The organism is Defluviimonas salinarum, from assembly GCF_026013545.1.
In the GTDB taxonomy this organism is placed as follows: Bacteria; Pseudomonadota; Alphaproteobacteria; order Rhodobacterales; family Rhodobacteraceae; genus Albidovulum; species Albidovulum salinarum.
On the sequence record NZ_JAPDOG010000009.1, the window covers coordinates 108178 to 160905 of the forward strand.

55 protein-coding genes, 3 tRNA genes and 4 pseudogenes (1 of these 62 only partly in view) are annotated in these 52728 nt (G+C 67.7%); 41 read left to right on the forward strand and 21 right to left on the reverse strand.

Translation table 11 applies throughout. The annotated features are described in order from the left end of the window. From OM960_RS11730 to OM960_RS11770, 9 genes and pseudogenes are all read left to right on the forward strand, one after another. Window positions 1-1169, forward strand: partial view of a trimethylamine methyltransferase family protein gene (locus tag OM960_RS11730; protein WP_264772070.1) — the 3' portion only. It extends 364 nt beyond the left edge of the window; 1169 of the gene's 1533 nt are visible here — the last part of the coding sequence; its start codon lies off the left edge, out of view; the stop codon is at window positions 1167-1169. Between the two features lie 228 nt (window positions 1170-1397). Next, window positions 1398-1868, forward strand: a pseudogene (rplU, locus tag OM960_RS11735) (50S ribosomal protein L21); the annotation flags it as partial. A 51-nt stretch (window positions 1869-1919) separates the two neighbouring features. After that, on the forward strand, window positions 1920-2189 hold the full coding sequence (gene rpmA / locus OM960_RS11740; RefSeq protein WP_263336308.1) for a 50S ribosomal protein L27: 270 nt from the start codon (window positions 1920-1922) through the stop codon (window positions 2187-2189). A gap of 293 nt (window positions 2190-2482) precedes the next feature. Next, window positions 2483-3022: a GNAT family N-acetyltransferase gene (locus OM960_RS11745; protein ID WP_264772071.1), complete on the forward strand. Its 540-nt coding sequence runs from the start codon at window positions 2483-2485 to the stop codon at window positions 3020-3022. A 4-nt stretch (window positions 3023-3026) separates the two neighbouring features. Continuing rightward, window positions 3027-3557 (forward strand): GNAT family N-acetyltransferase, encoded by a 531-nt coding sequence (locus OM960_RS11750; protein WP_264772072.1) that lies wholly within the window; start codon window positions 3027-3029, stop codon window positions 3555-3557. A gap of 291 nt (window positions 3558-3848) precedes the next feature. Beyond that, complete coding sequence (obgE, locus tag OM960_RS11755) at window positions 3849-4877, forward strand: GTPase ObgE (protein ID WP_264772073.1); 1029 nt, start codon at window positions 3849-3851, stop codon at window positions 4875-4877. Then, window positions 4865-5980 carry a glutamate 5-kinase gene (gene proB, locus OM960_RS11760; protein ID WP_264772074.1) on the forward strand — a complete coding sequence of 372 codons (1116 nt, stop codon included), beginning with the start codon at window positions 4865-4867 and terminating at the stop codon, window positions 5978-5980. Before obgE ends, proB begins: the two co-directional genes overlap by 13 nt. A 55-nt stretch (window positions 5981-6035) precedes the next feature. Then, entirely contained in the window at window positions 6036-7289 is a 1254-nt protein-coding gene (locus OM960_RS11765; protein WP_264772104.1) for a glutamate-5-semialdehyde dehydrogenase, read from the forward strand. Then, window positions 7286-7648 (forward strand): TraR/DksA family transcriptional regulator, encoded by a 363-nt coding sequence (locus OM960_RS11770; protein WP_263336294.1) that lies wholly within the window; start codon window positions 7286-7288, stop codon window positions 7646-7648. The genes OM960_RS11765 and OM960_RS11770 overlap by 4 nt, the downstream gene beginning before the upstream one ends. Here the strand turns inward: OM960_RS11770 and OM960_RS11775 are convergent. Next, the gene (locus OM960_RS11775) at window positions 7642-8238 is read right to left on the reverse strand and encodes a histidine phosphotransferase family protein (RefSeq protein ID WP_264772075.1); all 597 of its coding nucleotides are present in this window, start codon (window positions 8236-8238) and stop codon (window positions 7642-7644) included. The genes OM960_RS11770 and OM960_RS11775 overlap by 7 nt on opposite strands. A gap of 29 nt (window positions 8239-8267) precedes the next feature. Between OM960_RS11775 and OM960_RS11780 the strand changes: the two genes are divergently transcribed. The 3 genes from OM960_RS11780 (at window position 8268) to olsA (ending at window position 10206) form a co-directional block, all read left to right on the forward strand. Then, a complete protein-coding gene (locus OM960_RS11780) occupies window positions 8268-8447 on the forward strand; it encodes a DUF3553 domain-containing protein (RefSeq protein ID WP_263336288.1) in 180 nt (59 codons plus the stop codon). A 137-nt stretch (window positions 8448-8584) separates the two neighbouring features. Continuing rightward, complete coding sequence (gene olsB, locus OM960_RS11785; protein WP_264772076.1) at window positions 8585-9370, forward strand: L-ornithine N(alpha)-acyltransferase; 786 nt, start codon at window positions 8585-8587, stop codon at window positions 9368-9370. Then, the gene (gene olsA / locus OM960_RS11790; RefSeq protein ID WP_263336284.1) at window positions 9367-10206 is read left to right on the forward strand and encodes a lyso-ornithine lipid O-acyltransferase; all 840 of its coding nucleotides are present in this window, start codon (window positions 9367-9369) and stop codon (window positions 10204-10206) included. The genes olsB and olsA overlap by 4 nt, the downstream gene beginning before the upstream one ends. Before the next feature lie 10 nt (window positions 10207-10216). Here olsA and OM960_RS11795 read toward each other — a convergent pair whose 3' ends face one another. Further along, on the reverse strand, window positions 10217-10837 hold the full coding sequence (locus OM960_RS11795; RefSeq protein WP_264772077.1) for a thiamine phosphate synthase: 621 nt from the start codon (window positions 10835-10837) through the stop codon (window positions 10217-10219). Window positions 10838-10892: 55 nt separating this feature from the next. Beyond that, on the reverse strand, window positions 10893-11228 hold the full coding sequence (locus OM960_RS11800; RefSeq protein WP_264772078.1) for a TfoX/Sxy family protein: 336 nt from the start codon (window positions 11226-11228) through the stop codon (window positions 10893-10895). A gap of 62 nt (window positions 11229-11290) precedes the next feature. On the opposite strand from OM960_RS11800, the gene OM960_RS11805 reads away from it, so the two are divergent. After that, complete coding sequence (locus OM960_RS11805; RefSeq protein ID WP_264772079.1) at window positions 11291-12028, forward strand: RNA methyltransferase; 738 nt, start codon at window positions 11291-11293, stop codon at window positions 12026-12028. Between the two features lie 39 nt (window positions 12029-12067). Here the strand turns inward: OM960_RS11805 and OM960_RS11810 are convergent, their stop codons facing one another. Then, window positions 12068-12742 (reverse strand): hypothetical protein, encoded by a 675-nt coding sequence (locus OM960_RS11810; RefSeq protein ID WP_264772080.1) that lies wholly within the window; start codon window positions 12740-12742, stop codon window positions 12068-12070. 305 nt (window positions 12743-13047) lie between these two features. Between OM960_RS11810 and ctaA the strand changes: the two genes are divergently transcribed. Genes ctaA through OM960_RS11825 form a run of 3 tightly spaced genes read left to right on the forward strand, consistent with a single transcriptional unit; the run spans window position 13048 to window position 16865 of the window. Next, window positions 13048-14202, forward strand: coding sequence for a heme A synthase (gene ctaA / locus OM960_RS11815; protein ID WP_264772081.1), 1155 nt, complete (start codon window positions 13048-13050; stop codon window positions 14200-14202). Beyond that, window positions 14199-15683, forward strand: a complete 1485-nt coding sequence (locus OM960_RS11820) for a carboxypeptidase M32 (protein WP_264772082.1) — start codon at window positions 14199-14201, stop codon at window positions 15681-15683. Before ctaA ends, OM960_RS11820 begins: the two co-directional genes overlap by 4 nt. 3 nt (window positions 15684-15686) lie before the next feature. Beyond that, the gene (locus tag OM960_RS11825) at window positions 15687-16865 is read left to right on the forward strand and encodes an MFS transporter (protein ID WP_264772083.1); all 1179 of its coding nucleotides are present in this window, start codon (window positions 15687-15689) and stop codon (window positions 16863-16865) included. Window positions 16866-16961: 96 nt separating this feature from the next. On the opposite strand, the gene OM960_RS11830 is transcribed toward OM960_RS11825, so the two are convergent. Continuing rightward, entirely contained in the window at window positions 16962-17750 is a 789-nt protein-coding gene (locus OM960_RS11830; protein WP_264772084.1) for an enoyl-CoA hydratase, read from the reverse strand. Between the two features lie 56 nt (window positions 17751-17806). Here OM960_RS11830 and OM960_RS11835 point away from each other — a divergent pair, with 56 nt between their 5' ends. From OM960_RS11835 to OM960_RS11850, 4 genes are all read left to right on the forward strand, one after another. Continuing rightward, the gene (locus OM960_RS11835) at window positions 17807-18229 is read left to right on the forward strand and encodes a PaaI family thioesterase (RefSeq protein ID WP_263336259.1); all 423 of its coding nucleotides are present in this window, start codon (window positions 17807-17809) and stop codon (window positions 18227-18229) included. Between the two features lie 183 nt (window positions 18230-18412). Next, window positions 18413-18877, forward strand: a complete 465-nt coding sequence (gene rplM / locus OM960_RS11840) for a 50S ribosomal protein L13 (RefSeq protein ID WP_263336256.1) — start codon at window positions 18413-18415, stop codon at window positions 18875-18877. A gap of 2 nt (window positions 18878-18879) precedes the next feature. Then, window positions 18880-19368, forward strand: coding sequence for a 30S ribosomal protein S9 (rpsI, locus tag OM960_RS11845; protein ID WP_263336253.1), 489 nt, complete (start codon window positions 18880-18882; stop codon window positions 19366-19368). A gap of 195 nt (window positions 19369-19563) precedes the next feature. After that, a complete protein-coding gene (locus OM960_RS11850; protein WP_263336251.1) occupies window positions 19564-19818 on the forward strand; it encodes a hypothetical protein in 255 nt (84 codons plus the stop codon). A gap of 79 nt (window positions 19819-19897) precedes the next feature. Here OM960_RS11850 and OM960_RS11855 read toward each other — a convergent pair whose 3' ends face one another. Next, window positions 19898-20116 carry a DUF1127 domain-containing protein gene (locus tag OM960_RS11855; RefSeq protein WP_264772085.1) on the reverse strand — a complete coding sequence of 73 codons (219 nt, stop codon included), beginning with the start codon at window positions 20114-20116 and terminating at the stop codon, window positions 19898-19900. An 85-nt stretch (window positions 20117-20201) separates the two neighbouring features. Here OM960_RS11855 and OM960_RS11860 point away from each other — a divergent pair, with 85 nt between their 5' ends. The 3 genes from OM960_RS11860 to OM960_RS11870 are packed head-to-tail and all read left to right on the forward strand — an operon-like array spanning window position 20202 to window position 22919. After that, window positions 20202-21623, forward strand: coding sequence for an aminotransferase-like domain-containing protein (locus OM960_RS11860; protein WP_263336245.1), 1422 nt, complete (start codon window positions 20202-20204; stop codon window positions 21621-21623). A gap of 4 nt (window positions 21624-21627) precedes the next feature. After that, window positions 21628-22257 (forward strand): DNA-3-methyladenine glycosylase family protein, encoded by a 630-nt coding sequence (locus OM960_RS11865; RefSeq protein WP_264772086.1) that lies wholly within the window; start codon window positions 21628-21630, stop codon window positions 22255-22257. Then, complete coding sequence (locus OM960_RS11870; protein ID WP_263336241.1) at window positions 22254-22919, forward strand: alpha/beta hydrolase; 666 nt, start codon at window positions 22254-22256, stop codon at window positions 22917-22919. The genes OM960_RS11865 and OM960_RS11870 overlap by 4 nt, the downstream gene beginning before the upstream one ends. 202 nt (window positions 22920-23121) lie before the next feature. Here OM960_RS11870 and OM960_RS11875 read toward each other — a convergent pair whose 3' ends face one another. Next, window positions 23122-23538 carry a VOC family protein gene (locus OM960_RS11875; protein WP_263336239.1) on the reverse strand — a complete coding sequence of 139 codons (417 nt, stop codon included), beginning with the start codon at window positions 23536-23538 and terminating at the stop codon, window positions 23122-23124. Between the two features lie 156 nt (window positions 23539-23694). Between OM960_RS11875 and OM960_RS11880 the strand changes: the two genes are divergently transcribed. The 4 genes from OM960_RS11880 (at window position 23695) to OM960_RS11895 (ending at window position 26532) form a co-directional block, all read left to right on the forward strand. Further along, entirely contained in the window at window positions 23695-24294 is a 600-nt protein-coding gene (locus tag OM960_RS11880; protein ID WP_263336569.1) for an HNH endonuclease, read from the forward strand. A gap of 70 nt (window positions 24295-24364) precedes the next feature. Continuing rightward, window positions 24365-24673, forward strand: a complete 309-nt coding sequence (locus tag OM960_RS11885) for a hypothetical protein (RefSeq protein ID WP_264772087.1) — start codon at window positions 24365-24367, stop codon at window positions 24671-24673. 59 nt (window positions 24674-24732) lie between these two features. Continuing rightward, window positions 24733-25371, forward strand: a complete 639-nt coding sequence (locus tag OM960_RS11890) for an imm11 family protein (protein ID WP_264772088.1) — start codon at window positions 24733-24735, stop codon at window positions 25369-25371. Window positions 25372-25575: 204 nt separating this feature from the next. After that, window positions 25576-26532: an agmatinase gene (locus OM960_RS11895; RefSeq protein ID WP_263336226.1), complete on the forward strand. Its 957-nt coding sequence runs from the start codon at window positions 25576-25578 to the stop codon at window positions 26530-26532. A gap of 59 nt (window positions 26533-26591) precedes the next feature. On the opposite strand, the gene OM960_RS11900 is transcribed toward OM960_RS11895, so the two are convergent. The 5 genes from OM960_RS11900 to OM960_RS11920 form a co-directional block, all read right to left on the reverse strand. Further along, entirely contained in the window at window positions 26592-26948 is a 357-nt protein-coding gene (locus OM960_RS11900; protein WP_263336223.1) for a RidA family protein, read from the reverse strand. A 128-nt stretch (window positions 26949-27076) separates the two neighbouring features. Then, window positions 27077-27316 (reverse strand): PA2433 domain-containing protein, encoded by a 240-nt coding sequence (locus OM960_RS11905; protein WP_264772089.1) that lies wholly within the window; start codon window positions 27314-27316, stop codon window positions 27077-27079. A 49-nt stretch (window positions 27317-27365) separates the two neighbouring features. After that, window positions 27366-27439, reverse strand: a tRNA-Gly gene (locus OM960_RS11910). A gap of 62 nt (window positions 27440-27501) precedes the next feature. Further along, window positions 27502-28482 (reverse strand): CorA family divalent cation transporter, encoded by a 981-nt coding sequence (locus OM960_RS11915; RefSeq protein ID WP_264772090.1) that lies wholly within the window; start codon window positions 28480-28482, stop codon window positions 27502-27504. A 73-nt stretch (window positions 28483-28555) separates the two neighbouring features. Continuing rightward, entirely contained in the window at window positions 28556-29296 is a 741-nt protein-coding gene (locus tag OM960_RS11920) for an endonuclease/exonuclease/phosphatase family protein (RefSeq protein ID WP_264772091.1), read from the reverse strand. A gap of 43 nt (window positions 29297-29339) precedes the next feature. Between OM960_RS11920 and OM960_RS11925 the strand changes: the two genes are divergently transcribed. After that, window positions 29340-29987, forward strand: coding sequence for a DUF2238 domain-containing protein (locus tag OM960_RS11925; protein WP_264772092.1), 648 nt, complete (start codon window positions 29340-29342; stop codon window positions 29985-29987). Here the strand turns inward: OM960_RS11925 and OM960_RS11930 are convergent, their stop codons facing one another. Both OM960_RS11930 and OM960_RS11935 read right to left on the reverse strand, forming a co-directional pair. Continuing rightward, a complete protein-coding gene (locus OM960_RS11930; protein WP_264772093.1) occupies window positions 29988-31412 on the reverse strand; it encodes a protein adenylyltransferase SelO in 1425 nt (474 codons plus the stop codon). Between the two features lie 58 nt (window positions 31413-31470). Next, entirely contained in the window at window positions 31471-32409 is a 939-nt protein-coding gene (locus OM960_RS11935; protein WP_263336208.1) for a nucleoside hydrolase, read from the reverse strand. 132 nt (window positions 32410-32541) lie between these two features. Between OM960_RS11935 and OM960_RS11940 the strand changes: the two genes are divergently transcribed. Beyond that, window positions 32542-33462 (forward strand): hypothetical protein, encoded by a 921-nt coding sequence (locus OM960_RS11940; protein ID WP_264772094.1) that lies wholly within the window; start codon window positions 32542-32544, stop codon window positions 33460-33462. Between the two features lie 115 nt (window positions 33463-33577). On the opposite strand, the gene OM960_RS11945 is transcribed toward OM960_RS11940, so the two are convergent. The 4 genes from OM960_RS11945 to lipB form a co-directional block, all read right to left on the reverse strand. Beyond that, complete coding sequence (locus OM960_RS11945) at window positions 33578-34489, reverse strand: Hint domain-containing protein (RefSeq protein WP_264772095.1); 912 nt, start codon at window positions 34487-34489, stop codon at window positions 33578-33580. Window positions 34490-34579: 90 nt separating this feature from the next. Then, complete coding sequence (locus tag OM960_RS11950; RefSeq protein ID WP_263336200.1) at window positions 34580-35104, reverse strand: DUF2244 domain-containing protein; 525 nt, start codon at window positions 35102-35104, stop codon at window positions 34580-34582. Window position 35105: 1 nt separating this feature from the next. Then, window positions 35106-36776: a cytochrome c oxidase subunit I gene (gene ctaD, locus OM960_RS11955; RefSeq protein WP_263336197.1), complete on the reverse strand. Its 1671-nt coding sequence runs from the start codon at window positions 36774-36776 to the stop codon at window positions 35106-35108. A 434-nt stretch (window positions 36777-37210) separates the two neighbouring features. Continuing rightward, window positions 37211-37897: a lipoyl(octanoyl) transferase LipB gene (lipB, locus tag OM960_RS11960; RefSeq protein WP_264772096.1), complete on the reverse strand. Its 687-nt coding sequence runs from the start codon at window positions 37895-37897 to the stop codon at window positions 37211-37213. 442 nt (window positions 37898-38339) lie between these two features. Between lipB and OM960_RS11965 the strand changes: the two genes are divergently transcribed. The 3 genes from OM960_RS11965 to OM960_RS11975 all read left to right on the forward strand — a co-directional run bounded on the left by OM960_RS11965 (window position 38340) and on the right by OM960_RS11975 (window position 43142). Further along, entirely contained in the window at window positions 38340-39737 is a 1398-nt protein-coding gene (locus OM960_RS11965) for a peptidoglycan-binding domain-containing protein (protein ID WP_264772097.1), read from the forward strand. Between the two features lie 136 nt (window positions 39738-39873). Beyond that, window positions 39874-39960, forward strand: a tRNA-Leu gene (locus OM960_RS11970). 641 nt (window positions 39961-40601) lie between these two features. Continuing rightward, a complete protein-coding gene (locus OM960_RS11975) occupies window positions 40602-43142 on the forward strand; it encodes an AMP-binding protein (RefSeq protein WP_264772098.1) in 2541 nt (846 codons plus the stop codon). A 95-nt stretch (window positions 43143-43237) separates the two neighbouring features. Here OM960_RS11975 and OM960_RS25550 read toward each other — a convergent pair whose 3' ends face one another. Then, window positions 43238-43414, reverse strand: coding sequence for an integrase core domain-containing protein (locus OM960_RS25550; RefSeq protein ID WP_354003558.1), 177 nt, complete (start codon window positions 43412-43414; stop codon window positions 43238-43240). Window positions 43415-43815: 401 nt separating this feature from the next. Between OM960_RS25550 and OM960_RS11985 the strand changes: the two genes are divergently transcribed. The 5 genes from OM960_RS11985 (at window position 43816) to OM960_RS12005 (ending at window position 48479) form a co-directional block, all read left to right on the forward strand. Beyond that, window positions 43816-44232, forward strand: coding sequence for a universal stress protein (locus OM960_RS11985; protein WP_264772099.1), 417 nt, complete (start codon window positions 43816-43818; stop codon window positions 44230-44232). Window positions 44233-44273: 41 nt separating this feature from the next. Then, on the forward strand, window positions 44274-45914 hold the full coding sequence (locus OM960_RS11990; RefSeq protein ID WP_264772100.1) for a BCCT family transporter: 1641 nt from the start codon (window positions 44274-44276) through the stop codon (window positions 45912-45914). 348 nt (window positions 45915-46262) lie between these two features. Beyond that, window positions 46263-46520, forward strand: coding sequence for a metal-sensing transcriptional repressor (locus OM960_RS11995; RefSeq protein ID WP_263336183.1), 258 nt, complete (start codon window positions 46263-46265; stop codon window positions 46518-46520). A 6-nt stretch (window positions 46521-46526) separates the two neighbouring features. After that, the gene (locus tag OM960_RS12000; RefSeq protein ID WP_264772101.1) at window positions 46527-47837 is read left to right on the forward strand and encodes an MFS transporter; all 1311 of its coding nucleotides are present in this window, start codon (window positions 46527-46529) and stop codon (window positions 47835-47837) included. Between the two features lie 372 nt (window positions 47838-48209). Beyond that, complete coding sequence (locus OM960_RS12005) at window positions 48210-48479, forward strand: glycine zipper 2TM domain-containing protein (protein ID WP_263336178.1); 270 nt, start codon at window positions 48210-48212, stop codon at window positions 48477-48479. Window positions 48480-48521: 42 nt separating this feature from the next. Here OM960_RS12005 and OM960_RS12010 read toward each other — a convergent pair. Then, window positions 48522-49326: pseudogene (locus OM960_RS12010) on the reverse strand (integrase core domain-containing protein); the annotation flags it as partial. Between the two features lie 69 nt (window positions 49327-49395). Between OM960_RS12010 and OM960_RS25635 the strand changes: the two are divergent. Together OM960_RS25635 and OM960_RS25640 are read left to right on the forward strand one after the other, a co-directional pair. Continuing rightward, window positions 49396-49509, forward strand: a pseudogene (locus OM960_RS25635) (transposase); the annotation flags it as partial. Between the two features lie 53 nt (window positions 49510-49562). Then, a pseudogene (locus OM960_RS25640) lies at window positions 49563-49754 on the forward strand (hypothetical protein); the annotation flags it as partial. A gap of 105 nt (window positions 49755-49859) precedes the next feature. Here OM960_RS25640 and OM960_RS12020 read toward each other — a convergent pair. Then, entirely contained in the window at window positions 49860-51185 is a 1326-nt protein-coding gene (locus OM960_RS12020) for an ATP-binding protein (RefSeq protein WP_263336176.1), read from the reverse strand. Between the two features lie 42 nt (window positions 51186-51227). On the opposite strand from OM960_RS12020, the gene OM960_RS12025 reads away from it, so the two are divergent. Beyond that, a complete protein-coding gene (locus tag OM960_RS12025) occupies window positions 51228-52139 on the forward strand; it encodes an MBL fold metallo-hydrolase (protein WP_263336173.1) in 912 nt (303 codons plus the stop codon). 69 nt (window positions 52140-52208) lie between these two features. Then, window positions 52209-52283 (forward strand) — tRNA-Asn (locus OM960_RS12030). Window positions 52284-52728 lie beyond the last annotated feature (445 nt).

Genomic DNA, 52728 nt, shown 5'->3' on the forward strand with positions numbered 1-52728 from the left:
CGCCCGCCGGCGGCTGCCCCAACGCCACCGACGCGCTGCGCGGCCGCCGCCCCGGCAATCTCGCGACCTATCTGGAGACGCTGAAGCTGCACCAGAGCTTCGACGTGATTCACAAGCTCGGCCCCTCGGCCGAGCCGCAGGACGTTCCCGCGCCCCTGCGCCACTACGCGATGATGAAGGGCCAGCTCACGCTCTCCGACAAGCCCCTCTTCGTCTATGCCCGCGGCCGCGCCCAGGTCGCGGAGAGTTTCGAGATGATCCGCCTCGCGATGGGGCTCCCGGAGGAGGACTTCGCCGCCGGCGCCTGGGCCACCACGGTGATCAACACCAACTCGCCGCGCCAGATCGACAAGCCGATGGCCGAGGGCATCATCGACTTCGCCCGCGCCGGCCAGCTTTCGATCATCACGCCCTTCTGCCTCTCCGGCGCTATGGCCCCGGTGACGGTCGAGGGTGCCTTGGTCCTCCAGCACGCCGAATGCCTCGCCGGGATCACGCTCGCCCAGCTCGCCAGGCCCGGCGCGCCGGTCAGCTACGGCGGCTTCTCGTCGAACGTCGACATGAAGTCCGGGGCGCCTGCCTTCGGCACGCCCACCCATATCCGCATGGCGATCGGCACCGGTCAGCTCGCCCGCCATGTCGGCCTGCCCTGGCGCTCGGCCGCCGGTTCCGCCTCCAACACCGCCGATATGCAGGCGGCGGGCGAGAACCACATGGGGCTTTGGGCCAACCTCATGGCCAATGCCACGCTGACGGTGCATTCCGCGGGCTGGCTCGAGGGCGGGCTCACCTTCGGCTACGAGAAGTTCATCAACGACATCGAGGCGCTGCAGACCATCGCCGAGCTCTGCGCGCCCCTGGCCTCCACTCCCGACGACCTCGCTTGGGACGCCTTGCAGGATGTCGCCCCCGGCGGCCATTTCTTCGCCACCCAGCATACGATGGACCGCTTCGACCGCGCCTTCTATGCTCCCCTCGTCGCCGATCTCTCGAACCACGGCACCTGGGAAGCCGCCGGCGCCCGCACATCGACGGAGCGCGCGACGCAGATCTGGCAGCAGGTGCTCGCCGACTACCGCCCCCCCGAGGGCGCGGCCGAGCGCGGCGAGCGCATCGCCGCCTTCATCGCCCGCCGCAGCGCCGAGGGCGGCGCGCCGCCCGCGGATTGACCCGCCGCGGCCGGGACCGAAAACCACCTCGGAAACGGCATCACGCCGGACTTGACTTTGCGGCGCTCCTGCCCGATAAGCCCGCATCCCGGCGAGGCCATGCCCCGACCGGGATTCTTAAGTTTGCAACGATCGTCCCCGAAACGGGGACGCGCTGTCCGAGGCGGGGACACCCGAAACACCGGTCGAGACCGGGGCCACAGGGCGCGGCAGAGAAAGGAAAGACCCATGTTCGCGGTCCTCAAGACCGGTGGCAAGCAGTACAAGGTTCAGGCGGGCGACGTGCTCCGCGTGGAACTCATCGCCGCCGCCGCTGGTGAAAAAGTCCAGTTCAACGAGATCCTGATGGTCGGCGGCGACAAGCCGGTGCTTGGCGAGCCGCTCGTCAAGGGCGCGGCCGTGCAGGCCGAAGTCATCGACGACATCAAGGCCGACAAGGTCATCACCTTCTGGAAGCGCCGCCGCAAGCACTCCTCGCAGCGCACCCGTGGCCACCGCCAGAAGTTGACGCTCGTCCGCGTCACCGACATCCTCGCCTCGGGCGCGGAAAAGTCGGGCGTGAAGGAAGCGATCGGCACCGCCGCCGCCCGCGTCGCCGCGCATGACAATACGCCGGCCGGCGAGGCCAAGGCCGAGAAGAAGGCTGCCCCGGCGAAGAAGGCCTCGGCCAAGAAGGCCGAGGCGAAAGCCGCCCCGGCGAAGAAAGCCCCGGCCAAGAAGGCCGCGGCCAAGACGAAGGAGTAACACCCCATGGCACACAAGAAGGCAGGCGGTTCCTCCCGCAACGGCCGCGACTCCGCTGGCCGGCGTCTCGGCGTCAAGCTCTACGGCGGCCAGGCCGCCCAGCCGGGCGCGATCATCGTGCGCCAGCGCGGCACCACCTGGTGGCCGGGCGAGGGCGTCGGCATGGGCCGCGACCACACGATCTTCGCGACCGCCGAAGGCCGCGTGACGTTCCGGAAGGGCCTCAAGGGGCGCACCTTCATTTCGGTCCTCCCGGCGGCGGAGGCAGCCGAGTAAGCCGAAGCCTTACCGTTCGATCGTAAGGGGGACCGGCCGAAAGGCCGGTCCTTTTCGTTTCCGCGGGATCCCCTGTCCGTGCGGATCCGGTTCACGATCGTCGGCGCGATTATCGGCCGCGAGGACGCGCAGGGGGATTGATCGGGCCATGCTCCCGCCCCATTTCGGGTGTATCGGCAAACAAGGCGCCACCACCGCGGCAGCGGGAAAGGCGTCAGAGTGAGAGTTATGCAGGGTTCGGGGCCGGTAGGGGGCCACGTTCCGGCTTTGTGTTTCTCGGGAGGAAGGAAGGCATGATCCAGGAACCCATCGTCGTGCAACCCGCCCTGGCGGCCGAACGTTTCGTACTGCGCGCGCTCCGGCGCTCGGATGCCGGGCTGATCGCGATGTACATGGCCGACAAGCGGATCGCCGAGGGCAGCCGCGCGATCCCGAATCCACTGCCGCCGGGCGCGACCGAGGCCTTCATCACCCGCGCCCTGTCGGAGGGCCGCGACACCGATGTCTGGGTCATGGACGGGTCCGAGCGCGGCCATGCCGAGGTCCTGGGCCTCGTCAGCCTGACCCATATGGAGCGCGAGCAGAGCGAGATCACCTACTGGGTGGCGCCCGCCTTCTGGAACACCGGCTACGCCTCCGAGGCGGTCCGCGCCATCGTCGAGGCCAACCCGCACCGCTCGCGCACGCTCTTCGCCGAGGTCTTCCAGGACAATCCCGGCTCGGCCCGGGTGCTGACGAACTGCGGCTTCGAATACCTCGGCGACGCCGAGGCCTTCTCGGTCGCGCGCGGCGCCACGGTCCCGACCTGGACCTATCTGCGCAAGATGGCCTGAGCGGATGCCGCGCCGCGCCGTGATCCACACGGCGCGGCTTATCCTGCGCCCCCCGATCCCGGACGATGCGCCCGCGATCTCCGCGGCGCTCGCGGACTGGGAGGTCACGCGCTGGCTCTCCGCGCCGCCTTGGCCCTATGGGATAGGTGACTCGCGGGCGTTCCTGTCGGACGCCGGCACCGCCGATCATTGGGCGATCGACCACGGCGGCGCCCTCGCCGGGCTGATCGGCACGAAGCCCGATCTCGGCTACTGGCTCGCGCGCCGGTTCTGGGGCGGCGGCCTGATGCAGGAAGCGGCGGGCGCGGTCGTCGCGGCCCATTTTGCCGATCCCGATGCGGGCCCGCTGGCATCCGGCCATTTCGAGGGCAACGACCGCTCTGCCCGGGTGCTGCTGTGGCTCGGCTTTGCCTACCGGGGCACCGGGCCCGCCTTCGCCCGCCCCCTCGGCCGCGAGGTCACGATCCGCCGGATGGAGCTGACCCGCGCGGACTGGCACGCCGCTCCCCTCGGCACCGCGCGGCCGGCGCCGTAACCCGTCGCGCTCGACCGGGACGTGGCGCGGCGTCCCCGAGAGACCCGGCTTCCCGCGCGACCGGCACCGGTCCGGATCTGGCGCCGCCCCACCGCATCTTCTTCATTGCCGAAATACCCCGGGGGGTGCGGGGGGCTGGCCCCCCGCTTCCTTCGCCCGAAGCGCGACCGACCCCTTAACCCGCCGCGCGCCCGGGCCATACCATTTGCCGACCCTTCGCCGACGCCCCGCCGCCCTTGCGAAAACCGCCGCCACGGGCTATCGCCACTCGACCCCAAGGAAAGCGCTGCCATGAAGTTCCTCGACCTCGCCAAAGTCTACATCCGCTCCGGCGGCGGCGGTGCGGGCTGCGTCTCGTTCCGGCGCGAGAAGTTCATCGAGTTCGGCGGCCCCGACGGCGGCGACGGCGGCAACGGCGGCTCGGTCTGGGCCGAGGCGGTCGAGGGGCTGAACACGCTCATCGACTTCCGCTACCAGCAGCATTTCTTCGCCAAGTCCGGCCAGCCCGGCATGGGCTCGCAGCGCACCGGCAAGTCGGGCGACGACATCGTGCTGAAAGTGCCGGTCGGCACCGAGATCATCGACGAGGACGAGGAGACGCTGATCGCCGACCTCACCGAGGTCGGCCAGCGGGTGCTCCTCGCCCAGGGCGGCAACGGCGGCTGGGGCAACCTGCGCTTCAAGTCCTCGACCAACCGCGCCCCCTCCCGCGCCAATCCCGGTCAGGACGGGGTGGAACGCACGATCTGGCTGCGGCTCAAGCTCATCGCCGATGCCGGGCTGCTCGGGCTGCCGAATGCCGGCAAGTCGACCTTCCTCGCCGCGGTCTCGAACGCGCGGCCGAAGATCGCGGACTATCCATTCACGACGCTCGTGCCCAACCTCGGCGTCGTCGGCATCGACGGCAAGGAATTCGTCATGGCCGACATTCCCGGCCTGATCGAGGGCGCCTCGGAGGGCCGTGGCCTCGGCGACCAGTTCCTCGGCCATGTCGAGCGCTGCTCGGTGCTCCTCCACCTCGTGGACGGCACCTCCTCGACGATCGCCAAGGACTACCGCACGATCATCACCGAGCTCGAGGCCTATTCCGGGACGCTGGCCGAGAAGCCGCGGATCACCGCGCTGAACAAGATCGACGCGCTCGACGCGAAAACGCTGGCCAACCGCAGGCGCAGCCTTGAAAAGGCCTCCGGCGGTCCGGTCCACGCGATCTCGGGCGTCTCCGGCGCGGGCGTGCCGGGGGTGCTGCGCGCGCTTCACCGGGTGATTTCGGCGGACCGGGCCGAGGACGGCCCCGAGGAGGGGACATGGCAGCCCTGACCCCCGACATCGGCGCCGCGCGCCGGCTCGTCGTCAAGATCGGCTCGGCGCTTCTCGTCGACCGTGCCGGCGGGCTGAAGCGCGACTGGCTCGCGGGTCTCGCCGAGGACGTGGCCATGATCAAGGCGCGCGGCGCCGACGTGATCCTCGTTTCTTCCGGCTCGATCGCGCTCGGCCGCGGCGTCCTCGGCCTGCCCGCGGGCGCCCTCACGCTCGACCAAAGCCAGGCCGCCGCCGCGGTCGGCCAGATCCGCCTCGCGCGGGCCTACGAGGAGGTGCTGGCGCCGCACGGGCTCACGGCCGGGCAGGTGCTGGTGACGCTCGAGGATACCGAGAACCGCCGCCGCTATCTCAATTCCCGCGCGACGATGGAGATGCTTCTCGGCCTCGGCGTGGTGCCGATCGTGAACGAGAACGACACGGTCGCGACCGACGAGATCCGCTTCGGCGACAACGACCGGCTCGCGGCACAGATCGCGGTGACGATCGGGGCCGACCAACTCGTGCTCCTGTCGGACGTCGACGGCTTCTACTCGGCCAATCCGAAGGAGGACCCGACCGCGCGGCGCTTCGACCTCGTCGAGCGGATCACGCCCGAGATCGAGGCGATGGCGGGCGATCCGGTCTCGGGCCTGTCCAAGGGCGGGATGAAGACCAAGCTCATGGCGGCGAAGACCGCGGTCGCCGGCGGCTGCGCGATGGCGATCATGGAAGGCTCGGTGAAGCGGCCGCTCTCGGCGCTGGCGGCGGGGGCGGCGAAGACCTGGTTCCTCGGCCAGGGCGACCCGCAAGTCGCGCGCAAGCGCTGGATCGCGGCGATGAAGCCGAGGGGCGAGATCCGGCTCGATGCCGGCGCGGTTACGGCGCTCGGGGCCGGCAATTCGCTCCTGCCCGCCGGGGTGACCGCGGTTGCGGGCGCCTTCGGGCGCGGCGATCCGGTGGCGATCCTCGGGCCCGGGGGCGAGGCGCTCGCCAAGGGGCTTGTGCGCTATTCGGCCGAGGAGGCCCGCGCGATCGCGGGCCGGCGCTCGGGTGACATCGCGGCCATTCTCGGCTATGCCGGGCGCGGGCCGATCGTGCATCGCGACGACATGGCGTTCTGAGGGGAGCGCGCTGGCGCGCGCGGCCTCCGGCAGGGATATTGGGGGCAAGATGAAGATGCAGGAGATCTCCGACATGGCGGCGCTGATGGCCGGGATCGGCCGGGCGGCGCGGGCGGCGGCGGCGGAGCTTGCCTTCGCGGCGCCCGAGGCGAAGCGCGCCGCACTCGAGGCGGCGGCGGACGCGGTCTGGACGGGGCGCGAGGCGATCATCGCGGCGAATGCCGAGGACCTGGCCTTCGGCCGTGACAAGGGCCTCAGCCCGGCGATGATGGACCGGCTGATGCTCGACGAGGCGCGGATCGGCAGCATCGTGGCGGGTCTGCGCTCGGTCGCGGCGCAGGCCGATCCCGTGGGCGCGGTGGTCGCGGAGTGGGACATGCCCTCGGGGCTTCACATCCGCCGGGTGCGGACGCCGCTCGGCGTCGTCGGCGTGATCTACGAGAGCCGGCCGAACGTCACCGCCGATGCCGGCGCGCTTTGCCTCAAGTCCGGCAACGCGGTGATCCTGCGCGGCGGGTCGGAAAGCTTCCATTCCTCCCGCGCGATCCATGCCTGTCTCGTGGCGGGGCTGAAGGCGGCGGGCCTGCCAGAGGCGGCGATCCAGCTCGTGCCGACCCGTGACCGGGCGGCGGTGGCGGAGATGCTCAGGGCGGTCGAGTTCATCGACGTGATTGTGCCGCGGGGCGGCAAGGGGCTCGTCGGTCTCGTGCAGAAGGAGGCGCGGGTGCCGGTCTTTGCCCATCTCGAGGGCATCTGCCATGTCTATGTCGACAAGGACGCCGACCCGGAGAAGGCGATGAAGGTCGTGCTGAACGCCAAGACCCGGCGCACCGGGATCTGCGGCGCGGCGGAATGCCTGCTTGTCCATCGCGACGTCGCCGCGACGCTCGGGCAGGGGATCGTCGATGCGCTGATGGCGGCGGGGGTCGAGGTCCGGGCCGAGGGGCTGCGGGGCAGCAGGCCGGCGTCGGCGGAGGATTTCGGCCGCGAGTTTCTCGACATGATCATCGCGGCCAGGGTCGTGGATGACGTTGACGCGGCGATCGCCCATATCCGCCGCTACGGCTCCTCCCACACCGAGGCGATCATCACCGAGAGTGACGCGGCGGCCGAGCGGTTCTTCACCCGGCTCGACAGCGCGATCCTGATGCGGAACGCCTCGACCCAGTTCGCCGATGGCGGCGAGTTCGGCATGGGCGCGGAGATCGGCATCGCCACCGGCAAGATGCATGCCCGCGGCCCGGTCGGCGCCGAGCAGCTCACCTCGTTCAAGTATCTCGTCACCGGCGACGGCACCGTGCGCACGTGACCGCGGAGCCGACCGACGCCGAGCTTGCCGCCCGCTACCGGTCTCGGATCGAGACCGAGCTGGCCGAGCTCGACGCCGCGAGCGAGGCGACGAGCGGGGATCGTGCGCCGGTCACGCTCGACCAGCAGAGCGTCGGGCGGCTGAGCCGGATGGACGCGTTGCAGGGCCAGGCGATGGCGGCGGCGCTCGAGGCGCGGCGCGGGCAGCGACGGCTGGCGCTCGAGGCAGCACTTAGGCGGATCGGCGCGGGCGAGTTCGGCTGGTGCGCCCGCTGCGGCGATTTCATCGGCGCGGGCCGGCTCGACATCGACCCGGCGGCGATGACTTGCGTCGTCTGCGCCGGAGAGGCGCGTCAGTAGCCGAGCGCGATCCGGCCCTCGGCGCGGCTCACGCGCAGGCATCGGCCGAGCCGGGCGGCCTCTTCCGGCAGGAGCGCGAACTGGACATGGGCGGGGGAGACGGGGCCCGGCGCCGCGCCGTCGAGCCGCGCCCAGAGCGCGTCGTCGATCTTCATCTTCTCCGCCTGCGCCTCGATCCGCCAGCCGCCGTCATCGGCCGTGACCGTGATCCGTCCGCCGAAGGGCAGGGCGGTCTCGAGGCACTGCAGCACGAGGAAGGCGAGCTTGGTCTCGGGCCGCGGCGCATCGCCGGAGACGCGCCAGTCGATGGAGAGCCGCCCGCCGCGGGTCATGTCGTCGAGGATCGAACGGACCTCGCCCCGCGCCACGCTCTGGCCGGGCGGTGCGATGCCGTAGGCGATGCGGAAGAAGCGGATCCGCGCGGTGGCGTTCGACACGCTCTCGGAGATCAGCGCGATCTCGGGGCCGGCGGCATCGCCCGACATCATCAGCAACTCGACCCCGTTGCCGATCGCTCCCAAAGGGCTGATAAGGTCGTGGCAGATGCGCGATCCGAGAAGGGCCGTCAGGTCGGGATTGTCAAATGCCATCGGGGACTCCTTGGGCTGGAGGGCGGATCGTGAACGAAGTGCTGGAGCCGGGAATGCTGGTGCGCCATCCGGTCCATGAGGACTGGGGGCTCGGCCAGGTGCAGTCGCGCATCGGCCTGAAGATCACGGTGAATTTCGAACACGCCGGCAAGGTCGTGATCGACGGGACGCGGGTGGAACTCGTACTGGTCATGGACCCCGATGATTAACTTCCGGCTGTCAATGGCACGGTATCACAACCTATGAGGGTGTCAACGCGGGGTCGCATCGGCCTTCTGTTGCAAATGGCCGGGGCGCCGCCTAAAACCTCCGCCATTCCTTGGGACGCAATATCCGGGCGCCTGCGATGATCCCCGACACCACGCACTTCCAGGTCCGCCTTGCCGCCGGAGAGACCGACTTTCTGGCCGCGCAGCGTCTGCGCTACCGGGTCTTCGTCGAGGAGCTTGGCGGCGACGGGCCGCTCGTCGACCACGAGGGAAGGTTCGAGCGCGATGCCTTCGACCCGGTCAACGATCACCTGATCCTCGTCGACCGCCGCCGGGATGCGGCCGCGCTCGATCATGTCGTGGGGGTCTACCGGCTCCTGCGCGGCGACCAGGCGGAGGCGTTCGGCCGCTTCTATTGCGACAGCGAGTACGACCTTGCGCGGCTCCGCTCCTCGGGCCGGCGGCTGCTGGAACTTGGCCGATCCTGCGTCGATGCCGAGTATCGAGGCGGCACCGCGATGTTCCTCCTATGGAACGCGCTCGCCGATTATGTGCTCGAGCACGGGATCGAGGTGCTGTTCGGGGTCGCGAGCTTCCACGGCACCGATGTCGAGGCGCTGCGGATGCCGCTGTCTTGGCTCCACCACCACCATCTCGCGCCCGAGGCCTTGCGCGTCCGCGCCCTGCCGGAGCACTTCCAGCGCATGGATCTCGTCGCCCGCGACGCACTCGACCGGCGTGCGGCGATGGTCGAGATGCCGGCGCTGATCAAGGCCTATCTCCGGCTCGGCGGCTTCGTCGGCGAGGGCGCGTTCATCGACCGCGAGTTCAACACGACCGATGTCTTGCTCCTGATGGACACCGCCGCGATGAGCGACCGCCACAAGGGGTTCTACACCCGCAAGCACGAGGCGCGGGCGTGACCACCTGGCGCGCCGAGGCGCCGGGCGACCGGATGCGCGTCGGCCCGGTCGGGATCGCGCTCGCGACCCTGCGCGGCGGGGTGCTCGGCGTCGTGACCTACGGCGGGCTCGCGCTCCTCCTCGCGATCCGGCTGGTGGAGCGGCCCTTCGCCGGGCAGGACCGTCCGGTCTCGCCCCATGTCACGCGCATGGTCTGCCGCGCGGCGCTCGGGATCATCGGGCTCAGGTTCCGGGTCGAGGGCACGCCGATGCGGGATCATGGCGCGATCGTCGCCAACCATGCCTCCTGGCTCGACATCTTCACGCTGAATGCCTGCCAGTGCGTCTACTTCGTCTCCAAGTCGGAGGTGGCGGGCTGGCCGGGGATCGGCTGGCTCGCGCGGGCGACGGGGACCGCCTTCATCGCCCGCGATCCGCGCGCGGCCAAGGCCCAGCAGGAGCTCTTCGCCGACCGGATCCGCGCCGGTCACCGGCTTCTGTTCTTCCCTGAAGGCACCTCGACCGATGGCCGCCGGGTGCTGCCGTTCAAGTCGACGCTCTTCGCGGCGTTCCACGATCACGGGCTCGAACACGAGATGCGGATCCAGCCGGTCAGTGTCCTCTACCGGGCGCCCGAGGGACAGAGCCCGCGCTTCTATGGCTGGTGGGGTGACATGGCCTTCGCGCCGCATCTCCTGAAGACGCTGGCGCAGCCCCGGCAAGGCTCGGTCGAGGTGGTGTTCCATCCCCCAGTGCGCGTCGATGCCTTCGCCTCGCGCAAGGACCTCGCGCGGCATTGCGAGGAGGAAGTCCGGGCGCGGATCAAGACCGCGCTCGGCACCGACTACGGCAGCTGAGGCGCCGCCGTCAGGCGATGGGGGCGAGGAGCCGCTTGAGCGCCGCCACCGGGTCGGCGTCGGACCAGATCTCGGCGCCGATGCCGAGGAAGTCGGTGACCGGGGCGAGGGCCGCGACGAGCTCCGGCGTAAGGCCGCCCTCGGCGACGACCGGCACCTCGATCATCTCGGTCCACCAGTCGAAGAGGTCGGGCTCGGCCCGCGCGCCGGTGCCGAGCGCCGTCTCGCCCACCGGGCCGAAGGCGACGTAGTCGGCGCCGGCCTCGCCCGCCGACATGCCGTCATGCCGCGAGGCGCCGCAGAAGGCGCCGACGATTGCATCCGCCCCGAGCGCCTTGCGCGCCTCGCGCACCAGCCGCGCACCGTCGGTGAGATGGACGCCGTCGAGGCCGTGACGCTCGGCGATCTGCAGGTGGTTGTCGATCACGACCGCCACGTCGCGCTCGTGCGCGACGAGCCGGGCGGCGTCGGCAGCGCGGCCGATCCGGTCGGCGTCGGAGCCCGCGAGGGCAAGGCGCAGGCAGGCGATCTCGGTCGCATCGAGCACCCGCGCGAGCTGGTCGGGGTAGGTCTCGAGCACGAAGTCGGGGGGCGTGATGAGGTAGATCTGCGGGCGGTCTTCGCTGGCCATGTCCGGCTCCGGTGTCTCTGGTCGGATGGGCCTTAGCGCAGAAATCCCGGCTTGGCTACCGGGGCTCTTTCGGCGGCAGCGATTTCGCGAAGGCGAGCGCAAGCGTCATCAGCCGGCCGCGGCGGGCGTCGTCGGCCGCCGCCTCGTCCGAGAGGTCGATCATGCCGCCCATCTTGCGGCCCGTGAAGTCCATGGGCGCCGCACCCGGCACCGCGAGGGCCGCGGCCTCGTTCGCCTTGCCGACCCGGAACATCGCGCCGCCCCCGTGGACGCCGCAGACCATGTGGCCGTCCAGCAGGAAGGCGAGCCCGCCGAACATCTTCCGCTCCGTCACCCGCTCGCCGGCCAGATCGTCGCGCATGAGCTGTGCCAAGCCTTCGTCAAACGCCATCGCCGCCTCCTTGCGATATGGGTCGGTCCATCGTATCAGGCCGCGAAACCCACGGATATGCCATGTCAGAGCTTCAGCCCGCCTTCATCCTCGTGCGCCCCCAGATGGGCGAGAACATCGGCGCCGCGGCGCGGGCGATGCTGAACTTCGGGCTCTCGCACATGCGGCTCGTCGATCCGCGCGACGGCTGGCCCAACCCGCGCGCCGTGGCGATGGCCTCGGGTGCGGCGGGGCGGGTCCTCGACCATGCCGGGGTGTTCGAGACCCTGCCCGAGGCGATCGGGGACTGCGCCTATGTCTTCGCCACCACCGCGCGGAACCGCGACCTGACGAAGCCGGTGATGACGCCCGAACGCGCGATGGAGCATGCCCGCGCGCTGATCGCCGCGGGGCAGAAGGTCGCCGTCTTGTTCGGCCCCGAACGCGCCGGGCTCGAGAACGAGGATGTCTCGCGCGCCAACGCGATCATCTCGGTGCCGGTCAATCCGGACTTCGCCTCGCTCAATCTCGGCCAGGCCGTGCTGCTCTGCGCCTATGAGTGGCGGCGACAGGGGGACGCGACGGCGCCGGAAGTGCTGGCACTCGCCGGGACCGAGCTGGCGCCGGCGATCGAGGTTGAGCGCCTCGGCGACCACTACGAGGAGCGGCTGGAGGAGGCAGGGTTCTTCTTCCCGGCGCAGAAGGCCGAGGGGATGAAGCTCAACCTGCGCAACCTCTGGAGCCGGATGCCGCTGACGCGGGCCGATGTCCAGACGCTGCACGGGATGCTGCGGCAGATCGTCCGTCGGCGGGATCGGTAGGGGCACAGACCGATCGTTCCGGGCGTTGCCGCGCCGGGGCTAGTTGCACTGGTGGTAGGTGTAGTCGCCGTATTCGAGCCAGTTCTCGCCGGCGTCGCTGAACACCAGCATCTCGCCGCGATCCTCGAGCAGCAGCGCAACCTGAAAACCCTTCGGTACGGGGCTGTTGCCGAAGTAGCTGTACGCGGTCATCGCTCTTTGGCTCTCACCATTCACGGTGACGATGGCATCCCATTCACCGTCGCGCTGCGCGAGGATCGCGTATTCAATCTGCCGCGTGATGCCACCGCCACCGCAATAGACGATGCCTTCGGGTGCTTCCATCGAAGCCGATTCCGTTGAGGCAGAGGAGGTCGGCGCCGCCCCGGAACCGCAGGCTGCCCGCAACGCGCGGACCGCGGCACCCGATCCCTTGAGGTCGAAGAGGCCGTAGGTGACCTCCCGGTCGATCATCGACAGGTTCAGCACCGCGTTTCGGGCGATCCCGTCGAGGACGAAGGAATGGTCCGCGGCATCAAGAAAGACGATCTCGACCGGGAAGTTGTCGACGATGCCGACGGAGGCGTTGTCCGAGCCCACCTGGAAGGCGCCGGCCTCGGTCGAGCCGTTCTTCATGAACCTGATCGACAGGCCCTGCTTGGCGACGATGTCCTGGGCGTCCTCGTAAGCCGCGGGGGCAAACCGGATGCGGTCGCACTGCAATTCGACCGTCATATCCCCCGATTGCACGAAAGCGTTCGGCGTCGGGGCGCCGCTAAAGCCCCACTCTGCCTGTGCAGGTCCGCCGGCAACTACAAGGGTGGTGAGAAGAATGGACCATTTCTTCATAGTATGTCTCCTGTTGGTCGCAGGTCTGGTGCCGCGTCGCGGTTGGGGGCGAACTCCTACTAGTCCACAGCGAGCCCTTTAAGACAATTCCCTTCGGTATAAGCCATTGGTATGGGTGCGGGTGGCGTTCACGGGCACTTGAAGCTCGTTCGGCCGACGCCTAGTGTCCCGCGCGTTGAACGGAGGGGGCCATGGCCGGCAAACGCAGCATCTTCGAGGACGTCGGGCAGGGGGCGAAACCCGCGGAAGGCCCGCAGGGCGGCATGATCGACAAGGGCCGCGGCGGCGCGCGGGGGGCGATCCGGGTCTGGCTCGCGGTGCTCTTCGCGCTCGTGGTGGCAATGATCGCGGTGGGCGGGCTGACGCGGCTCACCGACAGCGGGCTCTCGATCACCGAGTGGCGCCCGATCACCGGCGCGCTGCCGCCGATGGACGAGGCCGCATGGCAGGCCGAGTTCGAGAAATACCAGGAAAGCCCGGAATTCCAGATCCAGAACCGGCTGATGGATCTTGCCGCCTTCAAGACGATCTACTGGTGGGAATGGGGGCATCGCCAGCTTGGCCGGGTCATCGGCCTCGTCTGGGCGGCGGGCTTCGTGTTCTTCTGGGCGACGAAGCGGCTGCCCGCCGGCTGGACCGGGCGGCTTCTGGGGCTCGGGGCGCTTGGCGGGCTGCAGGGCGCGATCGGCTGGTGGATGGTGGCCTCGGGGCTGACCGGCCGGATGGTCGATGTCGCCTCCTACAGGCTCGCGATCCATCTCGGCATCGCCTTCGTGATCCTCGGCCTCATCGCCTGGTACATCCTGTCGCTCGCCCGGCGCGATTCCGAGCTTCTGCAGGCGCGACGGTCGCGCGAGGCAAAGCTTTTCGCGCTCTCGACCGGGGTGATGCATTTCGCCTTCCTGCAGATCCTTCTCGGCGCGCTTGTCGCCGGGATCGACGCGGGCCGTGCCTTCCCGACCTGGCCGCTGATGGGCGAGAGCTTCTTTCCCGCCGATGCCTTCTATCTTCCCGACGGCGGGCCGGTGGTGCTGGCATTCTTCGAGAATCCAGGGCTGGTGCAGTTCACCCACCGCATGGCGGGCTATCTTATGTTTGCCTTCGGGCTCTTTGCCTGGTGGCGTGCGCGCGGCTCGGCGCATCCGGCGACGCGGACCGCGTTCGACTGGATGGCGGCGATGCTCTTCGGGCAGCTCGTCCTCGGCATCGTCACGGTGCTCCATGCCGCGCCGCTGGCTCTCGGACTCGTGCACCAGTTGGGCGCGGTCGTGCTCTGGGTGCTGATCCTGCGCGCCCGTCACCGGGCGCAGTACCCGATCGTCGCAACCATAAGGGGCCGCAAATGACCGCCTTCGCCGCTCTCATGGCCTTCCAGCGCGAGACCGAGGCGCTGGCGCAGATCGCCGGCCGGCTGGGCTGGGACCAGGAGACGGTGATGCCCGAGGGTGCTGCCGAGCAGCGCGGCGAGGAGATGGCCGCGATCGAGGGCGTGCTCCATGCCCGCCGCACCGATCCGCGCGTGGGCGACTGGCTCGACGCGGCCGAGGCGCCGGATCCGGCCGGCGCACGGGCGCTCGAGCTCATCGACCGCGCCTACCGGCGCAATGCCGCGGTCCCCGCGCGGCTCGCTTCGGAATTCGCGCGCGTCACGAGCCTCGCGCAGGGCATCTGGGCCGAGGCGCGGGCGCGGGACGATGTCGCGCATTTCCTGCCGACGCTGGAAAAGGTCGTGGCGCTGTCGCGCGAGAAGGGGCAGGCGCTGGCCGCTGCCGGGTTCGGCGGCGGGGATGCCTATGACGCGCTTCTCGACGATTACGAGCCGGAGGCGACCGCCGAGAGCATCGCCGCGATGTTCGACCGGATGCGGCCGCGGCTCGTGGCCCTGCGCGAGGCGGTTCTCGGCGCGGCGAACCCGCCCGCGCCGCTGACCGGGCAGTTCGCCGAGGCGCGCCAGATCGGGCTTGCCCGCGATCTCGCCACGGCCTTCGGCTACGACTGGAGCCGTGGACGGCTCGACCTCGCGGTGCATCCCTTCTCCTCGGGGTCGGGCAACGATGCGCGGATCACCACGCGGGTCGTGGAGACCGACCCCTTCAACTGCTTCTACTCTACGATCCACGAGGTCGGCCACGCGACCTACGAGCTTGGCATCGATGCCGCGCATTTCCTCACGCCGCTGGGTCAGGGCGTCTCGATGGGCGTGCACGAGAGCCAGAGCCGGATCTACGAGAACCAGCTCGGCCGCAGCCGCGCCTTCACCGGCTGGCTTCACGGCCAGATGCACGCGGTCTTCGGCGGGCTCAGCATCGGCTCGGCCGAGGAGTTCTACCGCACCGTGAACCGGGTTTCGGCCGGCTTCATCCGCACCGAGGCGGACGAGGTGCATTACAACCTCCACATCATGATGCGCTTCGATCTCGAACGCGCGCTGTTCGGCGGCGGGCTAGAGGTCGCCGATCTCGAGGATGCCTGGAATACCCGCTTCGCGAGGGATTTCGGTGTGGCGGTGGATCGCCCGGCGCACGGGGTGCTGCAGGACGTGCACTGGTCGGTGGGGCTTTTCGGCTACTTCCCGACCTATACGCTCGGCAATGTCTATGCGGGCTGCCTCCATGCCGCCTTGCGGGCGGATCTGTCGGATCTCGATACCGCGCTCGGCTCCGGCGACGCGCGGCCCGCGACCGGTTGGCTTCGCGAGAAGGTGCAGCGTCACGGCGGGCTTTACCGCCCGGCCGAGGTGATCGAGCGGGCCTGTGGTGCCGCGCCCTCGGAGGAACCGCTTCTCGACTATCTCGAGGCGAAGTTCCGCGCCATCTACGGGCTCTGACCGATGGCGCGGGCGGAGCGTCTCGGCGTCTGGCTGCTCGCGATCGGCCAGACGCTCGGGTTCGCCTCGCTCGTCTATGTCTTCGGCGCGATCCTGCTCGCGCTCGAATCCGGCAGCGGCTGGAGCCGGGCGGAGCTGTCGCTCGGGCCGACGCTGGCGCTCCTGACCCAGGCGCTGCTCGCGCCGTATTCAGGGCGGCTCGTCGATCGCGGGCTTGGCGGGCTTCTCCTCGGCGGCGCGGCGGCCCTGGGCGCGGCCTGCCTCATCGCGCTGTCGCAGGTGACCCATCTCGGCCTCTGGCTCGGTCTCTGGGTGGTGATCGGCGCGGCGCAGGCGGCGAGCCTTTACGAGACCTGCTTTTCCTTCCTGACCCGGCGGCTCGGCCGCGACGCCCGGCCGGCGATCATCCGGGTGACGCTGGTCGCGGGCTTCGCCTCGACGCTCGCGTTCCCGATCGGGGCCTGGTCGGGCGCCGAGTTTGGCTGGCGCGGGGCGCTTGTTACCTTCGCGATCCTGCAGGTGCTGATCACGGTGCCGGCGAATGTCGCCGGGGTGGCGCTGCTCCGGCGTGGCGAACGGCGCGGGGCGCCCCTTGTCGAGACGCCGAAGGGCGCGATCCGGGCGGCTTTGCGTCGGCCGGAGTTCTGGGCGCTCGCCGGGCTCTTCGGGCTGATGATGGGCAATCACACGATGCTCTTCACCTTCGCGCTGCCGGTCCTGACCGACCGCGGAGCGGCCCCCGGCCTTGCGGTGCTCGTGGCCTCCTCGGTCGGACCGATGCAGGTCGCGGGGCGGGTCGCGTTGATGCTTGGCGGGGCGCGGATCCATGCCGGGGCGGCGGCGCGGGCGATCGCGCTCGTCATGTGCGCCGCGAGCGTGGCGCTGCTTGTTGCCTCCGGCGAGGCGTGGCTTCTGTTCCTCTACGCGGTCTGCCAGGGATCGTCGATCGGCATCGCCTCGATCCTCCGGCCGCTCCTGACCGCGGAGGCCTTGGGTTACGAGAACTTCGGCGCGCTGAGTGGCGCGCTGGCGATCGCGCCGCTGACTGCCGGGGCGGCGGCGCCGTTCCTCGGGGCTTTGCTGATCGGGGCGGGGGGCGTGACGCTCCTGCTCTCGGTCACGCTGCTCCTCGCGCTCGGCGCCGTCGCGCTGGCCTTGTGGCTCAGGACGCGCGGGATCTGAGCCTCCGGCGCTTGCCGAGGGCGGCAGAGGGGGCGCTGCCCCCTCTGCGGCTGCGCCGCATTCACCCCCGGGATACTTGGGAAAAGAAGATGAGGGTCAGGACCAGTCGGGCCGGCGCTTTTCGAGGAAGGCGCTGATCCCCTCCTCGGTGTCGCGCCAGAGCATGTTCTCGACCATGACGGCGGCGGCGTGGTCATAGGCGGCGGCGCGGGTCATTTCGATCTGGTCGTAGAAGGCGCGTTTGCCGATCTTCACGGCGGCGGTGAGTTTCTGCGCCACCGTCTCGGCGAGTGCGCGGGTCTCGGCGCCGAGCGCCTCGGCCGGCACGACCCGGTTGACGAGACCGACCTCGGCGGCGCGGGTGGCGTCGATGAACTGGCCCGTTGTCAGCATCTCGAAGGCGACCTTGCGCGGCACGTTTCGCGACAGTGCCACCATCGGGGTCGAGCAGAAGAGCCCGATGTTGACCCCGTTCACACCGAAGCGGGTGCCTTCGGCTGCAACCGCCATGTCGCAGGTCGCGACCAGTTGGCAGCCGGCGGCGGTGGCGATGCCCTGGACCTCGGCGATGACCGGCTGGGGCAGAGCGGGGATCAACTGCATCACCTCGGCGCAGCGGGCGAAGAGATCGGCGAAATAGGCGCGGCCCCTGTCGGGGGACTGCCGCCCGGCCTGCATCTCCTTGAGGTCGTGGCCAGCGCAGAACGCCTTGCCCGCGCCCTTGAGGACGATCGCGCGGATCGTGCCATCCCCGGCTAGGCGGGCAAACTCGGCCTTCAGCGCCGCGAGCATCGCGTCCGAGAGCGCGTTGAGGCTCGCCGGCGCGTTCAGCGTCAGCGTGGCGATGCCGCCGTGGTCGTCGCGCAGAAGGATCGGGTCGCTCATCTTGTCATTCCTCGCCGGTTTGGCGAAGTCTAGGGGGACGCGGGAGGAGAGGGAAGATGGCGACGGTGATGAACGAGGCCGATCTGGCCGCATTTCTGGTGCGGGAGTTTCCCCAGGTCGAGTCCGACTTCCGGATCGAGCGGCTGACCGAGGACGGGATCGTGGTGCGGCTCAAGGTCACCGACCGCCACCTGAGGCCGGGCGGCACCGTCTCCGGCCCCTCGATCTTCGGGCTTGCCGACGTGGCGGTCTATCTCGCGATCCTCGCGCGGATCGGGCCGGTGGCGCTTGCGGTGACGACGAACGGCGGCGTCGATTTCCTCAGGAAGCCGGTCGCCGGCGCCGACCTGATCGGCACGGCGCGGCTCCTGAAGCTCGGCCGCGTGCTCGCGGTCGGCGACGTGCTGATCCGCTCGGACGGCCAGGAAGAGCCGGTTGCCCGGGCCTCGATGACCTATTCGATACCGCCGCGGCGCTGACTCTGGCGGGGCGGGCGGTGGAAAATTGGGGTATTTTAATACCTATTTTGTAAGCCATTGAAAACGTGTGCTTAAATACGCAAACGCCCTCTTGACGGCGGCAAGCGAATTGCGGAAAAGCCCCCATCTGAATTCCGGGCGCCCGTGAGGCGTCCTTTCGATCCCGAACTCGAAGGGCTGACAATGAAAACCTATACCGCGAAACCGGCGGAGATCGAGAAGAAGTGGATCCTGATCGACGCCGAGGGCGTCGTTCTGGGCCGCCTCGCCACGATCGTCGCCATGCGCCTGCGTGGCAAGCACAAGGCAACCTTCACGCCGCACATGGACATGGGCGACAACGTGATCGTCATCAATGCCGACAAGGTGCAGATGACCGGCAACAAGCGTGCCGACAAGCGTTACTACTGGCACACCGGCCACCCGGGCGGGATCAAGTTCCGCACCGCGGGCCAGGTGCTCGATGGCGCCCATCCCGAGCGCGTCGTGATCAAGGCGGTGGAGCGCATGATCTCGCGCAACCGTCTCGGCAAGCAGCAGATGTCGAACCTGCGCGTCTACGCCGGTGCCGAGCATCCGCATGAGGCGCAAGCCCCCGAAGTCCTCGACGTCAAGTCGATGAACCCGAAGAACACCCGGAGCGCATGAGCATGGCCGACGAAATCAAATCCCTCGACGATCTGAAGTCGGCGGTCTCGGGCACTGCCGCCGCCGTCGAAGCTGAGGCTCCGCGTGAGCCGGTCCGCGACGAGCTGGGCCGCTCCTACGCCACCGGCAAGCGCAAGGACGCGGTCGCCCGCGTCTGGATCAAGCCGGGCTCCGGCAAGGTCACCGTCAACGGCAAGGACATCAACGCCTACTTCGCGCGTCCGGTTCTGCAGATGATCCTCAAGCAGCCGTTTCAGGTTGCCAATGTCGAAGGCCAGTTCGACGTGATGGCGACCGTCGTCGGCGGCGGCCTCTCGGGCCAGGCCGGCGCGGTGAAGCACGGAATCAGCCGCGCGCTGCAGCTCTATGAGCCCTCGCTGCGCCCGGCGCTGAAGGCCGCGGGCTTCCTGACCCGCGACAGCCGCGTCGTCGAACGGAAGAAATACGGCAAGCGCAAAGCGCGCCGGTCCTTCCAGTTCTCGAAGCGCTGATTTCGCTTCCGGCATCTGCCGGACCGCAAGATCTGGGGCGCGGCCTGCGGGCCGCGCCCTTTTTCGTATTTTCATGACGTGTTTACATTGTTGCGGCATTGACGCGCTCACGCGGATGTGTGGGGCGGGCCGATTGACGCAAGGCTTGGCATGCCCCCATGTTCGTCTCATTGAGGCAGATAAAACGAGCAGAAAATGCCCATCCAGATGTCCTACCACAGCTCCCTCGGGGGCTTCGATTTCCTTGCGCTCCGCAAGGCGCCGTCGGGCGCCGTCGAGATCGTCTATGACGATGGCGTCAAGCGTCGCATGGTGTGGCGCGTGCGGTCGCAGGCGCAGGAAAACGTGATCGGTGATGTGCTGCGCCACGCGGTCAACCAGACCCGGGTCCTGCCGGCGCTCTATTCAGAACTGAAGCGCCGCTCGATCGCGATCGAAGCGGTGGCCTAAGGCCGTACTAAAAAAAAGCGGCCGGGCAGGGCCCGGCCGAGGAAAAGGGTCAGCCGTCGGGGAGGGACGGGACCCGGTTCTAGCGCCAGAATGGCGCGAGGACTTCGCGGTCGCGCGTGAGGCGGTCCACGCCGATATCCTTAAGGAGCCGGTCGTCGAGGCGGGCGAGTGCATGTCGGCTGCGGCGGCGTGCGGCCCAGGCCGCGATCGTCCGGTAGCCGAACTGGTACAGCACAAAAACCGAAACGCGTCCCAGGGGTGTGATTGCGTTCGGGGAAGGTTTTGCAAGCTGGTCCATGATGCACCTTTTGTATTGATACAATTGAAAATAGCTGGTATTTGTACAAGTACATTGGTGAAAGCATGAGCGCCACAGGTACATTGTGACGGATACAAGTTGGCTCCCGGACCTCGGAAGTTTCGACGGGCCGAAATATCTCGCCCTGTCGCGCTCTCTGCGCGAGGCGGTTCGGACGGGCGACTTGCCCGAGGGTGCGCGGTTGCCGCCGGTGCGCGATCTTGCCTGGCGGCTCGGCATGACGCCCGGCACCGTGGCGCGCGCCTACCAGATCGCGACCCAGGAGGGACTGCTCGAAGCCTCGGTCGGCCGCGGTACGTTCGTCGCCTCCTCGCGGCCGAGATTCGGCCCATCTCAACCGCTTATGGCAGAGTATCGTCCGGTTGGACGATCGGCGGCCGAGCCGGCGTCCGGCCCGGTCGATCTGCGCACCCCGCAATTGCCCGACGTCGGGCAGGGGGGGGCGATTCAATCTGTGCTTGCACAACTCGCAACGGGAGCCTGCACGGACTATCTCGGCTATCCCGGCTTGCGCCGCGACGGCCCGCTTCGGGCGGCCTTCGTCGACTGGCTGTCCGACCGGGTGCTCGGTCCGATCACCGCCGAGGACATTGTATTGACACAAGGTGGGCAGAACGGGATCAACCTCGCCCTGCAATGCTGCCTCAAGGGAGCACGGCCGCAGGTACTGTGCGAGGAGCTGGCCTATCCGGGCTTCCGCCACGCCGCGAGGCTCAACCGGGCCGAGATCGTGCCGGTGGAGATCGACGGCGCCGGCATGACTGCCGAGGCGCTTGACACTGCCTGCCGCCGCTCCGGCGCGCGGATCGTCTGCGTCACCACCGATGCGCAGAACCCCACGACCGTGCGGATGCCGCCCGAACGTAGGGCCGCCATCGCCGATGTGGCGCGGCGCCACGACCTGCAGATCATCGAGGACGATTGCTACTCGGTCCATGCCACCGCCGACCCCGCGCTCCGTGCGATCGCGCCGGAACGGACCTGGCATGTGACCTCGATCTCGAAGTCGCTCGTGGCGGGGCTGCGCTTCGGCGCCATCGTCTGCCCGACCGGGCTTGGCGAGGCGGGCCGACTGGCGATGCAGCATTCCTGCTTCGGCCTCGCCCGCCCGGTGACGGACATCGTCCACGCGCTCCTTGCCTCGGGCGAGGCGGCGCGTTTGCGCGACCGCGTGCAGGAGGTCTTTGCCCGCCGGCTCGAGATGACGCTCAATATCCTCGGCGCCTTCGACCTGTCCTGGCAGAAGGGCCTCGCCTTCGTCTGGCTGCGCCTTCCGCAGGGTTGGCGCGCCTCGACCTTCGCCCGCGAGGCCGAGGCCCAGGGCGTGCTCGTGCGCTCTGCCGACGAGTTTGCGCTGATCGAGAGCCACACGCCGAACGCGGTACGGATCGCGCTGAACGGGGCGCTGAGCGAGGCCGAGTTCAACCGGGCGATGGGGGCGATGGCGCGGCTCCTGCGCAATCCGCCCGGCGATCTCCCGGTCTGAGCCGATGGTCGGCCGCATCATCGAGACGCCCGCCTGTGTCGCCGAGGGAGCCGCCTGGCTCGCCGCGCGCGAGCAGCGCTTTGCGGTGCTTCTTGGCGAAACGGGGCCATTGCCCCTCCGCCGCAAGCCCGATGGCTTCGCCGCACTCCTCGACGCGATCCTCGGTCAGCAGGTTTCGACCGCCTCGGCCTCGGCCCTCTGGGCGCGGCTCGAGGCCGCCGGCCTCGTCACCGAGGACGCCGTTGCGACAGCCGGCGAAGCGGCGCTGAGGGACTGCGGCCTCAGCCGGCAGAAGATCCGCTACGCCCAGGCGCTCGCCGAGGCGCGGCTCGACTATTCGGGCCTGCGGGAGGCAACGGATTCCGAGGTCATCGCCACGCTCACCGCGCTGCCCGGCATCGGGCGCTGGACGGCGGAGATCTACGCGATCATCTCGCTCGGCCGCGCCGATGTTTTCGCGCCCGGCGATCTCGCGCTGCAGGAGGCGGCGCGGATGCTCTTCGACCTGCCCGACCGGCCGAACGAACGCGCGCTCCGCGCGATGGCCGAGGACTGGAGCCCGTGGCGGGCCATTGCGGCGCGCGCGCTCTGGGCCTACTACCGGCGCATGAGGAGCCGCGAGGGGATCAGATGACACGCGAACTGCAATTCGGCCGCAAGCCGGCCCGCTCGGGGCGGGCGACCTCGCTCATCGTCTTCCTGCACGGCTACGGTGCGGATGGTGCCGACCTTCTCGGCCTCGCCGATCCCTTGTCGCCGCATCTGCCCGACGCCGCCTTCGTCGCGCCAGACGCGCCCGAGCCCTGCGCCGGCAACCCGTTCGGCCGGCAATGGTTCCCGATCCCCTGGCTTGATGGTTCGACCGAGGCCGAGGCCGCATCGGGCCTGATCCGCGCCTCCGGCGATATCGACGCCTTCCTCGACGCGCGCCTTGCCGAGGAGGGACTTACGCCTGACCGGCTCGCGGTGATCGGCTTCTCGCAAGGCACGATGATGGCGCTCCATGTCCTGCCGCGGCGGCGCCAGCCGGTCGCCGGGCTCGTCGGCTTCTCCGGACGCCTGCTCGAACCGCAGCGCCTCGCGGCGGAATCGCAGTCGCGCCCGCCGGTTCTGCTCGTTCACGGCGATGCCGACCCGATGGTGCCCTTCGCCGAGATGGGGCTCGCCGGGCAGGCGCTGACGGATGCCGGGTTCGAGACCTACGGCCATGTGATGAAGGGCACCGGTCACGGCATCGCGCCCGACGGTCTGTCGGTGGCGCTGGCCTTCCTCAAGGAGAAGCTTCCGGGGGCTTGAAACCGCCGCGCGGGACGCTAGGTTTCCAGTTACGAACCTGAAGGAGAGCCCGACATGGAATTCGCCGCAATGACCGCCCTTGCCCTCATTGCCCTTGTTTTCGCGGTTTTCCAGTCCCGTCCGCAGCCGCAGCGCCTGCCGGTTCGCGTCGATCGCCGCGACCGGCGCCGCTGAATCGGCGCCCCCTGACAGTCCGAATCGCTCAGAACCAGAGCGCGGGTTCCGCGAACTCCACCGAGTTTCCGGCGGGATCCCGCACATAGACCGAGCGCGCGCCGTTCGGCCAGCGGAAATCCGCCTCTATCGCAATGCCGGCCGCTTCGAGATGCGCGCGCCAAGTGTCGAGTGCCTCGGCCGCGACCTTGAAACAGTAATGCCCCGGCCCGCTGGCGCCATGCCCCGGCACCGGCAGCGGCGATCCCGGGCGCGGCGGATGTGCGGTCGCTTCGGGGTTGAAGACCAGCAGGAGCGAGTCGCCCGCACGGAAGAAGACATGCCGTCCCTCCTGCCGGGTGACCACCTGAAGGCCGAGCGTTCCGGCATAAAAGGATTCGGCGGCGCCGAGGTCATCGACGTAAAGCGCCGATTCGAGCGTTCCGAGCACGGGCGGGACCGGCATTTTGCTGTCACTCCCCTGTCACTTTGCTGCGATACCAGCTTACAGCAGATAGCGGGGCTTGCCAGAGCCGATACGCCAGATATAGTTGTTGATAAGCAGGGGCGGGTGCTCCCGCCCCAGGTGCCGGACGGCACGCAGGGCGAGGACGTTGTTGAGATGCTCGACAGACCGGCCGAAATCGAGTTCAGGACCAGCTTCGTGCGGGAGCCGTCGGCCCTGAAGCACTATCCGGCGCTGGTGCTGAACGCAGACTTCCGCCCGCTCTCCTACTATCCCCTGTCGCTCTGGCCCTGGCAGGAGGCGATCAAGGCGGTCTTCCTCGACCGGGTGATGATCCTCGCGGAGTACGACGAGGTCGTGCGCTCCCAGCGCGCCGCGATCCGAATACCGTCGGTGGTGGTGCTGAAGGACTACGTCAAACCCCAGAAGCGCGTGGCCTTCACGCGCTTCAATCTTTTTCTGAGGGACGAATTCTGCTGCCAGTACTGCGGCTCGAAGGGCGATCTGACCTTCGACCACGTCCTGCCCCGGTCGCGCGGCGGGATCACGAGCTGGGAAAACGTCGTCGCCGCCTGCGCACCGTGCAATCTCAGGAAGGCGAACAAGCCGCTGAAACAGTCGGGCCTGACGCTGAAACGGCCGCCCTACCAGCCCTCGGCCGAAGACATGCAGCGCGCCGGCCGGCGCTTCCCGCCGAACCATTTGCACGACAGCTGGGTCGATTTCCTCTACTGGGACGCCGAACTCGAAGCCTGAGACGCGGCCGCTTTTTTTTTTCTGTAGAGGGAACCATAGTTTTCACAGAACGGGCAGTTCTGCTTCCTTGATGGAAGCATCGGTTTCACCATCAGCGATCTGGGTCACGGTCTCGGAGGAGGTGGACGCCAAGATCCGCGACCAGATCAAGGCGGGCACCTTCCCGGTGCGCCTCAAGCCCGAGGACTGGCAGTCGGGCAGCATCAACTGGCTTCTCGACGTCATCGCGCCGGACCGCGCCACGACGGGCCGGGTGATCGCCAACTTCCGTCAGGTGGTGAAGGAAGGCGAGCTCAGGATGCATCCCCATATCGGCGGGCTTGTGGAACCTGAGATGCTGGAGAAGATGGGGGCGGGCCGCGAGACGGCAGAGGGTTGAGCGGCCCCGTCTCGGCGCCCCCATCGGGCCTTTGGCCCGCCCAATGAAAGGAACGACAAATGACTGACTATGCCTGGATGAGTGTCGCTTCGGTGGATCCGGGTATCGTGAGAGACCTCAGAAGCGACGCGTCATTCTCCGAGGATGAAGAGTTCCGAAAGTCCTATGTGGCTGCGTGCAGCGCGTCGGGCAGAGGCGAGCCCATCCCAGAGGGACTGTTGCCAGAGACCTTCTTCGCCTGGCGCGGGCCGCATGACGAAAGCAAGCCGCTAGCGAAGAGGCTGCCACATTTGACGCACAGCGATTTCTGGTTCGTCAGCGCCGAAACCGCCGATGTGCTGCGTCGGTTCGACCTCGGCGGCTGCAAGCTGCATCCGGTCGAGGTGCTGATGGAGGATCGCAAGACACCTCTGCCCGGCAGCTATTTCGTGCTGGACTTCAACAGTTGGAAGGATGTGTTTCTGCCGGAGCACTCGCCGGAGTTTCCGTTTGTCAGAGGTTCAAAAACCTTCCGCCGACCGCACTTTTCCAATCCTGACGACATCGTGGCCTTGTCCAAAGAGGCTCTGACCCGCGCCGACATCTGGTGGAATCGCAACATCTGGGGTGCGTTCTTCCTGAGCGACCGTCTGGCGCAGGCGCTACGCGCGGCGAATGTCGACAAGCCATTTTCGCTGAAACGCTGCCGTATCGTCTGACCGCGATTTTCCGAGACTGATTTCCAGAAAGGTGCCCTGGACCGCCCCCATCGAGTGGTCCGGTTTGAGTGTTAGCGCATGATCGGCCTCTTCTCCATCGGGTCGATGGCTTCGGGGCCGACGAGCGGGGTATCCCGCGAAGAGAGGCGGCTTTACCTTTGCAGCGCGCCCGGTAAGCTCGCGGTCGACAGCAGGGGAGTGGCCATGAGCGATCGATTTTTCCACCCGGTATCCGGCATGGAGATGCCGCGTTTCGCGGGCATCCCGACATTCATGCGCCTGCCGCATGTGCCCTTGGACCACCCGCGCGCGGACGAGGTTCAGATCGGGCTTGTCGGCCTGCCCTGGGACGGAGGAGTTTCGAACCGGGCCGGGCCGCGGCACGGGCCGCGCCAGCTGCGTGACGCCTCGACGATGATCCGCGCGCAGCATGGCGTGAGCGGGATGCGGCCCTTCGAGGCCGCGAACTGCGCAGACCTCGGCGACGTCGGGCCGAACCCGGTCGACAATCCCGACACGCTCAGGCGCTTCGAGGCCTATTTCACCGGCCTCAAGGAACGCGGCATCCGGCCGCTGGTCGCGGGCGGCGACCACCTCTGCACGCTGCCGGTGCTGCGCGGCATCGCGAAGGACGCGCCGCTCGGTCTGGTGCATTTCGACAGCCATACCGACCTCTTCCCGGCCTATTTCGGCGGCACCACGCTCACGCACGGCAATCCGTTCCGTTCGGCGGTGGAGGAGGGGTTGCTCGACCCCGCGCGGATGATCCAGATCGGCATCCGCGGCACGATGTACGACAGCGAGGACCGCGACTTCGCCAAGGCGCACGGGATCCGCATCGTCACGATCGAGGAATTCTTTGACCGCGGGGTCAAGGATGTGATGGCGGAGGCGCGCGCGATCGTCGGGACGAAGCCCGCCTACATGTCCTACGACATCGACTTCGTCGATCCCTCTGTCGCGCCGGGAACCGGCACGCCGGAATGGGGCGGACCCAATGCCTACGAGGCGATCCGGGTGGTGCGCGAATGCGCCGGGCTCAACATCGTCGGTGCGGACCTCGTCGAGGTGTCGCCGCCGGTCGATCCGACCGGCGGAACAGCCTGGCTCGGTGCCTCGCTGATGTTCGAGATGCTCTGCCTCATGGTCGCGGCGCTCTGAGCCGGCCTGCTTTTTCGCAGAAAAAATGCCGATTTTTCGGCGAAAAATCGGACCGCCGCTCAGGCCTGTGCGGCGGTGATGATGATCTCGACCAGGTAGTCCGGCGTGGCAAGCTTGGCCTCGCCGGTCGCGCGGGCGGGGGCATGGCCCTTCGGAACCCAGGCGTCCCAGACGGCGTTCATCGCGGCGAAGTCGGCCTTGATGTCCGCGAGCCAGATCTGCGCGCGCAGGATCCGGGTCTTGTCCGAGCCGGCGAGTGCCAGAAGCCGGTCGATCTCGGCCACGCAGTCGCGGGTCTGCTGGGTGGCATCGCCGCCCGGCTCGCCAACGACGCCGGCTAAGTGGATGACGCCGTTGTGGATGACCGCATTCGACATGCGGGTTTCTGTCTCTAACCTGACGATCTCGTTGCTCATTGCTTCGGTCCTTTGCTGGGGGAGTCGCGCAGCGATCCCTAGCGGCTCGGCGGGCGGAAGGAAACCGAAACCATCGGGCCCGCCACCAGAGCGGCGGCGGGTCCGTCCGGTAATGCGGTCGGGGCTGGTCAGCCGCCGAGCAGCGCCAGCGCGGCGTTGAGATCGGCGACCGAAGCGTCGTGGTCGCCCGCCTCATGCGCGGCCTTGCCGGTCTCGTAGAGCGCCATGACCTCGGCCTTGGTCGCGTCGTCGGCGGTGGAGGCGGCCAGCGCCTCGTCGATCTGGGCCATGATCGAGGGGCATTGAGCCGCGAAAGCCGCGCCGGAACCGGCGAGAACGATGGCCGCTGCAAGGATCGTGGTTTTCATCTGAATCTCCCTTGGTTGATAGGTTGGTTGAACCGGTCGTCACAAGGATTGGAGCGGGTGAAGGGAATCGAACCCTCGTATTCAGCTTGGGAAGCTGCTGCTCTACCATTGAGCTACACCCGCGTGGATCGTTGATTAGCGCGGGCGCGGGGACGTGGCAAGGGGGAAGCGGGCTGCAGCGCGCTTCAGAACCAGTTCCGCCAGCGCAGGATGACCCACAGACCGAGCCCGAGGAGCATCATCGCCAACGAGAGCGTCGCGAAGGCCCAGGGCCAAACGGTGCCCGGAATGCCCGCGACGTTCATGCCGAAGAGCCCGGTGAGGAAGCTCAGGGGCAGGAACACCACCGCCACGACCGACAGGATAAACCCGTTGCGGCCGAGCCGCGCGGTCTGCAGGCTGTCGATATGGGTGCGTAGGGCCGTGAGCCGGTCGCGGACCGTGTCGAGCTCCTCGACCGCGCGGGTGGTGCGGTTCGCGGCATGGCGCAGGGCGTAGCGGCTGGGGCTGGTGAGGAAGGCGGCCTCGATGCCCGCGAGCCGGTTCAGTGCCTCGCGCTGAGGGGCGATGTGGCGGCGCAGCTTGATCACCGAGCGCGCGAGCCGGGCGATCTCGGTGGTGTGGGCGGCGAGGGCCTCCGACTCGTCGTCGAGAAGCGCCTCCTCGATCCCGTCCAGAAGGTCCTCGCGCGCGGACGAGGCGGTCTCGATCCGCTCGGTGACGAGGTCGGCGAGACGGGCGACGAAGGCGGCGGGCGAGGCCGTCGCCCGGCCCTCGGCGATCTCGCGCCGGAGGTCGTCCATCGGAAAGACCCGCCGAAGCCGGGCCGTCACGACGAGGTTCGCCCGGATCCAGAGCCGGAGCGAGACCATGTCCTCCTCGGCCTGGCCGGGGTTGAGGTTCATCCCGCGAAGGGTGACGAGAAGCCCGTCGCCGATCGCGTCGCAATGCGGCCGGGTCTCGGCCTGCAGGAGGGCCGCGCGCACCGGCGCGGGCAGGTGCTCGGCGCTCCAGGCGACGAAGCCGGGATCGGTGCGCTCGAAATGCATCCAGCGCCAGATCGCGTCGGTCGCGGGCTCCGCGTCGGGCCAGGGATCGGACAGGGCACGCGCCGTCCCGTCCGGCAGGATGTCGTAGGCGGCGATCGGGGCGAGCGTCTGTGTCACGGTCTGTACCTTGGGATTCCGAAGATGCTGGCCGGGAACAGCGCCGGGCGCAATCGTGTTTCTAGTGACGGGTTTAGCCCGGCGCTGAGCCGGTCGGGGGCGGGTCGATCCGAAGATCGGCCCAGATCGGCAGGTGGTCCGAGGCGATTCGGGCCGGCGCTGAGGCATGGACGCCGGCATCCACGAGATGCAGGCCGGGGCCGAGCGCGATCCGGTCCAGGGGTGCGATCGGGCGCGCGGCGGGAAAGCTCGCGCCGGGCGCGTGGAGGCGGAACTCTGGCGCCAGCGCCTCGCCGCTGCCGCGCACCGACCAGTCGTTGTAGTCGCCGAGGATCGCCGTCGGCATTGCCGTGCGGCGGCCGATCGCGGCGCGGATCGCGGCTATCTGCATCGTCCGGTAGCGCCGGATCAGCCCGAGATGGACGCCGACGACGCGGATCGCCCCCGCCGTCGTCTCCGCCTCGAGGAGGACCGCGCCGCGCGGCTCCAGCCCCGGCAGCGCGATACGGCGGAGCGCCGTGACCTCGATCTCCCGGCGCACGAGGATGGTCTGGCCGTGCCAGCCAAGGCTCGGTCCGTCGAGGGCGAAGGGCGGCACGGTGTAGTCCGTCTCGCGCTCGATCAGCCGGTGCGGCAGCGCAGCGGGGCGTGGCGCGAGCCGGTGGTCGACTTCCTGCAGCGCGAGGATGTCGGCGCCGACCGCGTTGATCACGGACAACACCCGGCGCGGCAGTCGGCGTCGGTCGAGACCGAGGCATTTGTGCACATTATAGGAGGCCAGGCGCAGCATCATCCCCTCGTTCGGTGCGGTCAAATGTGGGCTTGAAGCGCGAATTTCGCAATCCTAGATTGAACTTATGTGGAAGCGCCGCCTCCGTCGCCAGCCCTTGATCGTCCAGGCGATCTGGACCGTCCTGGCCGTGGCTTGCCTCGCGGCGCTCGTCACCGGGCGCTGGTACCTCGCTTTCGTCTCGGTCGCGACGATCGTCCTGTCGCTCCTGCCAGTGCTCTTTCAGGGCCGGTTCGGCATCCGCCTTCCGGTGCGGTTCTTCGTCTGGATCGTGGTCTTCGTCTTTGCCACGATCTTCCTCGGCGAGGCGTTCGATTTCTACAACTGGATCTGGTGGTGGGACATCGTGCTTCACGGCGTCTCGGCGGTCGCCCTCGGGCTCGTCGGCTTCCTCTTCGTCTTCATGCTGTTCGAGGGCGACCGCTACGCCGCGCCGGTCTGGGCGGTGGCCTTCGTCAGCTTCTGCTTCGCGCTGTCGGTCGGCGCGATGTGGGAGGTGTTCGAGTTCGCGATGGACCAGGTCTTCGGGCTGAACATGCAGAAGTCCGGCCTCGTCGATACGATGTGGGATCTCATCGTCGACATGATCGGCGCGGCGATCGGGGCCTTCGCGGGCTTTCTCCACCTCAAGGGGATCGAGCTTGGCGGGCTTACCGGCGTGCTGCAGGAGTTCATCCAGAAGAACCGTCGGTTCTTCCGCAAATTCCGCCGCTGATCAGGTGCCGCAGAAGGTGCGGCGGACGATCTCGTCCGGTTTCGGCGCGTCCCGGTATGCGATGGCTTCGGGCTGGTCTCCGTACGGTTCCGCGAGGATCGCGTTCAGCCGGTGGAACGGCGCGAAATCCCCGGCGACGGCGGCACGGATCGCCTCCTCGACGCGGTGGTTGCGCGGGATGAAGGCCGGGTTGGCAGAGCGCATCACGGCCTCGGGGTCGGCCTCGCGTGCGAGCCTCGCCTGCCAGCCCTCGGCCCAGACCTCAAAGGCGAACGGGTCGGCAAACTCCGCCGCCGCGGTGCCGTCGACGAGGCCGCGGAAGGTGCGGGTGAAGTCGGCCTCGTTCTCGGCCATCAGGGTCAACAGCGCCTCGATCAGCTTGGCGTCACCGTCCTCCTCGGTCGAAAGCCCGATCTTGGCGCGGAAGAGCCTCAGCCATTCCCTCTGGTAGATCACGCCGAAACGGTTGATCGCGGTGGTGGCGGCCTCGATCGCGGGCTCGAGTTCGCCCATCAGCGGCAGAAGGCAGGAGGCGAACTGCGCGAGGTTCCAGACCGCGATCTGTGGCTGGTTGCCGTAGGCGTAGCGCCCGAACTGGTCGATCGAGGAAAAGACCTTGCCCGGATGGTAGGCGTCCATGAAAGCGCAGGGCCCGTAGTCGATGGTCTCGCCTGAGATGGCCATATTGTCGGTGTTCATCACGCCGTGGATGAAGCCGAAGCTCATCCATTTCGCGATGAGCCGCGCCTGCGCCGCCGTCACCGCCTCGATCAGCGCGAGCGGCCCTTCCGCGCCGGGGTAGTGGCGGTCGATGACGTGATCGGTGAGGAGCCGGAGTGCTTCGGTATCCTCGCGCGCGGCGAAATACTGGAAGGTGCCGACGCGGATATGGCTCGCCGCGACGCGGGCGAGGACGGCGCCGGGGAGCGCGGTCTCGCGCCAGACCGTCTCGCCGGTCGTCACCGCGGCGAGGGCGCGGGTGGTCGGCACGCCGAGTGCGGCCATCGCCTCGGAGACGATGTATTCGCGGATCACCGGGCCGATCCAGGCGCGGCCGTCGCCCCGGCGCGAGAAGGGGGTCTGGCCGGAGCCCTTGAGCTGGAGGTCGAAGCGCCGCCCGCCGGGAGCGACGATCTCGCCCAGAAGGATCGCGCGGCCGTCGCCGAGCTGCGGCACCCAGCCGCCGAACTGGTGGCCGGCATAGGCCTGGGCGAGGGGGGCCGCGCCTGCGGGCGTCGCATTTCCGGCAAAGGCGGCGATGCCCTCGGGCGTCGCGAGCAGAGAGGCGTCGAGCCCAAGCTCGGCCGCGAGCCGGTCGTTCACCGCGATCAGGCCGGGTGCGGCGACCGGCACCGGGTCCTGGCGCACGAAGAAGCGGTCCGGCAACCGGGCATAGGAATTGTCGAAGGGTAGGGTCAGGGTCATGCGCGTTCCTCGCCCCCTAGATAGGCACGGCGGCGGGGCAGGGGAAGCTCTGCCGTGATCAGAGCCGCCCGATGCGCTCGGTCAGGAGCGCGAAGAAGCCGTCCGCATCAACATCGCCGATGAACATCGCATTGGCCTCGCGGCCCGAGACTCGCCACCAGTCTGCAACCGTCATGCCGGCGGTGAAGCGGCCTTCAAGCTCGATCTCCACGTTGATGTGGCGGCCCGAGAAGAGGTCGGGCTCGATGAGATAGGCGATGGTGCAGGGGTCGTGGAGCGGGGCGCCTTCGGAGCCGTATTTCGCCATGTCGAAGCGTTCGAAGAAATCGGTCCAACTCGCCACCGCGTGGCCGACCCGGGTGCCGAGGTTACGGAACGCCTCGACCCGCGCCCTTGTGGTCAGCGCCTGGTGGGTGACGTCGAGCGGCATCACCACGAGCGGCACGCCGGACTTGAAGACGATGCTCGCCGCCTCGGGATCGACATAGATGTTGAACTCGGCCGCCGGCGTCACGTTGCCGACCTCGAAATAGGCGCCGCCCATCAGCACGATCTCGGCAACCCGCTCGACGATGTCGGGCGCTTTCTGGAAGGCGGTGGCGATATTGGTGAGGGGGCCGATCGGGCAGAGCGTGACCGTGCCCGGCGCCTCCTCACGCAGGGTCTCGATCAGGAAATCGACGGCGTGACCCTCGGCGAGCGGCATCGAAGGATCCGGCAGCGCGATTCCGTCGAGGCCGGTCTTGCCGTGGACATGTTCGGCGGTGACGAGCTGGCGGGTGAGCGGTGCCTCGCAGCCCGCGAAGACGCGGATGTCGCTCCGCCCGGCAAGCTCGCAGACGACGCGCGCGTTCTTCGAGGTGAGCGCGAGCGGCACGTTGCCCGCGACTGTGGTAAGCCCGAGCACCTCCAGTTCGGGCGAGGCGAGTGCCAGCAGGATCGCCACCGCGTCATCCTGGCCGGGGTCGGTGTCGATGATGATCTTGCGTGCGCCCATGGCCGTTCCTCCGCTATCCGGGGCCGAGACTGGCGCGGTGTTGCTGTCTTGTCCAGATTGGACAGCCGTCCAATCCGCAACCGGAAAAAGCCAAACCTTCGCCATATTTGGTCACCAGTCTGGAAACGATCCGTGGGAAAGGCCGACATCATGCAGGCTCCAACCAGCGATATCGTGGTCCATGCCGGCGCGCATTGCTGCGGCGCCGAAGAGTATCAGAGATTTCTTGGCGCAAATCGCGCGGCACTGACCGCGGCCGGCTACGATCTGGCCTATCCGGGCCGGGGCGGTGCGCCGGGCGGCACCTTCGACTGCGGCTTTCCCGAGCCGCGCCACCAGGGCATCGCGCTCGACGCCATCGTCGGCGCGATCGCTACGGCCCTCGCGGACCTTGGCGCGGAGGGGCGCGGTCTGATCCTGTCGGAGCACGACCTTGCCGGGCATATGGCGAGCCTCCTCGCCGGGCGCTTCTACCCGGTGGCACTGAAGCGGGCCGAGGCGCTGCGGCAGGCGCTCGGCCGGCCGGTCGACCGCCTCGTCGTCGCGATCCGTCCCTACGAGGACCTCTTTGCCTGCGCCTGGCGCCGGTTTGCGCTTGACCGGCAGATGGAGCCCTTCGCGGAATACGTTCCGGCGATGGCGGGTTTTTCCGGCGGCTGGACCGAGACGGTGACGGCGCTGCGCGACGGTCTCGAGGCGGGCAGGGTGACGGTGCTGGTCGGCCCGCAGCACCCTCTTGACCTGATGGCGCATCTCGTGCCCGGGCTGCGGCTCGCCGATCCGGTGGTGCTGCCCGAGGCACCGGCAATCACCGACAGCGCGATCGCGATGATCCAGCGCCACTACGGCCAGGGCGCCCGCTTCGCCCCCGGGCAACGCGACCGGATCCTCGCCTTCCACGCAACCCAGCCGCAGGTCGCGCCCGAGACCGGCTTCGCAGCAACCCAGCTTACCGCCCTGCGCGCGCGCTACGCCGAGGATCTCGACCGGCTTGCCGGGCTTGCCGGGGTCGAGCTCGTCGCGGGCGCCGTTTCGGCGGTGGCGGCGGAATAAAACGCCCGAATCTCTGTCCCGCCTAGATCATTCAAGAGGCATCGATCTGACGCGGAGTTGGCGGGTGCGTGCGGCAGAAGCAGCTCGTGGACTGGTTTGCGGTGTGCTTGCCGCGTCAGCGCATCGACGCGACGAGGGTGGCCTCGCTGCGCGTGAGGCAGCCCCGTGCAAGCCCGAAATCGGCATGTTCCGACAGGCTTTCGGCCTCGGGAAAGAGCCGCTCGAGTTCGGCCACGTCTTCCCGGTCGAGGCATCGAACGGCGACGTTTCCGAGGTGAAGCGACTCGCTGGCGAGGCCGTTGGAGAGGATGATCTCGTGGCGATCGAAGATGAGGTGGATGTACGTCACCGGACCGGCAGTGTCCTCGCGGACGACGCTGTGGTCGTTGACCAGGTGCACGGCATGGGCGAACGCTTCCTCGGCGCCGAAATGCAGTTCTATGTCCCAGCCGCCGATCAGGATGCGGTGGAAGGGCGAGACCAGCAGATCGGTATGCGGCCGCCCGGCGCCGAAAGCGCCCGCCTTGATGCGCACCGGTCGCAGAGTCGATTCTGACGCCAGACGCCGCGCGCCTATCTCCCGCCGCAGGATGTGCCGGATCGGCGCGGCCCCGCCGTCGAGCGTCAGGACCCTGTCGCCCACGCCAAGCGTCTCGATCGGGCGCTCGCCGTCGGTGGTGGTGATCAGCGTGCCTTCGACGAAGCACGGCACGGCGTTCTCGTCGATTGCGATCGAGACCGTCAGGGTGTCGGTATTACCCTGGCCGCCGCCGGCATGTACCGCGGTGACCGCGAGGCTCACGGTGACGCCTCCGGGCGGGATATCGGCGCCCGGCAGCAGCGTGAGTGTCAGGACCCCGGTCGGGCCGATCGACACGCTGTAGTCGCCCGGGGAAAGCGCGCCGTCCGATAGCACCGTGACAGACCAACTCGCGGGCAGTTTCGTCGCCGTGTAGACCGACACGACCTCGGTCTGACCGGGACCGACGCTCAGGGTGGGGCTTCCGATGACCTGCTGCGTCGCCATTTCGGTTCTCGTCGTCGATCAGGTTCGCTGAGAAACTGAAGTCGAAATGTGGCGACAATGTGTCATGCTTCTTGCTGCGACCGCAGCCGATCATGATCGTGCTGCCGAAAGCATCTCTCGCAGAGCGCCCGCAAGGTCGCGGCGTTCCTCTGGCGACAGGAACGCGCCGAGCTCGACCTCGCGTCCCTCGCCCTTCAGCGTGAGATAGTCGGGGACCGGACCACCCGTGGCATGGAGCGCGACCGAGACCCAATAGGGATTGGCCTCCCACCGCAGCTCGCTGCCGTCCGGGGCGCGGCGGAGGATCTCGATCCGGTCGGGGTGGAGCGTCAGCCGCTCGGTCAGCTCGCCGGTGCGGTAGCTCGAACTCAGCGCGCGCCAAATCCCCCAGACGGTGAGGACGAGGAAGGGCAGGAGCCCCCAAAGGACCTTGGTGCCGAGGACCGCGAAGAGTGGCAGCGACAGGAGTGCCGCGGTCGCCGCGATGAAGCCGACGAACCCGGTGCGCGGCAGCGAGCGGTGCGGCCAGAGCACGAGTTCGGCCACCGGCTCACGCGAAGAGGCCCCGGATTTCTCCGGGGCCTCCTCGGGTCGTCTTACCCAGTGATAGGGCATCTCAGTGGGCGTGGCCCTTGTCCCACATGTCGCGGGTCGGGAGCGTCTCGAACGTGTGCTCCGGCGGCGGCGAGGGCAGGGTCCACTCCAGCGTGTCGGCATGCTCGTTCCAGTAATTCGCTTCCTCGACCCGCTTGCCCGCGCGGAGCGTGTAGAACACGATGCCGATGAAGAAGATGAACGAAGCGAAGGACAGGAACGCGCCGAGCGACGAGATGTAGTTCCAGTACGCGAAGGCCTCCGGGTAGTCGATGTAGCGGCGCGGCATGCCCTGGCGGCCGAGGAAGTGCTGCGGGAAGAAGGTCAGGTTCGCACCGATGAACATCATCCAGAAATGCAGCTTGCCGGCCCATTCCGGGTACTGGCGGCCCGACATCTTGCCCATCCAGAAGTAGCAGCCCGCGAAGATCGCGAACACCGCGCCGAGCGACATCACGTAGTGGAAGTGCGCCACGACGTAGTAGGTGTCGTGATAGACCCGGTCGACCGGCGCCTGGCTGAGAACGACGCCGGTGACGCCGCCCACGGTGAAGAGGAAGAGGAACCCGAAGGCCCAGAGCATCGGCGTCTTGAACTCGATCGAGCCGCCCCACATCGTCGCGATCCAGGAGAAGACCTTGATGCCCGTGGGCACCGCGATCACCATCGTCGCCAGCATGAAGTAGGACTGCTGGGTCAGCGACATGCCGACCGTGTACATGTGGTGCGCCCAGACGACGAAGCCCAGAACCCCGATCGCCACCATCGCGTAGACCATCGGCAGGTAGCCGAAGATCGGCTTTCTCGCGAAGGTCGCGATGACGTGGGAGATGATCCCGAAGCCTGGCACGATGATGATGTAGACCTCGGGGTGGCCGAAGAACCACAGGATGTGCTGGTAGAGGATCGGGTCACCGCCGCCCGAGGGCTGGAAGAAGGTGGTGCCGAAGTTGCGGTCGGTCAGCAGCATGGTGATCGCGCCCGCCAGAACCGGCAGCGACAGGAGGATCAGCCAGGCGGTGACGAAGATCGACCAGGCGAAGAGCGGCACCTTGTGCAGCGTCATGCCCGGCGCACGCATGTTGAGGAAGGTCGTGATCATGTTGATCGCGCCGAGGATCGACGAGGCGCCCGAGACGTGCACCGCGAAGATCGCGAGGTCCATCGACCAGCCGGCCTCGTTCGTCGACAAGGGCGGATAGAGCACCCAGCCCACGCCGGAACCCGCCTGGTCGTTGCCGCCCGGCGCCAGCACCGAGGCCACGGCGAGCGAGGTGCCCGCGACATAGAGCCAGAAAGAGAGGTTGTTCATCCGCGGGAACGCCATGTCCGGCGCGCCGATGTGCAAGGGCATGAAGTAGTTGCCGAAGCCGCCGAAGAGCGCCGGGATCACGACGAAGAACATCATCAGGATGCCGTGGGCCGTGACCAGCACGTTCCAGACATGCCCGTTCGGGGTGCAGGGCTCGTCGGAGGCGAAGAGGCGCGACCCCTCCATGCACATGTGCTGGACGCCCGGCTCCATGAGCTCGAGCCGCATGTAGACCGTGAAGGCCACCGAGATGAGACCCACGACCGCGGCCGTGAAGAGGTAGAGGATACCGATATCCTTGTGGTTCGTGGACATGAACCAGCGGGTAAAGAACCCGGGGTGTCCATGATCACCGTGGCCATGAACGGCTGCGTCGGCCATGCTGTTCTCCCATTCCATACGCAAGGCGCGGGTTATCGCCCCGCGCACGGCTTCAGGCCCCGTAATAATTGTCCGGGGGCGGATGGGCAATCAAAGAAGCAGGGCCCGCGACGGAAAATTTCCGTCCCGTGGATTTTCGGGAAATCAAGCGCGTCCGAGGACTTGCCGGGCGGGCGCCGGGAGCGGCGAGGCCGGGCTAGGCCGCGGGGCGGCACGTATCGTGATTGGCGTCCACGCGCGGGCATTCGGTCTTACGGCGTGGCCGCGGTCCCGGCGGGGATCTTTATCTACATCGCTTTCCTTCGACTGGCGGAGCCCGGCAAGGTCCGGGCGGGGCTGCTCTAGCACCGAATCCGATGGCGCGATTTGACATGGCGCAAACCGGCTTGGTCGGTGGGGAAGGGCGCTGGCCGGGGAATCGGTTGCCCGCAGTCTCAGGCTTCGACAGGCCCGCGCCGCCGATCCGCCTCACCCGGCCCGAAGGCCTGCGCGAAGGTTGCCTTCAGCGCGACGTCGAGATCGCCCATCGTCACCGGCAGGCCGAGATCGACGAGGCTCGTCACCCCGTGCTCGCGAATGCCGCAGGGCACGATCCCGTCGAAATGCGCAAGATCCGGCTCGACGTTGATCGCGATGCCGTGGAAGCTGATCCAGCGCCGGAGCCGCACTCCGATCGCGGCGATCTTGTCCTCGCGCACCGCACCGTCGGAGCCGGGCGCCTTGTCGGGACGGGCGACCCAGACCCCGACGCGCCCCTCGCGGATCTCGCCTCTCACGTTGAACTCGGCGAGCGCCGCGATGATCCAGGCCTCGAGCCGGCCGACGAAGGCGCGGACGTCGCGGCCGCGGCGGTTGAGATCGAGCATCACATAGGCCACGCGCTGGCCTGGCCCGTGGTAGGTGTACTGGCCGCCCCGCCGCGCCTCGTAAACCGGGAAGCGGTCGGGATCGGTGAGATCCTCGCGCCGCGCCGAGGTGCCGGCGGTATAGAGCGGCGGGTGCTCCAGCAGCCAGATCGCCTCGCCGGCACGCCCCTCGGCGATCGCGGCCACCCGCTCCTCCATCGCGGCAAGCGCGGCCTCGTAATCGACGAGGCCGGGGCTGGTGATCCATTCGACCATGGGTTCTCCGCATCAAAGCTGCCCCAAGGGCAGGAATTCCAGACTGGCGCCAGCCGATGCGGCGGCGCATAGTCCCCCGCATAGTACGGCCTCCCCGAAAGTTCACGGGGATTTTTTGATCAGATCATTGGGGGCAAGCATGTCGGTGTTACGCATTGCGGCCGCTTCGGTGGCGGTCACGACCGGTCTACTCATCGTCTCCTTCTTGCTGGCCCATCCGGGCTTTCGGTCGGAGTCAGGAACGGGGTCCGGCTGGGTGATCGACCATAGATAGAAAGCCTTTTTGATAGTTCTTGTTACGAGTGTGCAAAACCCGGGCCTGAACCCCTTCGCCGTTGCCAATGCGACGCGAGGGGTTCAGACTCGGGTGGTTTCCAAGTCTCGCCGCGGCCTGGACGTGCCCGGGGCACGGCGAAATGCCATTTTCGTCGGGGGGTACGATATGATCAAGCAACGCATCGTCGTCGCGTCCGCAGCGGTTTCGCTCGTCCTGTCATCGGCCGGTCCGGTCCTGGCCGATGCCGGCGACGCCATTGCCGGTGGCATCATCGGCGGCATCATCGGTGGCGCGATCGTCAACGAATCCAACAAGAGAAAGCAAGTGGTGCGCCGCTCGCCGAGCTACCACTACAGCGGGGTCAGTTCTGCGCAGCGCGCCCAGAACCGCGAGGTGCAAGTGGCGCTGAATTATTTCGGCTATCCGGTCGGCGCCGCCGACGGGGTGATCGGCAGCCGCTCGCGGTCGGCGATCTCGCAGTACCAGGCGACGCTCGGCTACCCGGCCACCGGCAATCTTACCGAATACGAGCGCAACCTGCTCGTCGGCTCCTACCACCGCGCGGTGGCGGGGGGGGCGGCGACGATGAGCCAGGCCGCCGCCCATCCGATGGGCATGCGCGGGCTCCTGCTGACCTGGCGCGACGAGGCCGCCGGGGTCACGCCCTACGGCCAGGGCGCGGTGCACGGCCAGATGACGACCGCCATGCCGGCGGCGCCGGTGCTCCCGGTGCCCTCGGCGCCCGCCGTGACGGCGCCCGAACCGCAGGCGGTCATCGCTATGCCAGAGCCCGAGGCGGAGCCGGAACCGGCCGCGCCGGGCCTGCCGACCTTCCTCGGCGGCGCAACGATCGAGGCCTCTCTCGCCTCGCATTGCAACCGGGTCGGGCTGATGGCTTCCAGCGGCGGCTACACCACGGTCGCGACCATGACCGATCCGATGACGGCACTCGGCGAGCAGTTCTGCCTCGTCCGCAGCTTCGCCATCGCCGAGGGTGAGGAGATGGCCGCCCGCGTGCCCGGCGTCACCATGTCTGAGGTGGCGGCCCAATGTGCGGGCTTCGCGCCGGCGATGAAAACCCATGTCGCATCGGTCTCGCTCGAAACCGCCGATCGCGTCATCGCCGATGTGCGCGATTTCGCGCTCTCGACCGGCATGGCGCCGGCGCAACTCGCGGCGACCGCGAAGATCTGCCTCTCGGTCGGGTATTCCGGCGACGACATGGACGTGGCCGTGGCCTCCAACCTGATTCTCGCAGCACTTGGCGAGGCCGCGTACGGAGAGCTTCTCGGCCATCACCTGAGCCAGGGATTCGGCGCGGCCCGGCGGGCGGATCTCGCCTTCGACTGGTACGACATGGCGATCACCGCCGCGGACCTGACCGGCGCGGCCCCCTTCGCGCCGGGCCAGCCGGAGCGGATGCAACTGGTGCGTAAGGCTGCCTACACGATTGCCGGCCGCGGCGACCAGGCCGCGGTTCCGGCGGCGCCGGAAGCCTTGCCAGCGGCGCTTCCGAGCTTCGCGCTGCCGCTCGACACCGCCTCGGCCGAGGTAACCGAGTAGCCGCCGGGGCGCCGTTTCAGGGGGGTGGTTCCCCGTCGCGTGTTTTTTCGCGGCGGGGCGAAAATTCCCCTTCACATCGCCGGAGGCTTTGGCTAAGAAGCGCCCACCTCGCCCGGAGGTGAACTTCGGGCCCGGTGCGGTTGTGGCGGAATTGGTAGACGCGCAGCGTTGAGGTCGCTGTGGGCTAACCCCCGTGGAAGTTCGAGTCTTCTCAACCGCACCACTCTCATCTCCTTGAATGCAAGTAAGTGACGAAAAAACAGGGCCTGAGCCTTGGTCCGGAACCTGCCTCCCGACCGAAAGGTGCTCCTGGATGGGGCAGGGGGTTTGCCGGGGCTCTTGGCGCCGGTGCAGCAGCGATAGACTGCGCGGGCCTTCATGGCGGCTGGCAGGCCGGCAGACCCGGGCAGACCGATACGGACACCGGGCCGGACGGCGTGATGGTCAAGGTGATAACTGGCAGTATCGCCGACCCCGAAGAGCTGACGATTGACCAGGCCGCCCTCGCCGCCGCGTCAATGGCCATGCGGGGGAAGGCGAGACTGCCGCGCTGCTTCCGTTCACGGTGAACCATGGACATGCCGCGATATGCTGCGTCGAGCGACGCTTGTGCGGCACGCGGCAGGTCCGGCGTCCAGAGACGTTCGCCTGACCGCGGACTTGGTCGATGCAAGAGCGATGGCGGGCGGGGCTCAGACGTCTTTCCAGTGTATGGGGGCGGGGATGACACAAAGCCGATTGTGTGTTCGAGGCGCACTTGGGTCCTTCAGGCCACGACATCTCACGAACGGCTCATACTTGACTGAAATACTCTACCATTGTATCGGGCGCGTTCATTGCGACCAGTAATCGGCTGAGGGCACCTTGTTCCATAGCTATGAAGCCCTTCAGGCGTTCGGGGATCGTGCCGCACTGCTCGCAGGCGATAGCGTCACGAGCTATTCGGAACTCGCGGCGGTCTCGGCTCGCTTCGCGTGCAGGTTTCCGCTGCGGCGCGGCCTGATCGCGATCGAGATGGCGCCGACGCCGACAACGATTGCCGCCTATCTCGGCGCATTGCGGGTGGGCCACGCCGTGATGCCGATGCCGGAGGGGCAGACCGATCTCGCATTGAGCCTCGAAGCACGGTTTCGGCCCGCTGCGAGCTGGAGGCGGGTGGGGAATCGCTTCCGACTGCTTTACCATGATCGGCCCTCCGAGCTTCATCCAGATCTGGCACTCCTGATGATGACCTCCGGCAGCACCGGCCAAGGCCGCGGCGTTCGCCTTTCCCGGGACGCCGTTTCAGCCAACGCTTCGTCCATCGCCGAATATCTGGCGATCGGAGTGGAAGACCGCGCCGCCCTGGTGCTGCCATTGCACTATTCCTACGGCCTGTCCGTCCTCCACTCGCATCTCGCGTCGGGGGCAGGCCTGTGGTTGAACGAGGGAACGATCCTCGAGCCGACCTTCCTGCCGCGCCTCGCGGAGTCCGGGGCGACAAGTCTGGCCGGCGTTCCCCATCACTTCCGCCTGCTGGAGGCCGCGATCGCCGAAAGGGGGTTGCCGGCCGGGCTGACCTGTTTGACCGTCGCCGGCGGCGCGATGCCCGCTGCCGATGTGCAGCGCTGGACGCAGAGGATGTCGGAGCGGCGCGGCCGCTTCGTGGTGATGTACGGCCAGACCGAGGCGACGGCGCGGATCTCCTATCTGCCGCACGAAATGGCCGCGGGCGCGCCGGACGCCATCGGCCGGGCCATCCCGGGCGGACGCCTGTCGTTGCGGGACGACACCGGCGCGACCTTCGCCGAACCCGGGCGGGAGGGCGAGCTGATCTATCGCGGACCCAACGTGATGATGGGCTACGCATCCGATGCCGCGGATCTCGGCCGCGGTTCCGAAACCGACGAACTCGCCACGGGGGATCTGGCGGTGTGCGGGGCTGACGGGCTCTACCGCATAACCGGGCGGCGCTCTCGGATGTCGAAGATCGCGGGGCTGCGCGTGGGGCACGACGCGCTGGAACAGGCGCTTGCCGCATCGGGAGACGACGCGGCCGTCTGGGGCGATGACGAGCGCATTTGGGTTGCGACGGGCCGCCCCTCCGAGGCACTGCAGACGCGCGTGGCCCGGCTCGCGGGCGTCGGTGCCCGGCATGTGGTCCTGGTTCGGTGCAACCCGTTGCCGCGGCGCCCGAACGGGAAGATCGACTATCCGGCGCTCAAGGCGCTGGCGTCGCCGCCGCCTCCCGACAAGGGCCTGCTGCCCATATTCGCGCGGACCTTCGCGCCGCAGGCGGTCCGGCGGAGCGACAGTTTCCAGAGCCTCGGCGGCGACTCCCTCCAGCATGTCGAGCTCTCTCTCGCGCTGGACCAGCACTTCGGGGGGCTGCCCGAAGGTTGGGAGCGGCGGCCGATCGCCGAGCTCGAAGGCGCCTCCACGGGACCGGCGAGCCGGGTTCCGATGCCGCTTCTCGCGCGGGCTCTGGCGATTCTGGCCGTGGTCGTCGCGCATCAGACGCTGTGGCCCGTCTATGGCGGTGCGGCTGCAATGGTCATCCTGCTGGGGATGAGCGTCGCGGAGCACCGGTCGCGGTTTCTGGTCGAGGGGGAGACGTCGCGCTTCCTCTCTCCGCTCGGGCGCGTCCTGATCCCCTATGCCGTCGTCCTCTTGGGATATGCCGTGGCCTGGCAGCAGATACCCTGGGCGTCCGTCGCGCTGATCGGCAATTTCGCCGTGACGAAGCCCGAGACGCACCTCATGCTGCCCTACCTCTACTGGTTCGTCGAAGCCTACGTTCAGATGTGCCTGCTGCTCGTGGTGGTCTTCCGCCTGCCGGGAATGCGCCGCTGGCTGGCGCGCTCGCTGTTCGGCACCGGTCTGTTCCTGCTGGCCATCGGCGTGCTTTTGCGGGTGACCCTGCCTGAACTCTGGCCGCTGCCCGCCGGACGTTCGCAGTTTTCGGTGCCTTGGAACTTCTACCTGTTTGCGCTCGGCTGGTGCATCGCGGCGGCGCGGAGCTACTCGCAGCGGCTCGTGATCCTGGTGGCGGCGGCGCTGATCCTGCCGCTCGCCGCCTGGCTCGGCGGCAACTGGTACGGATCCTGGTCGAAATACCTGAGCCTGCTCGGGCTGGCCGGGGTGCTCCTCTTTGTCGAGGCGGTGCCGATGCCGCGAGTGATCGTGCGCGGTGTCATGCGCCTCGCGCACGCGGCTTTCCCGATCTATCTGCTGCACCGCCTGGCGCCCGAGGTGCTGATGCCCTTCATGGAACCATACCTGTCTCCCGTCGTCTTCGACGCCGTGGCGATACTGGGCGGGATTGCGCTGGGGGTGCTGGCGGCAGGCGCGCTGTCCTGGCTTTCACGGACGCTGATCTCCTTGCCGGCCTACCGCAAAGTATCGCTCCTCAACCCGGCAGGATGACCCGGTGTGACCGGCCGCGGTCGCCGGTCGGTCATGACGAGCGTCTGCGCGCCAGGTTTCACGAGTTGGTATCGGTTCCGCGGAATCTGCACACGCTAGGCCGCTGATGCGCGTGCGTCAGCGGGAGGGGCCATATCCGGCGCCTGATGCGGGTGCTGGTGGTTGCAGAAACTGCGCCAGTCGCCGATGGCGCGGTTTGCGTTCTGGATTCCATCGAAACGCTTGCGCTGGATGCACTGGTCCTTCAGCGTCCGCTTCACACGCTCGACCATACGTTCTGCTGAGGGCTGCGCGGCTTGATTAACTCCTGTTCCAGCCCGTAACAGTCGGAGCACTCGACCTCAACCGAACACCTGCTGGCCGCGTCCGAATGCGCCGATGTCCTGACCGACCTCCCGGGCGTGAACGGCTGCGGCGAAGATCATCCGCCCGACCGCGCAGCTTGGGAACGCTCCAGCGCGATTTGGTCGCTGCCGGAAAATGTGTTCTAATATCAATGCCAAAGTCGCCAAACGGGCTAAGCACGGCAGTTGGCCCAGTTTCCGGCATGTCCGCGGTTGACCTTTTCGGGCATGCCACCGGCCGAAGCAGGACCCACCGCACGTTCTGATGGCCGGTACGAATGCCGGGCTCGGGCGCCGCGATCCGACGAGACCGCATATGGGAGGGCAAAGTGTTCAGCAAAATCATGGTTCCCGTGGACTTGAAGCACCTTGACCGGATGCAGAAGTCGCTGCAGGCGGCAGCCGATCTGGCACGGCTCTATTCGGCCACCGTTTGCTACGTTGGCGTCACCAGCGCCGAGCCGAGCGAGCTTGGGCACGGTCCCGGGGAGGTCGCGGACCGCCTTGCGGACCTTACCAAGACCGAAGCGGCGAAGCACGGGCACGGGGGGGCGTCGCACCTGGTCATCAGCCACGACCCGACCACCGAACTCGACAAGGCCCTGCACGAGACCGTTGGCGAAATCGGCGCCGATCTTGTGATCATGGCCACGCATATCCCGAACGTGACCGACTACATCTGGGCGTCGCACGGCGGCTCGCTCGCGTTGCATTCTCGCGCTTCGGTGATGCTCGTACGCGGCTGACACCCGGAAACCGACACTATCCTGCGACAGGAGGAAGCCACATGGCCGGCCAGGACAACACCCAGGGCATCCCCGTTCCCGAAGGCTCTGCGGACATCATCGATACCGATTACACGATCGGCCAGGACAACATCGAAGGCCAGCTTGGTCCCTTCGGTTTCGACATCCACAACCCGGTCTTCATTGTCTCGGGCCTGACGATCGTGGCCTTCGTCTTCTATGCGCTGGCCCTTCCCGATCAGGCCGGTGCCGTCTTCGGCTGGCTCCGACCCTGGCTGACGTCGACCTTCGACTGGTTCTTCCTAGGCGCCGCGAACGTCTTCGTGCTCTTTTGCCTGTTCCTCATCGTCAGCCCCTGGGGCTCGGTTCGGCTCGGCGGCAAGGAGGCCGCGCCCGACTACTCCTACATGGGCTGGTTCGCGATGCTCTTCGCCGCCGGCATGGGCATCGGGCTGATGTTCTTTGGCGTGCTGGAGCCGGTCTATCACATGGCGATCTCCGAACCACTGGGCGTGCCTTCGCCGATCGGCGAGGATGGCGCGATCATTCCGGAAAACGTCGAGGCCGCGAGGAAGATGGGCCTTGCGGCGACGATCTATCACTGGGGCCTGCATCCATGGGCGATCTACGCCGTCGTGGCGCTGGCGCTGGCGCTGTTCACCTTCAACAAGGGCCTGCCACTGACGATCCGTTCTGCCTTCTACCCGATCTTCGGCGAGGCAATCTGGGGCTGGGTCGGCCATGTCATCGACATACTTGCGGTCTTCGCCACGCTCTTCGGGCTCGCCACCTCGCTCGGCTTCGGCGCGCAGCAGGCCAATGCGGGGCTCGAGCATGTCTTCGGCATCCCGAACAACATCACGGTGCAGGTACTGCTGATCACCGCCATCACCGCCGTGGCATTGGGGTCTGTCCTGCGCGGCCTCGACGGCGGCGTGAAGGTGCTGTCGGAGATCAACATGGGCATCGCGGCGCTTCTTCTCGTCTTCGTGCTGCTTGCCGGGCCGACGGCGACGATCGTGGCCGACTTTTTCAGTGGCCTCGGTGCTTACGCGGCCGGGATCTTGCCGCTGTCAAACCCGGTCGGGCGTGCGGATACCGGTTACATGCAGGGCTGGACCGCCTTCTACTGGGCCTGGTGGATCAGCTGGTCGCCCTTCGTCGGCATGTTCATCGCCCGCGTGTCGCGCGGCCGCACGGTGCGCGAGTTCATCATTTGCGTGCTGATCATCCCCTCGCTGGTCTGCGTCCTCTGGATGGCCGTTTTTGGCGGCGTCGCCATCGACCAGGTGCTGACCAACCCGGCCGCCAGTTCGGTAAAGACCTACGTCATCGACAGCTATGTGCCCGAGCTGTCGCTCTTCGCGATGCTCGAAGGGCTACCGCTGGCCACGATCACTTCGGTTATCGGTATCATTCTTGTCGTCGTGTTCTTCGTGACCTCGTCGGATTCGGGTTCGCTCGTGATCGACACGATCACGGCGGGCGGCAAGGTCGACGCACCGCTGCCGCAACGGGTCTTCTGGTGTACGTTCGAGGGCGCAGTGGCGATCGTGCTTCTGGTCGGCGGCGGGCTCGGGGCGCTTCAGGCCATGGTCATCTCGACGGGCCTGCCCTTCACGGTGGTGCTGCTGCTCATGTGCTGGGCGATCCTGCGTGGACTGATGAGCGAAGCCCGCTGACTTGGCTCTCACGCTGCAGAGTAACGGCCGGGCCGACTTTGGTGAGGCGGTCGTGGGGATCGGCGGTGTGATGCAGGTCTTCGGTCTCGGCGCCTTTCAATGACCGACGGCTTGGTCGGCATCAATGATGGGTTGGATGGCCGCTCCTGACGCTACTTGTGCCACTTTGGTGCTTCTGCGGTCAGGGGGAGATTGACCTGCCCCACCTGAGTGGTCCGGCATGAGTGTTAGTGGATGATCGGCTTGATCTTGCCCCTTTTCCACGCTGTGTCGCCATTCGCCTGTCCGCCCGATACGTCGCATTCACGCGATCTTGCATTATCCCCGCCCGGGGGATAGGGGGCTTCAATGACAGAACCCCATACCCACGCAACCCACCCCGGCATCGTCAAGCGGCTGAAACGCGCCGACGGCCACCTGCGCCATGTCATCGACATGATCGAGAGCGGCAAGCCCTGCGCCGACATCGCGATGCAATTGCTGGCGGTGGAACGGGCGGTCTCGGCCGCCAAGCGGGTGCTCATTCACGATCATATCGACCATTGCCTCGGGCAGGACGGCGGGCAGAGCTTCGCCGAGATGCGGGCTATGGCCAAGCTGCTCTGAGGCATCATGCTTTCCGTGCTCGCGAACCGCACCTACCGCCACCTCTTCGCGGCGCAGGTGATCGCGCTGATCGGCACCGGCCTTGCCACCGTCGCGCTCGGGCTTCTCGCCTGGCAGATCGCGGGTGAGGATGCCGGGCTCGTGCTCGGCACGGCGCTCGCGATCAAGATGGTGGCCTATGTGACGCTGGCGCCTGTGGCCTCGGCCTTTGCCGACCGGGTGCCGCGCCGCGCGATGCTCGTCGCGCTCGACCTGATCCGGGCGGCGGTCGCAGTGGCGCTTCCGTTCGTGAGCGACGTCTGGCACATCTATGTGCTGATCTTCCTCCTGCAGGCCGCCTCGGCTGGCTTCACCCCGACCTTCCAGGCGACGATCCCCGATGTCCTGCCGGACGAGGGCGAGTACACCCGCGCGCTGTCGCTCTCGCGACTTGCCTACGACCTCGAAAGCCTCTTGTCGCCTATGCTCGCGGCGGCGTTGCTCACGGTGGTCAGCTTCCCCGTCCTTTTCGGCGGCACGGTGATCGGTTTCCTCGCCTCGGCGGCATTGCTCCTGACGGTGACGCTGCCCTCGCCGAAGCCGGCCCGGCCGCGCGGCATCTGGGACCGCACGACGCGCGGCACACGCATCTATCTCGCCACGCCGCGCCTGCGCGGGCTGCTGGCGCTGAACCTCGCGGTAGCGGCGGCCGGTGCGATGGTCATCGTCAACACCGTCGTCCTCGTCAAGGCGCGCCTTGGTCTCGGCGAGCCGCAGGTGGCTCTGGCGCTCGCGGCCTTCGGCGGCGGCTCGATGGCGGCGGCCCTGATCCTGCCGAAACTGCTTGAGCGGATAGCCGACCGCCCCGCGATGATCACCGGCGCCGCGATCCTGGCCTTGGGCACGTTCGTCGGTCCGCTCGCGGGATCGCTGCCGGTGCTGATGGCCCTTTGGGTCGTCATCGGCTTTGGCTACAGCCTGACCCAGACGCCGACCGGTCGGCTGCTGCGGCGCTCCGCCCAACCGGAGGACCGCCCGGCAATCTTCGCCGCGCAGTTCGCGTTGAGCCATGCTTGCTGGCTTCTGACCTATCCGCTCGCAGGACGCTTTGGTGCTGCTTTCGGGCTGGACACCACGTTCCTCCTGATGGCGGCGCTCGCTGTGCTCGGCGTCGTTCTGGCGCTGCGCCTCTGGCCGGCCGCCGAGCCCGATGCCCTGCCTCACACGCATCCGGACCTGCCCGCCGATCATCCGCATCTGAAGGAACACGGGATAGAAAGCCACCGGCATTCTGTCGTCATCGATGATCTGCACCCGCGCTGGCCGCACGGCGCCTGAGACCGGACGCCAGCGCGTTGATCGCGTTTTCCGGGCTGTTCCTGGCCGCGTTTCTCGCGGCAGCGCTCGTTGAGCCTCCCCAACGGAATTGGCCTGCCACGATGGTTAATGTCATTTTGCCCCTCCTCGGGACTCCCTCGGAGAACCGACGAGCCCCAACTCTTGAACCAAGCAGGCTTTCAGAAAGCATGAGTGGGGCTAACCACAATCGGATTGCTCACACATGTAAAGGCTTGATAAAGTTCATTGGAAGCGCATTGATTGAAGAAGTGGCGACAAAAGTTCATCTGGATCGCCCGACGAGTAGACATGCGGACGTTTAGAAACCCGCAAGGTTGTTCAACTAAGAGCCGTTAGCGGAAGGAGTAGAGAATGATCCGAGCAGCAGGAATCGTCTTAATCATGGCGGCGAGTTTCGGCATCGTTTCGGGGTGCACGGACAATCAGGGCGTCAACGCAGCTTCGGGCGCGCTCGTGGGTGCTGCGGTTGGGAACCAGTTCGGTAGCGGCAGCGGCAAAACCGCCGCGACGCTGGTCGGAGCGGCGGTCGGCGCGCAGGTCGGAGCGAACCAGCCGACATCGCGCACTTGCACGTATCGGAACCCGCAAACCGGTCAAACCTATCAGGCCGCCTGCCCTTAAGCGCCACCCACTGCGGCAGGATTTAGCGCCCCAAGTTGTCCAGGTGTTCAGTCCCGGCATCTGGTGGATCGGATCGACGATGAATCGATCGGGCTCTGAAATCCAGACCTAGCAGATGTATTCGTAAGGCGTGAGGCCGCTGAGGGTCTTGAGCCTGCGGCCGAAGTTGTAGGCGGCCATGAAGTCCGCGAGGTGCGCGCGCAGCTGATCGTGGCTCTCGTGGCGGAAGCGTTTCACTGTCGCGTCCTTGATCGTCCGGTTCATCCGCTCGACCTGGGCGTTGGTCCAACGGTGGTTGGGCTTGGTCAGGCGGTGCTCGATCCCGTTCGCCTCGCAGATAATGTCGAAGCGCATCTGCCTGGAATCTGGGGTGTTGCTGTTCCTTGGCTGGTCGGCGAACTGGATGCTCCTCGCCATCGGGCTCGAACCGATGGCGCCGCGATGGCTCGATCGGTCAGGACCGTGTGGCTCCGGTAGGGAACCGCCACCAGCAGGTGTTCCAGGAACACCCGCGCCGTCCGTAGGCCGGCCTTCTCCACCAGTGGGGCGACCGCGCACGTGCTGGTGCGGTCGATGGCACCGAAGAGAAGAGCTTGCCCTCGGCGGTCTGCACCTCGGCGATGTCGATGTGAATGAACCCGATGGGGTAGCGTTTGAAGCGCTGACGCCTGGGTTTGTCGCCTTCGACATCCGGCAGCCGCGAGATGCATTCGCCCTTGGGCTCGAACCAATGGCGCCACAATGGCTCATCGCCGAAGTGGCGATGCAGCACCGACCGGGTCAGATACGGGATCGAGGGCTGGAGAGCACAGAGGCAATCGTCCACGGGCAGCAGTGCGTGCCGACGGACAACTGGTCGGACTATGACGGGCCGCTGCGCCGCCGGGGCGCGTTGTCGGCCCGGTTCGATCCGGAGATGGAATGGCACGCCAGGAAGAACGGCAAGCGTTGCCATCCCGAGACTTTCTTCGAGAGCGCGATCCAGATCTGCCTGACCATGAAGGCCCAGTTCGGCCTCCCACTGCGCCAAACGGTCGGTTTGGTCGCGCGCCCGTTGGAGATGGCCACGCCGGACTGGCCGCGGCCCGGATCAACTGCTCGAAGAGTGCCGGCGAGAGCACCATGTCACGAGACCCCGACCGTCAGAGCGCCGAAATCCAGATCCGCATCGCCATCGTGAACCGGTTCAACGCACTCGGCACCACCGTGATCCAAGCCGTTGCCCGATGTCGGAACGCTGAGGGCAAACCCCGTCCTTTCCCGGATCAGCGCTAAAACGCCGCAGCACCCCACGAAGGATCATCTCCGGCCGCATTCCTCGCGGAAGGGAAGCGATCGATTGATTCCGCCTTGGAGATGCAAGGCGCGCAATGACCCCGATCAGCGCGCCAGGACCAGTTCCGCCTTGAGCCCGCCGAGCCGTTCGCTTTCGCCGAGCCTGAGCGTGCCGCCATGACTGCGGGCGATGTCGGCGGTGATCGCGAGCCCCAGGCCAACCCCGGTGCCGCGATCCTGGTTGCGCGCGTCATCGAGCCGGGTGAAGGGGCGCAACGCCTCCTCGCGCCGTTCTCGCGCGATGCCCGGGCCATCGTCCTCGACCGTGATCCGGATCGCGCGGTCGAGGATCGCCAGCGACACCTCGGCGCGTCGGCCGTAGCGCACCGCGTTGCCGATCAGGTTCTCGAGCGCGCGGCGCACCGCCCCCGCCCGCATCGGCGCCGCGCCGGCGCCGGTGACCGCGTAGAGCACGACGTCCTGCCCCGCGCGCCTTGCGTCCTCGATCACCGCGGTCACGAGCGGCAACGGGTCCAGGACCTTCGCCTCCTCCTCCATCGCATCGCCCCGGACGAAGGCCAGGAACGCGTCGAGCAGACGCTGCATGTCGTCGACATCGCGGCTCATCGCGGTGGCTTCGGGATCGTCGCCGAGCATCGACAGGCCGAGTTTAAGCCGCGTCAGCGGCGTGCGCAGGTCGTGGCTGACCCCCGACAGAAGCAACGTGCGCTGTTCGATCTGGCGCTCGATCCGCGCGCGCATGTCGAGAAAGGCGTTGCCGGCGGAGCGGACCTCGATCGCGCCGGAGGGGCGGTAGGGCTCGATCCGCCCCTTACCGAAGGCCTCGGCGGCGCGCGCCAGCCTGCGGATCGGCCGGAGCTGGTTGCGCAGGAAGATAAAGGCGATGAGGGTCATCAGAAGGCCGGTCGCCAGCATCAGCACCAGGAGCTGGTGCGGGTTGGTCGCGGCGACCCGGCTGCGTTCGAAACGGATCGCCATCGGACCGTGCCGGGTCGACATTACCAGCCGCACCGTGCGCAGGTCCGAGACGTCGACCGCGTCGACGCGCTCGACCAGGGCGCGCAGCGTCCGGATGACAACTCGGCCCGAGAGATCGTAGAAGACCCGCGCATCCGCCGACGGCGCATCCGTCGCCGCCGGCAGGTCGACGGTCATCGCCAGCGCCTCGGCCAGACGCCTCAGCTCGGACCGGGCGGTCGCGGCATCCCCCGCGGTATCGGCGCGCTCGGCGAGATAGGAGATCTCCAGCACGACGTTGCGGGTCATCTGTGCTGTCACGCGCTCGAAATGGCGCTGGATGAAGGCTATGGACACGACGATCTGGATGATCACGATGGGCAGGACGAGAATGAGCGCGGCGCGGCCGTAGAGGCCGCGGGGAAGGATGCTCTTGAACCAGTCGAAACGCATGGCCGGAGCCTAGCCCCAGCGGTCAGGGAGAGAAAGCGCAAGATGAAGGAGGAATCGCGGATCCCGCCCCGCCCCGGCAGGGTGCTGCTTCTGGAGCCGGGGCTCCGGACGGTGCTCGCGCCCAACCCCTCGCCGATGACGCTCCACGGCACCAACAGCTACATCCTCGGCGAAGGCGAGGTCGCGGTGATCGATCCGGGACCGGCCGATCCGGCCCATCTCGCCGCGCTCCTCGGCGCCCTCGCTCCCGGCGAACGCGTGAGCCACATCTTCGTCACGCATGCCCATCTCGACCATTCGCCGCTCGCGCGGCCGCTGGCCGAGGCGACCGGCGCCCCGGTCCTCGCCTTTGGCGACGCGCGCGCTGGCCGCTCGGCGCTGATGGAACGGCTGGCGGCCGGGGGCGGGCTCGCCGGCGGTGAGGGTGTCGATGCCGGGTTCGCGCCCGATATCCGCCTTCGCGACGGCGAGACGGTCGAAGGCGCCGGCTGGACGCTGCGGGCGGTGTACACGCCGGGCCACATGGGCAACCACCTGAGTTTCGCCTGGCAAGACACGGTCTTCTGCGGCGACCACGTCATGGGCTGGGCGTCGTCTCTGGTTTCTCCGCCCGACGGAGACATGGGGGCCTACATGGCTTCTCTCGCCCGGCTCGCGGCGACCGGCGCGCGGCGCCTCTATTCCGGCCACGGCGATCCGATTCCCGACGCACAGGCCCGCATCGCCGCGCTGGCCGCCCATCGCCGCGAACGCGAAGCAGCGATCCTGGGAGCGCTGTCCCGTGGCCCTGCGGATGCCGCGAGCCTCGCCGCGATGATCTACACCGATACGCCGGCACCGCTCATGCGCGCGGCCGCCCGAAACGTCTTCGCCCACCTCCTTGATCTCATGGAGAAAAAGATCGCAGAGCCGGAACTATATTCAGGAATCGACGCCCATTTTCGGCTTCTGTGAAGTTCCTCGAAATTTATCGCAAGACCCTCTGGACGCCCCACGCCGCGCTTGCTATATCGCCCCCGGTGTTCCGGCGTAGCTCAGCGGTAGAGCAGTTGACTGTTAATCAATTGGTCGTAGGTTCGATCCCTACCGCCGGAGCCAAAAATCCCTGCTAAAACAGGTAATTGCAAAGCCTCCGCAAGGGGGCTTTTGTTGTTAATAGCCCAACTCATAAGCAGATCGTAAGCAGGCTGGACAGGCCTAATGAGACGCTGACATTACACAGCGACCAGTTCGGCTAGCTTCGTCGCTACATCCGACATGGGCTCTTCTGCGGTGCTTAGACCGCTACGCGAGCCAAGCATGGGGCTGACGTCGCGGAGAGCTTCGTAAGTCGTATCATGAACAATGGGAACAAGCAGTTCTCGCGCAAGGAGCACCGATAGTTCTTTGTCGGCGATACCCTCTCCACGAATGCGACTCAAAAACGCTGATCCTCCCCCAGTGAAGTGGTCCGCCGTTATGTTTAGGAGAACGGAGGATCGAAATGGCTACGAAGCGGCACAAACCTGAAGAGATTGTCATGAAGTTGCGGCAGGTTGAGGTG

Coding starts and splice junctions, on each gene's coding strand:
- olsB (WP_264772076.1), top strand. CDS start 8,585: ATGATCCCCGACACCACGCACTTCCAGGTCCGCCTTGCCGCCGGAGAG.
- OM960_RS11775 (WP_264772075.1), bottom strand. CDS start 8,238: ATGGCATTTGACAATCCCGACCTGACGGCCCTTCTCGGATCGCGCATC.
- OM960_RS11950 (WP_263336200.1), bottom strand. CDS start 35,104: ATGCCCTATCACTGGGTAAGACGACCCGAGGAGGCCCCGGAGAAATCC.
- OM960_RS11990 (WP_264772100.1), top strand. CDS start 44,274: ATGGCCGGCCAGGACAACACCCAGGGCATCCCCGTTCCCGAAGGCTCT.
- OM960_RS11905 (WP_264772089.1), bottom strand. CDS start 27,316: ATGAAAACCACGATCCTTGCAGCGGCCATCGTTCTCGCCGGTTCCGGC.
- OM960_RS11850 (WP_263336251.1), top strand. CDS start 19,564: ATGCCCATCCAGATGTCCTACCACAGCTCCCTCGGGGGCTTCGATTTC.
- OM960_RS11945 (WP_264772095.1), bottom strand. CDS start 34,489: ATGGCGACGCAGCAGGTCATCGGAAGCCCCACCCTGAGCGTCGGTCCC.
- OM960_RS11835 (WP_263336259.1), top strand. CDS start 17,807: ATGGCGACGGTGATGAACGAGGCCGATCTGGCCGCATTTCTGGTGCGG.
- OM960_RS11855 (WP_264772085.1), bottom strand. CDS start 20,116: ATGGACCAGCTTGCAAAACCTTCCCCGAACGCAATCACACCCCTGGGA.
- OM960_RS11870 (WP_263336241.1), top strand. CDS start 22,254: ATGACACGCGAACTGCAATTCGGCCGCAAGCCGGCCCGCTCGGGGCGG.
- OM960_RS12020 (WP_263336176.1), bottom strand. CDS start 51,185: ATGCGTTTCGACTGGTTCAAGAGCATCCTTCCCCGCGGCCTCTACGGC.
- OM960_RS11875 (WP_263336239.1), bottom strand. CDS start 23,538: ATGCCGGTCCCGCCCGTGCTCGGAACGCTCGAATCGGCGCTTTACGTC.
- OM960_RS11890 (WP_264772088.1), top strand. CDS start 24,733: ATGACTGACTATGCCTGGATGAGTGTCGCTTCGGTGGATCCGGGTATC.
- OM960_RS12025 (WP_263336173.1), top strand. CDS start 51,228: ATGAAGGAGGAATCGCGGATCCCGCCCCGCCCCGGCAGGGTGCTGCTT.
- OM960_RS11830 (WP_264772084.1), bottom strand. CDS start 17,750: ATGAGCGACCCGATCCTTCTGCGCGACGACCACGGCGGCATCGCCACG.
- rpmA (WP_263336308.1), top strand. CDS start 1,920: ATGGCACACAAGAAGGCAGGCGGTTCCTCCCGCAACGGCCGCGACTCC.
- OM960_RS11865 (WP_264772086.1), top strand. CDS start 21,628: ATGGTCGGCCGCATCATCGAGACGCCCGCCTGTGTCGCCGAGGGAGCC.
- OM960_RS11765 (WP_264772104.1), top strand. CDS start 6,036: ATGCAGGAGATCTCCGACATGGCGGCGCTGATGGCCGGGATCGGCCGG.
- OM960_RS11935 (WP_263336208.1), bottom strand. CDS start 32,409: ATGGGCGCACGCAAGATCATCATCGACACCGACCCCGGCCAGGATGAC.
- OM960_RS11745 (WP_264772071.1), top strand. CDS start 2,483: ATGATCCAGGAACCCATCGTCGTGCAACCCGCCCTGGCGGCCGAACGT.
- rplM (WP_263336256.1), top strand. CDS start 18,413: ATGAAAACCTATACCGCGAAACCGGCGGAGATCGAGAAGAAGTGGATC.
- ctaD (WP_263336197.1), bottom strand. CDS start 36,776: ATGGCCGACGCAGCCGTTCATGGCCACGGTGATCATGGACACCCCGGG.
- OM960_RS11885 (WP_264772087.1), top strand. CDS start 24,365: ATGGAAGCATCGGTTTCACCATCAGCGATCTGGGTCACGGTCTCGGAG.
- OM960_RS11995 (WP_263336183.1), top strand. CDS start 46,263: ATGACAGAACCCCATACCCACGCAACCCACCCCGGCATCGTCAAGCGG.
- OM960_RS12000 (WP_264772101.1), top strand. CDS start 46,527: ATGCTTTCCGTGCTCGCGAACCGCACCTACCGCCACCTCTTCGCGGCG.
- OM960_RS11880 (WP_263336569.1), top strand. CDS start 23,695: ATGCTCGACAGACCGGCCGAAATCGAGTTCAGGACCAGCTTCGTGCGG.
- OM960_RS11750 (WP_264772072.1), top strand. CDS start 3,027: ATGCCGCGCCGCGCCGTGATCCACACGGCGCGGCTTATCCTGCGCCCC.
- OM960_RS11795 (WP_264772077.1), bottom strand. CDS start 10,837: ATGGCCAGCGAAGACCGCCCGCAGATCTACCTCATCACGCCCCCCGAC.
- OM960_RS11825 (WP_264772083.1), top strand. CDS start 15,687: ATGGCGCGGGCGGAGCGTCTCGGCGTCTGGCTGCTCGCGATCGGCCAG.
- lipB (WP_264772096.1), bottom strand. CDS start 37,897: ATGGTCGAATGGATCACCAGCCCCGGCCTCGTCGATTACGAGGCCGCG.
- ctaA (WP_264772081.1), top strand. CDS start 13,048: ATGGCCGGCAAACGCAGCATCTTCGAGGACGTCGGGCAGGGGGCGAAA.
- OM960_RS11805 (WP_264772079.1), top strand. CDS start 11,291: ATGTCAGAGCTTCAGCCCGCCTTCATCCTCGTGCGCCCCCAGATGGGC.
- proB (WP_264772074.1), top strand. CDS start 4,865: ATGGCAGCCCTGACCCCCGACATCGGCGCCGCGCGCCGGCTCGTCGTC.
- OM960_RS11810 (WP_264772080.1), bottom strand. CDS start 12,742: ATGACGGTCGAATTGCAGTGCGACCGCATCCGGTTTGCCCCCGCGGCT.
- OM960_RS11925 (WP_264772092.1), top strand. CDS start 29,340: ATGTGGAAGCGCCGCCTCCGTCGCCAGCCCTTGATCGTCCAGGCGATC.
- OM960_RS11800 (WP_264772078.1), bottom strand. CDS start 11,228: ATGGCGTTTGACGAAGGCTTGGCACAGCTCATGCGCGACGATCTGGCC.
- OM960_RS11900 (WP_263336223.1), bottom strand. CDS start 26,948: ATGAGCAACGAGATCGTCAGGTTAGAGACAGAAACCCGCATGTCGAAT.
- rpsI (WP_263336253.1), top strand. CDS start 18,880: ATGGCCGACGAAATCAAATCCCTCGACGATCTGAAGTCGGCGGTCTCG.
- OM960_RS11965 (WP_264772097.1), top strand. CDS start 38,340: ATGATCAAGCAACGCATCGTCGTCGCGTCCGCAGCGGTTTCGCTCGTC.
- OM960_RS11895 (WP_263336226.1), top strand. CDS start 25,576: ATGAGCGATCGATTTTTCCACCCGGTATCCGGCATGGAGATGCCGCGT.
- OM960_RS12005 (WP_263336178.1), top strand. CDS start 48,210: ATGATCCGAGCAGCAGGAATCGTCTTAATCATGGCGGCGAGTTTCGGC.
- OM960_RS25550 (WP_354003558.1), bottom strand. CDS start 43,414: ATGGTCGAGCGTGTGAAGCGGACGCTGAAGGACCAGTGCATCCAGCGC.
- OM960_RS11930 (WP_264772093.1), bottom strand. CDS start 31,412: ATGACCCTGACCCTACCCTTCGACAATTCCTATGCCCGGTTGCCGGAC.
- OM960_RS11820 (WP_264772082.1), top strand. CDS start 14,199: ATGACCGCCTTCGCCGCTCTCATGGCCTTCCAGCGCGAGACCGAGGCG.
- obgE (WP_264772073.1), top strand. CDS start 3,849: ATGAAGTTCCTCGACCTCGCCAAAGTCTACATCCGCTCCGGCGGCGGC.